General features: G+C 60.5%; 54 protein-coding genes (2 of these 54 running past the window's edge). 22 read left to right on the top strand and 32 right to left on the bottom strand.

Features of this window, described 5'->3' with window-relative positions; genetic code table 11:
* Positions 1–911, bottom strand: partial view of an aminotransferase-like domain-containing protein gene (locus OH720_RS31105; RefSeq protein ID WP_272604029.1) — the 5' portion only. The gene continues 523 nt to the left of window position 1, outside the view; 911 of the gene's 1,434 nt are visible here — the first part of the coding sequence; it begins with the start codon at positions 909–911; its stop codon lies beyond the left edge, outside the window.
* 179 nt (positions 912–1,090) lie between these two features.
* Between OH720_RS31105 and OH720_RS31100 the strand changes: the two genes are divergently transcribed.
* Positions 1,091–1,336: a DUF1127 domain-containing protein gene (locus OH720_RS31100; protein ID WP_272604028.1), complete on the top strand. Its 246-nt coding sequence runs from the start codon at positions 1,091–1,093 to the stop codon at positions 1,334–1,336.
* A gap of 155 nt (positions 1,337–1,491) precedes the next feature.
* Here the strand turns inward: OH720_RS31100 and OH720_RS31095 are convergent, their stop codons facing one another.
* Positions 1,492–2,805, bottom strand: coding sequence for an NAD(P)/FAD-dependent oxidoreductase (locus OH720_RS31095; protein ID WP_272604027.1), 1,314 nt, complete (start codon positions 2,803–2,805; stop codon positions 1,492–1,494).
* Between the two features lie 146 nt (positions 2,806–2,951).
* Between OH720_RS31095 and OH720_RS31090 the strand changes: the two genes are divergently transcribed.
* On the top strand, positions 2,952–3,305 hold the full coding sequence (locus OH720_RS31090; RefSeq protein WP_180202155.1) for a YkgJ family cysteine cluster protein: 354 nt from the start codon (positions 2,952–2,954) through the stop codon (positions 3,303–3,305).
* A gap of 7 nt (positions 3,306–3,312) precedes the next feature.
* Here OH720_RS31090 and OH720_RS31085 read toward each other — a convergent pair whose 3' ends face one another.
* Complete coding sequence (locus tag OH720_RS31085) at positions 3,313–3,801, bottom strand: Lrp/AsnC ligand binding domain-containing protein (RefSeq protein WP_003177284.1); 489 nt, start codon at positions 3,799–3,801, stop codon at positions 3,313–3,315.
* A 157-nt stretch (positions 3,802–3,958) separates the two neighbouring features.
* Between OH720_RS31085 and dadA the strand changes: the two genes are divergently transcribed.
* The 6 genes from dadA to OH720_RS31055 all read left to right on the top strand — a co-directional run bounded on the left by dadA (position 3,959) and on the right by OH720_RS31055 (position 10,103).
* Positions 3,959–5,263, top strand: a complete 1,305-nt coding sequence (gene dadA / locus OH720_RS31080) for a D-amino acid dehydrogenase (protein WP_272604026.1) — start codon at positions 3,959–3,961, stop codon at positions 5,261–5,263.
* Positions 5,235–5,588 (top strand): RidA family protein, encoded by a 354-nt coding sequence (locus tag OH720_RS31075; protein ID WP_180202157.1) that lies wholly within the window; start codon positions 5,235–5,237, stop codon positions 5,586–5,588. The genes dadA and OH720_RS31075 overlap by 29 nt, the downstream gene beginning before the upstream one ends.
* Before the next feature lie 106 nt (positions 5,589–5,694).
* A complete protein-coding gene (gene alr / locus OH720_RS31070; protein ID WP_272604025.1) occupies positions 5,695–6,774 on the top strand; it encodes an alanine racemase in 1,080 nt (359 codons plus the stop codon).
* Positions 6,775–6,896: 122 nt separating this feature from the next.
* On the top strand, positions 6,897–7,445 hold the full coding sequence (locus OH720_RS31065) for a cupin domain-containing protein (RefSeq protein WP_007947433.1): 549 nt from the start codon (positions 6,897–6,899) through the stop codon (positions 7,443–7,445).
* A 182-nt stretch (positions 7,446–7,627) separates the two neighbouring features.
* Positions 7,628–8,041, top strand: a complete 414-nt coding sequence (locus OH720_RS31060) for a c-type cytochrome (protein ID WP_306669899.1) — start codon at positions 7,628–7,630, stop codon at positions 8,039–8,041.
* A 139-nt stretch (positions 8,042–8,180) separates the two neighbouring features.
* A complete protein-coding gene (locus OH720_RS31055) occupies positions 8,181–10,103 on the top strand; it encodes an acetyl-CoA hydrolase/transferase C-terminal domain-containing protein (RefSeq protein WP_272604024.1) in 1,923 nt (640 codons plus the stop codon).
* 114 nt (positions 10,104–10,217) lie between these two features.
* Here OH720_RS31055 and OH720_RS31050 read toward each other — a convergent pair whose 3' ends face one another.
* Positions 10,218–10,790 (bottom strand): xanthine phosphoribosyltransferase, encoded by a 573-nt coding sequence (locus OH720_RS31050; RefSeq protein ID WP_007934646.1) that lies wholly within the window; start codon positions 10,788–10,790, stop codon positions 10,218–10,220.
* Positions 10,791–10,846: 56 nt separating this feature from the next.
* On the bottom strand, positions 10,847–12,856 hold the full coding sequence (gene rep / locus OH720_RS31045; RefSeq protein WP_272604023.1) for a DNA helicase Rep: 2,010 nt from the start codon (positions 12,854–12,856) through the stop codon (positions 10,847–10,849).
* A 254-nt stretch (positions 12,857–13,110) separates the two neighbouring features.
* Here rep and OH720_RS31040 point away from each other — a divergent pair, with 254 nt between their 5' ends.
* On the top strand, positions 13,111–14,784 hold the full coding sequence (locus OH720_RS31040) for a putative bifunctional diguanylate cyclase/phosphodiesterase (protein WP_272604022.1): 1,674 nt from the start codon (positions 13,111–13,113) through the stop codon (positions 14,782–14,784).
* 116 nt (positions 14,785–14,900) lie between these two features.
* On the opposite strand, the gene OH720_RS31035 is transcribed toward OH720_RS31040, so the two are convergent.
* Positions 14,901–16,289 (bottom strand): NorM family multidrug efflux MATE transporter, encoded by a 1,389-nt coding sequence (locus OH720_RS31035; RefSeq protein ID WP_272606542.1) that lies wholly within the window; start codon positions 16,287–16,289, stop codon positions 14,901–14,903.
* 157 nt (positions 16,290–16,446) lie between these two features.
* Between OH720_RS31035 and OH720_RS31030 the strand changes: the two genes are divergently transcribed.
* Positions 16,447–17,388: a LysR substrate-binding domain-containing protein gene (locus OH720_RS31030; protein WP_180202161.1), complete on the top strand. Its 942-nt coding sequence runs from the start codon at positions 16,447–16,449 to the stop codon at positions 17,386–17,388.
* On the opposite strand, the gene OH720_RS31025 is transcribed toward OH720_RS31030, so the two are convergent.
* The 11 genes from OH720_RS31025 to OH720_RS30975 are packed head-to-tail and all read right to left on the bottom strand — an operon-like array spanning position 17,385 to position 33,946.
* Positions 17,385–18,911, bottom strand: coding sequence for a vWA domain-containing protein (locus OH720_RS31025; RefSeq protein ID WP_272604021.1), 1,527 nt, complete (start codon positions 18,909–18,911; stop codon positions 17,385–17,387). The two genes, OH720_RS31030 and OH720_RS31025, sit on opposite strands and share 4 nt — an antisense overlap.
* A 56-nt stretch (positions 18,912–18,967) precedes the next feature.
* Entirely contained in the window at positions 18,968–19,474 is a 507-nt protein-coding gene (locus OH720_RS31020) for a hypothetical protein (protein ID WP_272604020.1), read from the bottom strand.
* Positions 19,475–19,478: 4 nt separating this feature from the next.
* Positions 19,479–20,216, bottom strand: coding sequence for a hypothetical protein (locus OH720_RS31015; RefSeq protein WP_008054633.1), 738 nt, complete (start codon positions 20,214–20,216; stop codon positions 19,479–19,481).
* A gap of 34 nt (positions 20,217–20,250) precedes the next feature.
* Positions 20,251–21,795 carry an SUMF1/EgtB/PvdO family nonheme iron enzyme gene (locus OH720_RS31010; RefSeq protein ID WP_272604019.1) on the bottom strand — a complete coding sequence of 515 codons (1,545 nt, stop codon included), beginning with the start codon at positions 21,793–21,795 and terminating at the stop codon, positions 20,251–20,253.
* The gene (locus OH720_RS31005; protein ID WP_272604018.1) at positions 21,785–23,008 is read right to left on the bottom strand and encodes an ABC transporter permease; all 1,224 of its coding nucleotides are present in this window, start codon (positions 23,006–23,008) and stop codon (positions 21,785–21,787) included. Before OH720_RS31005 ends, OH720_RS31010 begins: the two co-directional genes overlap by 11 nt.
* Positions 22,992–23,693: an ABC transporter ATP-binding protein gene (locus OH720_RS31000; RefSeq protein WP_272604017.1), complete on the bottom strand. Its 702-nt coding sequence runs from the start codon at positions 23,691–23,693 to the stop codon at positions 22,992–22,994. The genes OH720_RS31005 and OH720_RS31000 overlap by 17 nt, the downstream gene beginning before the upstream one ends.
* Before the next feature lie 10 nt (positions 23,694–23,703).
* Positions 23,704–25,695 carry a vWA domain-containing protein gene (locus OH720_RS30995; RefSeq protein WP_272604016.1) on the bottom strand — a complete coding sequence of 664 codons (1,992 nt, stop codon included), beginning with the start codon at positions 25,693–25,695 and terminating at the stop codon, positions 23,704–23,706.
* The gene (locus tag OH720_RS30990; RefSeq protein ID WP_272604015.1) at positions 25,695–26,741 is read right to left on the bottom strand and encodes a hypothetical protein; all 1,047 of its coding nucleotides are present in this window, start codon (positions 26,739–26,741) and stop codon (positions 25,695–25,697) included. The genes OH720_RS30995 and OH720_RS30990 overlap by 1 nt, the downstream gene beginning before the upstream one ends.
* Before the next feature lie 3 nt (positions 26,742–26,744).
* Positions 26,745–29,459: a putative virulence factor gene (locus OH720_RS30985; protein WP_272604014.1), complete on the bottom strand. Its 2,715-nt coding sequence runs from the start codon at positions 29,457–29,459 to the stop codon at positions 26,745–26,747.
* Positions 29,456–32,521, bottom strand: a complete 3,066-nt coding sequence (locus tag OH720_RS30980; protein WP_272604013.1) for a virulence factor SrfB — start codon at positions 32,519–32,521, stop codon at positions 29,456–29,458. The genes OH720_RS30985 and OH720_RS30980 overlap by 4 nt, the downstream gene beginning before the upstream one ends.
* Positions 32,522–32,527: 6 nt before the next feature.
* Positions 32,528–33,946 (bottom strand): SrfA family protein, encoded by a 1,419-nt coding sequence (locus OH720_RS30975; RefSeq protein ID WP_272604012.1) that lies wholly within the window; start codon positions 33,944–33,946, stop codon positions 32,528–32,530.
* Positions 33,947–34,212: 266 nt separating this feature from the next.
* Between OH720_RS30975 and OH720_RS30970 the strand changes: the two genes are divergently transcribed.
* Positions 34,213–35,424, top strand: a complete 1,212-nt coding sequence (locus tag OH720_RS30970; RefSeq protein WP_272604011.1) for an aldose 1-epimerase family protein — start codon at positions 34,213–34,215, stop codon at positions 35,422–35,424.
* A 6-nt stretch (positions 35,425–35,430) separates the two neighbouring features.
* On the opposite strand, the gene OH720_RS30965 is transcribed toward OH720_RS30970, so the two are convergent.
* The 3 genes from OH720_RS30965 to OH720_RS30955 form a co-directional block, all read right to left on the bottom strand.
* The gene (locus OH720_RS30965) at positions 35,431–36,924 is read right to left on the bottom strand and encodes a YifB family Mg chelatase-like AAA ATPase (RefSeq protein ID WP_272604010.1); all 1,494 of its coding nucleotides are present in this window, start codon (positions 36,922–36,924) and stop codon (positions 35,431–35,433) included.
* A 177-nt stretch (positions 36,925–37,101) separates the two neighbouring features.
* Positions 37,102–37,272, bottom strand: a complete 171-nt coding sequence (locus tag OH720_RS30960) for a hypothetical protein (protein ID WP_272604009.1) — start codon at positions 37,270–37,272, stop codon at positions 37,102–37,104.
* Between the two features lie 36 nt (positions 37,273–37,308).
* Complete coding sequence (locus tag OH720_RS30955; RefSeq protein ID WP_336299061.1) at positions 37,309–37,665, bottom strand: hypothetical protein; 357 nt, start codon at positions 37,663–37,665, stop codon at positions 37,309–37,311.
* 369 nt (positions 37,666–38,034) lie between these two features.
* Here OH720_RS30955 and OH720_RS30950 point away from each other — a divergent pair, with 369 nt between their 5' ends.
* A complete protein-coding gene (locus OH720_RS30950; protein ID WP_272604007.1) occupies positions 38,035–38,298 on the top strand; it encodes a HigA family addiction module antitoxin in 264 nt (87 codons plus the stop codon).
* Between the two features lie 11 nt (positions 38,299–38,309).
* Here OH720_RS30950 and OH720_RS30945 read toward each other — a convergent pair whose 3' ends face one another.
* Both OH720_RS30945 and OH720_RS30940 read right to left on the bottom strand, forming a co-directional pair.
* A complete protein-coding gene (locus OH720_RS30945) occupies positions 38,310–38,834 on the bottom strand; it encodes a BRO-N domain-containing protein (protein ID WP_272604006.1) in 525 nt (174 codons plus the stop codon).
* Positions 38,835–39,226: 392 nt separating this feature from the next.
* Positions 39,227–39,487: an accessory factor UbiK family protein gene (locus OH720_RS30940; protein ID WP_272604005.1), complete on the bottom strand. Its 261-nt coding sequence runs from the start codon at positions 39,485–39,487 to the stop codon at positions 39,227–39,229.
* Between the two features lie 422 nt (positions 39,488–39,909).
* On the opposite strand from OH720_RS30940, the gene glnK reads away from it, so the two are divergent.
* The 4 genes from glnK (at position 39,910) to sutA (ending at position 42,688) form a co-directional block, all read left to right on the top strand.
* The gene (gene glnK, locus OH720_RS30935) at positions 39,910–40,248 is read left to right on the top strand and encodes a P-II family nitrogen regulator (protein ID WP_002555808.1); all 339 of its coding nucleotides are present in this window, start codon (positions 39,910–39,912) and stop codon (positions 40,246–40,248) included.
* 35 nt (positions 40,249–40,283) lie between these two features.
* On the top strand, positions 40,284–41,621 hold the full coding sequence (locus tag OH720_RS30930; RefSeq protein ID WP_272604004.1) for an ammonium transporter: 1,338 nt from the start codon (positions 40,284–40,286) through the stop codon (positions 41,619–41,621).
* 216 nt (positions 41,622–41,837) lie between these two features.
* A complete protein-coding gene (locus OH720_RS30925) occupies positions 41,838–42,263 on the top strand; it encodes a secondary thiamine-phosphate synthase enzyme YjbQ (RefSeq protein WP_008066362.1) in 426 nt (141 codons plus the stop codon).
* A 101-nt stretch (positions 42,264–42,364) separates the two neighbouring features.
* On the top strand, positions 42,365–42,688 hold the full coding sequence (gene sutA, locus OH720_RS30920; protein ID WP_007980816.1) for a transcriptional regulator SutA: 324 nt from the start codon (positions 42,365–42,367) through the stop codon (positions 42,686–42,688).
* A gap of 186 nt (positions 42,689–42,874) precedes the next feature.
* On the opposite strand, the gene OH720_RS30915 is transcribed toward sutA, so the two are convergent.
* From OH720_RS30915 to lptM, 6 genes are read right to left on the bottom strand one after another with little or no spacing between them, the layout of a single operon-like run.
* Complete coding sequence (locus tag OH720_RS30915) at positions 42,875–43,582, bottom strand: HAD family hydrolase (protein WP_272604003.1); 708 nt, start codon at positions 43,580–43,582, stop codon at positions 42,875–42,877.
* A complete protein-coding gene (gene xerC / locus OH720_RS30910) occupies positions 43,579–44,478 on the bottom strand; it encodes a tyrosine recombinase XerC (RefSeq protein ID WP_272604002.1) in 900 nt (299 codons plus the stop codon). The genes OH720_RS30915 and xerC overlap by 4 nt, the downstream gene beginning before the upstream one ends.
* Before the next feature lies 1 nt (position 44,479).
* A complete protein-coding gene (locus OH720_RS30905) occupies positions 44,480–45,205 on the bottom strand; it encodes a DUF484 family protein (RefSeq protein WP_008066381.1) in 726 nt (241 codons plus the stop codon).
* A gap of 13 nt (positions 45,206–45,218) precedes the next feature.
* Entirely contained in the window at positions 45,219–46,049 is an 831-nt protein-coding gene (gene dapF, locus OH720_RS30900) for a diaminopimelate epimerase (protein WP_175387316.1), read from the bottom strand.
* Between the two features lie 4 nt (positions 46,050–46,053).
* Positions 46,054–47,301 carry a diaminopimelate decarboxylase gene (gene lysA / locus OH720_RS30895; RefSeq protein WP_008066385.1) on the bottom strand — a complete coding sequence of 416 codons (1,248 nt, stop codon included), beginning with the start codon at positions 47,299–47,301 and terminating at the stop codon, positions 46,054–46,056.
* Positions 47,302–47,310: 9 nt separating this feature from the next.
* The gene (lptM, locus tag OH720_RS30890; RefSeq protein WP_008066386.1) at positions 47,311–47,493 is read right to left on the bottom strand and encodes an LPS translocon maturation chaperone LptM; all 183 of its coding nucleotides are present in this window, start codon (positions 47,491–47,493) and stop codon (positions 47,311–47,313) included.
* A 317-nt stretch (positions 47,494–47,810) separates the two neighbouring features.
* Between lptM and cyaY the strand changes: the two genes are divergently transcribed.
* From cyaY to rnk, 3 genes are all read left to right on the top strand, one after another.
* Positions 47,811–48,143: an iron donor protein CyaY gene (gene cyaY / locus OH720_RS30885; protein ID WP_180202182.1), complete on the top strand. Its 333-nt coding sequence runs from the start codon at positions 47,811–47,813 to the stop codon at positions 48,141–48,143.
* Between the two features lie 4 nt (positions 48,144–48,147).
* Positions 48,148–48,375 carry a DUF1289 domain-containing protein gene (locus tag OH720_RS30880; protein WP_272604001.1) on the top strand — a complete coding sequence of 76 codons (228 nt, stop codon included), beginning with the start codon at positions 48,148–48,150 and terminating at the stop codon, positions 48,373–48,375.
* A 153-nt stretch (positions 48,376–48,528) separates the two neighbouring features.
* Positions 48,529–48,939 (top strand): nucleoside diphosphate kinase regulator, encoded by a 411-nt coding sequence (rnk, locus tag OH720_RS30875; RefSeq protein ID WP_008015509.1) that lies wholly within the window; start codon positions 48,529–48,531, stop codon positions 48,937–48,939.
* Positions 48,940–48,946: 7 nt separating this feature from the next.
* Here rnk and OH720_RS30870 read toward each other — a convergent pair whose 3' ends face one another.
* The 3 genes from OH720_RS30870 to OH720_RS30860 form a co-directional block, all read right to left on the bottom strand.
* The gene (locus tag OH720_RS30870; protein ID WP_272604000.1) at positions 48,947–51,793 is read right to left on the bottom strand and encodes a class I adenylate cyclase; all 2,847 of its coding nucleotides are present in this window, start codon (positions 51,791–51,793) and stop codon (positions 48,947–48,949) included.
* A 193-nt stretch (positions 51,794–51,986) separates the two neighbouring features.
* A complete protein-coding gene (locus OH720_RS30865) occupies positions 51,987–52,232 on the bottom strand; it encodes a TIGR02647 family protein (protein ID WP_008066390.1) in 246 nt (81 codons plus the stop codon).
* Between the two features lie 85 nt (positions 52,233–52,317).
* Positions 52,318–52,602 (bottom strand): hypothetical protein, encoded by a 285-nt coding sequence (locus tag OH720_RS30860; protein ID WP_272603999.1) that lies wholly within the window; start codon positions 52,600–52,602, stop codon positions 52,318–52,320.
* 126 nt (positions 52,603–52,728) lie between these two features.
* On the opposite strand from OH720_RS30860, the gene OH720_RS30855 reads away from it, so the two are divergent.
* Complete coding sequence (locus OH720_RS30855) at positions 52,729–53,388, top strand: glutathione S-transferase family protein (protein WP_272603998.1); 660 nt, start codon at positions 52,729–52,731, stop codon at positions 53,386–53,388.
* Positions 53,389–53,506: 118 nt separating this feature from the next.
* Here the strand turns inward: OH720_RS30855 and argH are convergent, their stop codons facing one another.
* Positions 53,507–54,901, bottom strand: coding sequence for an argininosuccinate lyase (argH, locus tag OH720_RS30850; RefSeq protein WP_272603997.1), 1,395 nt, complete (start codon positions 54,899–54,901; stop codon positions 53,507–53,509).
* A gap of 451 nt (positions 54,902–55,352) precedes the next feature.
* On the opposite strand from argH, the gene OH720_RS30845 reads away from it, so the two are divergent.
* Positions 55,353–56,099, top strand: a complete 747-nt coding sequence (locus OH720_RS30845) for a LytR/AlgR family response regulator transcription factor (RefSeq protein WP_008066399.1) — start codon at positions 55,353–55,355, stop codon at positions 56,097–56,099.
* A 139-nt stretch (positions 56,100–56,238) separates the two neighbouring features.
* Positions 56,239–56,320, top strand: the 5' portion of a protein-coding gene (hemC, locus tag OH720_RS30840; protein ID WP_272603996.1) for a hydroxymethylbilane synthase. 860 nt of this gene lie beyond the right edge of the window; 82 of the gene's 942 nt are visible here — the first part of the coding sequence; it begins with the start codon at positions 56,239–56,241; the stop codon falls past the right edge of the window.

The following is a 56,320-nucleotide window of genomic DNA, read 5'->3' as shown; positions in this document are numbered from 1 at the left end:
CGACCGTCTTCGTCGAAGGATTTGATGGTGCGAGGGCGCGGATAGCTGTAGGCCAGCTCGCCATACACATCGTCTTCGATGATTGCCACGTCAAAGCGCTGCGCAAGTGTCAACAGCGAGCGTTTGCGCGACTCCGGCATGATATAGCCCAGCGGGTTGTTGCAGTTGGGGGTCAACTGTATGGCCTTGATCGGCCACTGTTCCAGTGCCAGTTCCAATGCATCCAGGCTGATCCCGGTGAGCGGGTCTGTGGGTATTTCCAGGGCTTTCATGCCCAGGCCCTTGAGGGTTTGCATGGCGCCATGAAAGCTTGGCGAATCCACGGCCACGATATCGCCCGGCTCGCAAATGGAGCGAATGCTGGTGGACAGCGCTTCGTGGCAGCCGGTCGTTACCACCAGGTCGCCAGGGCCCAGTTGGCAGCCGGAATCGAGCATCAACCGGGCGATCTGTTCGCGCAGTTCGAGATTGCCGTGGATGTTGTCGTAATACAGGCCAGGCATGTCTTGTCGGCGACTGAGCTGCGCCAGGCCGCGCAGCAGCGGCTTGAGGGTCGGGGTGGTGATGTCGGGCATGCCGCGACCCAGTTGCACGACGTCCTTGCGCGGCACCGCACGAATCAGCTCCAGCACCTGATCCCATTGGGAAATGTCCACCGGTCGCTGTGCCGGCCGGCCCACCGCTGGAAGTTCGGGCAGCTCGCGGCTGGCCGGCACGAAATATCCGGATTTAGGCCTTGGCGTGGCCAGTCCACTGTCTTCAAGCACGCGATAAGCCTGCTGCACCGTGCTCAGGCTGACGCCATGTTCAACGCTCAACGCCCGCACCGATGGCAGTCGGTCACCGGGGCGATAGAAGCCCTGTTCGATTCGCGTGCCGAGCAATTCGGCGAGGTTGACGTAGAGCGTCATGGTGCAGTCTCGTCAAAGGTCATGTGATTGACCAGTACAGATGGGTCCAAAAATCAGGATTCAGTGCGTCTGGCGGCAAATCTGTATGGAGATAATACAGTTTGGTTGAATCTGTAATGCTTTTCACCGTCCACGCATCATGAAAGCTCTGGCTACCCAAGTAAACAGGAGCAATCAAAATGAACGGCTTGAGCGATGTGCGGCTGACGTTACACAGTCAGGAGCTGACGGCAGGGCAAGATCACGGTGCGCGCGAGGCGGACATGCGCAATGCGCCGTCCAGCTTGAATCGCTGGAATCGGTTCTGGTGTCGTCGGCACACGCGCAAGGCATTGCTGGAGCTGACACCCGCCCAGCTCAAGGATATCGGGCTGACGCGTGAGCAGGCGCGGGAGGAGGGGTTGAAGCCTTTCTGGCGGATCTGATTTTTGCGGTGCTCTTTCGATTCGCGAGCAAGCCCGCTCCCACATTTTGATCGTAGTCGAACACAATACCCGTGTTCACTGGAGATCCAATGTGGGAGCGGGCTTGCTCCGGGCGGCGTTCCGACGAAAGCGTCGGTACAGGCACCGAAAACCTTTCAGACCAACTCTTTGAGCCGATGCCACAACATCCCCAACGCCAACAACGGCGAGCGCAAATGCTTGCCGCCGGGGAAGGTGATGTGCGGTACCTGGGCGAACAGATCGAAGCCACCACTGTGCTGCCCGCTGATGGCCTCGGCCAGCAACTTGCCCGCCAGGTGCGTGGCGTTCACGCCATGACCCGAATAGGCCTGGGCGTAATACACGTTCGGCTGGTCCTTGAGCCGCCCGATCTGCGGCAGACGGTTGGCGCCGATGCCGATCATCCCGCCCCACTGATAATCGATCCGCACGCTGGCCAATTGCGGGAAGACGTCCAGCATCTTCGGCCGCATATAGGCGGCGATGTCTTTCGGGTCTCGCCCCGAGTAATGGCAGGCGCCGCCGAACAGCAGGCGGTGATCCGCCGAGAGTCGGTAGTAGTCCAGTGCCACCCGCTGATCGCAGACCGCCATGTTTTGCGGCAGGAGTGCGTGGGCCAATTCTTCGCTCAAGGGTTCGGTGGCGATGATATAGCTGCCGGCGGGCAGCACCTTGCCGCTGAGTTCGGGGTTGAGTTCATTGAGGTAGGCGTTGCAGCCCAGTACCAGCGTTTTTGCCCGTACCGAGCCTTGGGCCGTATGTACCTTGACCTCGGGACCGTAATCAATGCGCATCACGGCCGACTGTTCGAACAGCTTCACGCCCAATTGCTGCGCGGCGGCGGCTTCGCCCAGCGCCAGGTTCAGCGGGTGCAGATGCCCGGAGCCCATGTCGATCAAGCCACCGACGTAGCGGTCGGAGCCGACCACGGTGTGCATTTCATGGGGTTGCAGCAGACGGGTTTCGTAGCGGTAGCCGAGGCTGCGCAATTCTTCGGCGTCTTCGGCGAAACCTTCGAGATCGCGGGGCTTGTTGGCAAGGTCGCAGTAGCCCCAGGTCAGGTCGCAGGGGATCTGGAAACGCTCGACCCGCTGTCGAACGATTTCCACCGCTTCCAGGCCCATGAGCTTCATCTGGCGTACACCGTCGGTGCCGATCACGTTGGCAAACTGATCCAGGCCATGGCCAACCCCTCGAATCAACTGCCCGCCATTACGGCCGCTGGCGCCCCAGCCGATTTTATGGGCTTCAAGCAGCACCACGCTCAGGCCGCGTTCCGCCAGTTCCAGCGCTGTGTTCAACCCGGAGAATCCGCCGCCGACCACGCAAACGTCAGCCACTAGTTCGCCGGTCAGCCGCGGATAGTCGGGCTGAGGCAGGCTGCTGGCGGCGTAATAGGAGGCGGTGTGCCGGTGATTCGGGGCAGGCTGCTGGGCACGGCCATTCATGTGCGTGATCCTGATTGGTGCATCTGGAAAATTTGACGGAGCATAAGCCGGACCTCGAAGGCGGGCAACATTGGTCGGCCGGTGCTGTCTGGATCGGAGCTTTTACGTCAGAATCCACTTCTGTTTCGAGATCGGTAGTGGTTTGCATGAGCTGCAACAGTCAGAAAATTCGCACGTTGCGCCAGCAGATTCCCTCGTTCGAGTGCGTCCCCGGCTGCCACGACTGCTGCGGCCCGGTAACGACCTCGCCGGAGGAAATGTCCCGCCTGCCACGCAAGAGCCGCGCCGAGCAGGATGCGGCGATGGATGAACTCAATTGCGTCCATCTGGGGCCGAACGGCTGCACGGTGTATGACGAGCGGCCGCTGATCTGTCGGTTGTTTGGCACCACCAAGACCTTGCCGTGCCCCAATGGGCGCGGGCCGGTGGAGTTGATTCATCCGAGTGTCGAGAAGCAGGTCTTTGAGTACATGGCTTCGAATCGGCAGGTGCTTGTTTAAAAGAGCCTCAATCCGGAATCGGCAGGCTCAAGCTCTCCTTCACCTCTTCCATCACGATATAGCTCTTGGATTCGCGCACATGCGGCAGCTTGAGCAGGATGTCGCCCAGCAGTTTGCGGTACGAAGCCATCTCGGAAATCCGCGCCTTTACCAGGTAGTCGAAATCTCCTGACACCAAGTGGCACTCCAGGACGTGGGGCAGCTTCAGCACCGCGCGTCGGAACTCTTCGAAGGTATCGCCGGACTTGTAATCGAGGCTGATCTCGACGAACACCAGGAGACTGCCCTTGAGGTGCTGCGGATTGAGCCGGGCGTTGTAGCCCATGATGATCCCTTCGCGCTCCAGGCGCCGCACTCGCTCGGTACAGGGCGTGGTCGAGAGCCCGACCTTTTCCCCAAGCTCGGTAAAGGATATGCGCCCGTCCGCTTGCAGGATCCGCAGGATGTTGCGGTCGATCTTGTCCAGCTCACGTTTGGTCTGAGTGTTGGTACGCATAGGGGATGCGCCTCCGTGAAAAGGGTTTTTGCCGAGAATTGTCGCCAAATATAGGCGCTTATATAGTGAAAAGCACTGGCAAATCTTTTTTACACTGCGCACATCCGAAGCTTTGAACAACAAACGTCAGCGGCTAGCCGCGATGAGGGAAATGAAAATGCGCGTTATGGTCTTGGGTAGCGGCGTCATCGGTACCACCAGTGCTTATTATCTGGCGCGTGCCGGGTTTGAAGTGGTGGTGGTGGACCGGCAGCCGGCTGCTGCCATGGAGACCAGTTTCGCCAACGCCGGGCAGGTTTCGCCGGGCTATGCCTCGCCGTGGGCCGCGCCGGGTGTGCCGCTCAAGGCCATCAAATGGCTGCTGCAGCGCCATGCGCCCCTGGCGATCAAGGCCACTGCCGACATCGATCAGTACCTGTGGATGGCACAGATGCTGCGCAACTGCACCGCTGGCCGTTACGCGGTGAACAAGGAGCGCATGGTTCGCCTGTCCGAGTACAGCCGTGACTGCCTCGACGAATTGCGCGCCGAAACCGGTATCACCTACGAAGGCCGCAGCCTTGGTACCACGCAACTGTTCCGCACCCAGGCCCAGCTTGATGGCGCCGCGAAAGACATCGCCGTGCTGAAAGAGTCCGGCGTGCCGTTCGAGCTGCTCGACCGCGAAGGCATCGCTCGCGTTGAACCGGCACTGGCCAGCGTCACCAACATCCTCGCCGGCGCCCTGCGCCTGCCGAACGACCAGACTGGCGACTGCCAGATGTTCACCACCAAGCTTGCGGAAATGGCCACTAACCTCGGTGTGCAATTCCGTTTCGGCCAGGACATCCAAAGCCTCGACTTCGCCGGTGATCGCATCAACGGCGTGTGGATCGACGGCAAGCTGGAAACCGCTGACCGCTACGTGCTGGCCCTCGGCAGCTACTCGCCGCAACTGCTCAAGCCACTGGGCATCAAGGCGCCGGTGTATCCGCTCAAGGGTTACTCCCTGACCGTGCCGATCACCAACCCGGCGATGGCCCCGACTTCGACCATTCTCGACGAGACCTACAAGGTCGCGATCACCCGTTTCGACAACCGCATCCGCGTTGGCGGCATGGCGGAGATTGCCGGTTTTGACCTGTCGCTGAACCCGCGTCGGCGCGAAACCCTGGAGATGATCGTCAACGACCTTTATCCTCAGGGCGGCAATCTGGCTGAGGCCAGCTTCTGGACCGGCCTGCGTCCGACCACGCCGGACGGTACGCCGATTGTCGGTGCTACCCCGTTCAAGAACCTGTTCCTGAACACCGGTCACGGCACCCTCGGCTGGACCATGGCTTGTGGCTCTGGCCGCTTGCTGGCTGACCTGATGGCCAAGAGAAAGCCGCAGATCAGCGCCGAAGGCCTCGATATTTCCCGTTATGGCAACAAAATCCAGGAGCCTGCAAAGCATGTCAGTCCAGCGCCAGCTCACCAATGAGCGCATGAGTCAGATCGTCACCCATAACGGCACGGTTTACCTGGCCGGGCAGGTCGGCGACGACATGAACGCCGGGATTGAACAGCAGACCCGTGAAACCCTCGCCAATATCGAGCGTTTGCTCGATCTGGCCGGCACCGACAAGCATCAATTGCTGTCGGTGACGATTTACCTGAAAGACATCGACGCTCATTTCGAAGGCATGAACGCGGTGTGGGACCAGTGGTTGCCCAAAGGCGTTGCACCGGCCCGTGCCACGGTTGAAGCGAAGTTGTGCGAACCGGAAATCCTGGTGGAGCTGTCGGTTGTAGCCGCTCTGCCATAACTGTCCTGAAGTCAGCACTCAGAAAGATCCCTCTCCCGGTGCTACTGGCGGTTATCGCCGCCCGCAGCGCCGGTTTTTTTAAACGACCGACCAGAAGTCTGCCGCCATGCGTCCTGCCCGTGCCCTGATCGACCTCCAAGCCCTGCGCAACAATTACCGACTCGCCCGTGAAGTCACGGGGGCCCGTGCCCTCGCGGTGATCAAGGCCGATGCCTATGGCCATGGCGCCGTGCGTTGTGCCCAGGCGCTGGAAGCCGAGGCGGACGGGTTTGCCGTGGCCTGCATCGAAGAGGCCTTGGAGTTGCGGGCGGCGGGCATTCGCGCGCCGGTGTTGCTGCTGGAAGGTTTTTTCGAAGCCGATGAGTTGTCGCTGATCGTCGAGCATGATTTCTGGTGCGTGGTGCATTCGCTGTGGCAACTCGAGGCGATCGAGAAAGCCGCATTGAGCAAGCCGATCACGGTCTGGCTCAAGCTCGACTCGGGCATGCACCGGGTTGGTCTGCATCCGAAGGATTATCAGGCGGGCTATCAACGGCTGCTGGCCAGCGGCAAGGTCGCGAAGATCGTGCTGATGAGCCACTTCGCCCGTGCCGACGAATTGAACTGCCAGGCCAGTGCCGAGCAGGTCGCAGTCTTCGAAGAGGCGCGTCAGGGCTTGTCGGCCGAGGTCAGCCTGCGAAACTCCCCTGCGGTGCTCGGTTGGCCACAGATTCCCAGCGACTGGGTGCGTCCGGGCATCATGCTCTACGGCGCCACGCCGTTCGAGGAAGCCAATGCCGTGGCCTCGCGCCTGCAACCGGTGATGACCCTTGAATCGAAGGTGATCAGCGTCCGTGAATTGCCTGCCGGCGAGCCAATCGGCTATGGCGCCAGATTCATTACCCAAAAGCCGATGCGCGTTGGCGTGGTGGCCATGGGTTACGCCGACGGCTATCCGCGGCTGGCGCCGACCGGCACGCCAGTATTGGTCGCTGGGCAACGCAGCCAGTTGATCGGCCGGGTGTCGATGGACATGCTGTGCGTCGATCTGACTGATATTCCACAAGCGGGTCTGGGCTCGACCGTCGAGTTGTGGGGTAAAAACATCCTCGCCAGCGACGTGGCCATTGCCGCCGGCACGATTCCTTACCAGATCTTCTGCAACCTGCGCCGGGTGCCAATGCTCTATTCCGGGAGCGAGGGCTAAACCGCCCGGACCGGAAGTCGCCTCGCCGAACAGGATTCAGGTCAAGGTGTTGTAAATACTGAACGCTGTCGCCATGATAACGCTCAATATTCCAACAACCTGAATCCCTGGAGGCTCCTGCATTGGACGTCGGTGAACGACTGCAATCAATCCGCAAGCTCAAAGGTCTTTCCCAGCGTGAGCTCGCCAAACGCGCGGGCGTCACCAACAGCACGATTTCGATGATCGAGAAGAACAGCGTCAGCCCCTCGATCAGTTCGCTGAGGAAGGTGTTGGGCGGGATTCCCATGTCCATGGTCGAGTTCTTTTCCGAAGAAATCCTCCAGGAAAAACCGACTCAGATCGTCTACAAAGCCAACGAGCTGATCGATATTTCCGATGGTGCAGTGACCATGAAACTGGTCGGCCGGGCCCACCCGAGCCGCGCTATCGCGTTCCTCAATGAAATCTACCCGCCAGGCGCCGACACCGGTGACGAGATGCTCACCCATGAGGGCGAGGAAACCGGCATTTTGGTAGAAGGGCGGCTGGAGCTGGTGGTCGGGCTTGAAACATTTGTGCTCGAAGCCGGCGATAGCTACTACTTTGAAAGTACCAAGCCGCATCGTTTCCGTAATCCGTTCGATGCGCCAGCGCGACTAATCAGCGCAGCAACACCCGCGAACTTTTAAGGAAAGAGGCGCCCTGCCAGCATGGCCGAGGCACCCGAGACGTTTGACCGTTGCGCAACAAGACCCCTTCGACTTTGGGGTTGTTTCAGTGTCGCGGGCTTACCGCTATACTTGCGCCCGCCTGCGAACCGTGGCCGTAGGCGTGACTAGCCACCATTGAGGGTGAACGCGTGAATCTAATTATGAAAATGCTGGCCGCACCAGCAACCGTACTGGCCCTCTGGGCTGTCAGCGCTCAAGCTGCGACCAACGACGAAATCGCCAAGCGCCTTGAGCCAGTCGGCCAGGTCTGTGTCCAGGGCAAAGAGTGCAAGGGCATGGAAGTCGCCGCTGCGGCGGGCGGTGGCGGTGGTGCCAAGGCACCCAAGGATGTGATTGCCAAGCATTGCAATGCTTGCCACGGCACCGGCCTGCTGGGCGCGCCGAAAATCGGTGACAAAGCCGCGTGGAAAGAGCGCGCCGATCACCAGGGCGGCCTCGACGGCATCCTGGCCAAAGCCATTACCGGTATCAACTCGATGCCGCCAAAAGGCACCTGCGCCGACTGCTCCGACGACGAGCTAAAGGGCGCCATCAAAGAGATGTCGGGCCTGTAACCCGTCCGCCTCTTTCGCGAAAAAGCCGCTTGCGAGCGGCTTTTTTGTGCCTGCGATTTGCCGCCCGAGGCTGTTCATTGCAGCAAAGACCCGGCAAGCTCGGTCCAACCCCACTTCATGGAATGTACGGGAGGATCGGATGGTGCAGCTGTGTTCTATCGAGCAAGCGGTCGACGAGGTGTTGGCGAGGTTGCCGGCGCATATCCACATGGGCCTGCCCTTGGGCCTGGGCAAACCCAACCCCTTCGTCAACGCGCTGTATCAACGTGTCGCGCAATTGCCGCAGCGGCAACTGACGATCTACACCGCCCTGTGCCTTGGCCGTCCCGCCTTGGGCGACGGATTGCAAAAGCGCTTTCTCGAACCCTTTATCGAACGGGTCTTTGGTGATTATCCGGAACTGGATTTCCTCGCCGCCCTACAGCGCGACAACCTGCCAGCCAACATCCACATCCAGCAATTTTTCATGCTGCCGGGTAGCCTGCTCAACAGTGCGTCGGCCCAGCAGGATTACGTCAGCAGCAACTACAGCCATGCCGCCCGGGACATCAACGCCGCCGGGTTGAACCTGGTCGCGCAACGGCTGGCCAGCCATGCCGAACACCCCGATCGCTTGAGCCTGAGCTGCAACCCGGACATCACCCTCGACTTGCTGCCGATGATCGCCAGGCGCCGGGCCGCCGGGGAGACGATCCTGATGGTCGGACAGGTGCACGACGATTTGCCCTACATGCCCGGTGACGCTGAAGTCGGCATCGACACCTTCGACCTGCTGATCGACGAGAAAGACAGCACCACGCTTTTTTCCACGCCGAACATGCCGGTGGGTTTGCAGGATCACTTCATTGGCCTGCACGCCAGTACGCTGGTGCGTGATGGCGGCACCCTGCAGATCGGCATCGGTTCCATGGGCGATGCGCTGACCGCTGCATTGCTGGCGCGTCAGGCCGACAACGGCGCTTACAAGGCTTTGCTGAGCGACCTGGATCTGAGCCAATGGGCACGACTGATCGAGCGCGAAGGCGGTATCGAACCGTTCGCCAAGGGCCTGTACGGCTGCAGCGAAATGTTCGTCAACGGCTTGCTGGTGCTGGCCGATGCCGGGATCGTGCGGCGCAAGGTGTACCCGGATGTGCCGACCCAGCAGCAGGCGAATGCCGGCACCCTCGACGAAGCGGCGCAAACCGACGGTATTTCCGTGCATGGCGGCTTCTTCCTCGGCCCGCGCAGTTTCTATCAGCGCCTGCGCGAGTTGCCGCAGAGCAAGCGGCTCGAGTTCAACATGACCCGCATCAGCTACATAAACGAGTTGTACGGGCAGGAAGAGCTCAAGCGCTTGCAGCGGCTCGATGCACGATTTATCAACACCGCGTTTACCGTAACCCTGCTCGGTGCCGGTGTGGCGGATCAGCTGGAAGACGGGCGCGTGGTCAGCGGCGTGGGTGGGCAGTACAACTTCGTTGCCCAGGGGCATGCGCTGGAAGGTGCGCGGTCGGTGTTGCTGCTGCGTAGTTGGCGCGAGTCTGGCGGTGACGTCAGTTCCAACATTGTCTGGGAGTACGGTCATTGCACCATCCCGCGACACCTGCGCGACATCGTGGTCACCGAGTACGGCATTGCCGATCTTCGCGGAAAAACCGATGCGGCGGTGATCGAGGCCCTGTTGAACATCAGCGACTCGCGTTTTCAGCCGGGCTTGATCGAGCAGGCACAGAAAGTCGGCAAGTTACCGAAGGATTTCCACCTGGGGCCGCGTTTCACCGACAACACACCACAGCGGTTGCAGGCGATTCAGGCGCGGCATTCGCCGTTGTTTCCGGAATATCCGCTGGGGTGTGATTTCACGGAGGTGGAGCGGGATGTGTTGCGGGCGCTGAACTGGTTGAAGAGCAAGTTCAAGCTGAGTGAAGTGCTGGAGTTGGGCAAGGCTGCGCTGGATGCGCCTGATCCTTCTTTGTACCCGGAACATCTGGAGCGGATGCAACTGACCAGCCCGGAAGGACTGAAGGAGGATTTGTTTCAGCGGTTGCTGCTGACTGGCCTGAAAGCCACCGCGCAATAACGCCAACAAATAAAACAACTGTGGGAGCCAGCCTGCTGGCGATTGCTGTCTGCCAGTCATGAAGATGTTGACTGACACGACGCCATCGCCAGCAGGCTGGCTCCCACAGGGGGGTTACTCGATGAAGGTTACAACGCCATCCTTCAGCGATTGCACGCGCGCCAGCGACTCTACGCGATAACCCTGGGCATCGAGCTCCGCACGACCGCCCTGGAACGACTTCTCGATCACGATCCCCAGGCCGGCCACGGTGGCACCGGCTTGCTTGATGATCGAGATCAGCGCCTGGGACGCCTTGCCGTTAGCCAGGAAGTCATCGATGATCAGCACGCGGTCGCTGCTGGTCAGGTGGCGCGGAGAAATCGCCACGGTGCTTTCGGTCTGCTTGGTGAACGAGTAAACGGTCGCCGACAGCAGGTTTTCAGTCAGGGTCAGGGACTGATGCTTGCGAGCGAAAATCACCGGCACACCCAGGTTCAGGCCAGTCATGATCGCCGGCGCAATGCCCGACGCCTCAATGGTGACGATCTTGGTGATGCCCGAATCCTTGAACAGCGTGGCGAATTCATCGCCGATCAGCTTCATCAGGGCCGGGTCGATCTGGTGGTTCAGAAAGGCGTCGACTTTCAGGACCTGATCGGAAAGCACGATGCCTTCTTCGCGGATTTTCTTGTGCAGGGCTTCCATGAAGCTGTCCTCTTTTGGCGCCTTTTGCGCCGAAGGTCTAAATAAAGTGGTCAATTCTAGCGCTTTAACATCGCGCGTATATCTGCCAATGCGCTATTGCCACGCACGGCTTTGACTTCGGTCGGTGTGTCGTCGTTGCCTTCCCAGGCCAGGTCGTCCGGCGGCAGTTCATCGAGGAAGCGGCTCGGTGCGCAGTCGATTATCTCGCCGTACTGCTTGCGCTTGGCGGCAAAGGTGAAGGCCAGGGTCTGACGCGCACGGGTAATGCCCACGTAGGCCAGCCGGCGTTCTTCTTCGATGGTGTCGGCTTCGATGCTGGAGCGGTGCGGAAGGATTTCCTCTTCCATGCCCATGATGAACACGTAGGGGAATTCCAGGCCCTTGGAGGCGTGCAAGGTCATCATCTGCACGCCTTCGGCACCTTCTTCCTCTTCTTGCTGACGCTCGAGCATATCGCGCAGCACCAGCTTGCCAATGGCGTCTTCGACGGTCATCTCGCCTTCTTCATCCTTCTCGAGCGTGTTTTTCAACGCTTCGATCAGGAACCACACGTTGCTCATGCGGTAGTCGGCAGCCTTGTCGCTGGAGCTGTTGGTACGCAGCCAGTTCTCGTAGTCGATGTCCATGACCATGCTGCGCAGGGCGGAGATCGGGTCTTCACCGGCGCATTGCTCGCGGACCTTGTCCATGAACCGCTTGAAGCGTGACAGGCGATCGGTGAAGCGGCTGTCCAGATGCTCGCCCAGGCCGATTTCGTCGGTGGCGGCATACATCGAGATTTTTCGCTCGGTGGCGTAGTTGCCCAGCTTCTCCAACGTAGTCGAACCGATCTCGCGGCGCGGCACGTTGATCACGCGCAGGAAGGCGTTGTCGTCGTCCGGGTTCACGATCAGGCGGAAGTAGGCCATCAGGTCTTTCACTTCCTGGCGCCCGAAGAAGCTGTTGCCGCCGGACAGGCGATAGGGAACCTGATGATGCTGCAACTTAAGTTCGATCAACTTGGCCTGATAGTTACCCCGGTACAGGATCGCGAAATCGCTGTAGGGCCGGTCGGTGCGCAAGTGCAGGCTGAGGATTTCCACGGCCACGCGCTCGGCTTCGGCGTCTTCGTTGCGACAGCGGATCACCCGGATCTCGTCGCCGTGGCCCATTTCGCTCCACAGCTGCTTTTCGAATTCGTGGGGGTTGTTCGAAATCAGCACGTTGGCGCAGCGCAGGATACGGCTGGTGGAGCGGTAGTTCTGCTCCAGCATCACCACTTTCAGGGACGGATAGTCGTCCTTGAGCAGCATCAGGTTTTCCGGGCGGGCGCCGCGCCAGGCGTAGATCGACTGGTCGTCGTCGCCTACCACGGTGAACTGATTGCGTTTGCCGATCAGCATCTTCACCAGCAAATACTGGCTGGCGTTGGTGTCCTGGTATTCGTCCACCAGCAGGTAACGCACCTTGTTCTGCCACTTTTCCAGGATGTCGGCGTGCTCTTCGAACAGCTTCACCGGCAGCAGGATCAGGTCGTCGAAGTCCACCGCGTTGAACGCCTTGAGCGTGCGCTGGTAGTGGGTGTAGACGATGGCGGCGGTCTGTTCCTTGGGGTTGCGCGCGTTTTCCAGGGCCTGGGCCGGCAGGATAAGGTCGTTTTTCCAGGCGCCGATCATGTTCTTGATCTCGTCGACGCCGTCGTCGCCCGAGTATTCCTTCTGCATGATGTCGGTCATCAGGGCCTTGACGTCGGTCTCGTCGAAAATCGAGAAACCGGGTTTATAGCCCAGCCGCACGTGTTCCTTGCGGATGATGTTCAGACCCAGGTTGTGGAAGGTGCAGACCGTCAGGCCGCGGCCTTCACCGGCGCGCAGCAGGGTGCCGACCCGCTCCTTCATCTCGCGCGCGGCCTTGTTGGTGAAGGTCATGGCGACGATGTACTGGGCGCGAATGCCGCAGTTCTGGATCAGGTGGGCAATCTTTCGGGTGATCACGCTGGTCTTGCCGGAGCCTGCACCGGCGAGCACCAAAAGAGGGCCGCCGACGTAGCTCACGGCTTCTTGCTGCCGGGGATTGAGTCGGGACATAGATAAATTCAGGAGTCAGTCACGAAATGGGCCGGCATTTTAACAGGCTCAGCGAATTGTGCTGCTCTCTCCGACTTGTGACGTATAACGCGATCTGTATTTGCCGGTTTTGTTACTTTCACGCAGGATGCACAACGAAATCGCGTCTAATGTTCGTAATTCCGGATACAAAGGCCTCGGATGTCCATTGGTCATCAGGGATCGGCGCGGCATAATGCCGTCGCCTACATCTTTGCAGAGTCTAGGGAGCTAGATTGTCTACGCCTGTCGAACCCTTGCGTTTGCTGCTATTGGCCGAAGAGCCAGCGTGGGCAGCGTTGTTGCGCGAGTGTCTGGCTCCGATGGGGAGCTCGGCCGTGCTCATCAGCGCACCGAGCTGGGAGTCGGTCAGCAGTCTGTTCGATGACAGCCGCGGTGCGGTGTTGTTGACGATCCCGGCTCTCCAGCCGGCGCCGGGCCGTTGCTGCCTGCCGACGGTGTTGCTGCTCGAGCATGAGCCCCTGATCCCGCCCGACGGTGTAAGCGACTGGCTGGTACGCGACCATCTCGACCCGGGCATGCTGCGCCGTTGCCTGCGCCATGTGCGTGAGCGCGGCTTGCTGGAAAACACCCTGCAACGCCTGGCCGAGCAGGATCCGCTGACCGGCATCGCCAATCGCCAGGGTTTCCAGACCCTGCTGACGGCGCGGCTGGCGGAAAACGATGGCCGCGGCCTGGCCCTTGGTCATCTTGACCTCGACAACTTCCGTTACGCCAACGATGCCCTTGGCCACCAGGCCGGCGACCGCCTGATCCTGCAGGTGGTCGCGCGGCTCAAAGGCCAGCTTGAAGCCGGCGATCAACTGGCGCGACTGGGCAGCGACGAGTTCGCCTTGCTGATCGACACCCGCCGCGCCCCTCAACGCGCGGAATGGATGGCCGAGCGCATCACCGAAGCGCTGGCCGAGCCTTATTGGGTCGACGGCGAAAGCCTGCTGATCGGCTCCAGCCTGGGCATTGCCCATGCCCGGGCACAGGCGGGCGCCGACCCGTTGATGTGGCATGCGCATATCGCCATGCAGCAGGCCAAGAGCACCCAGGGCTGCACGTTTCACATTTTCAACGAACGCATCAACCGCAATGCCCGCAGCGTCGCCGACCTCGAAACCGAGTTGCGCCGGGCCTTGCGTCGCGATGAGCTGGAACTGCATTACCAGCCCCGAATGAACCTTGAAGACGGGCAGATCGTCGGCCTCGAAGCCTTGGTGCGCTGGCGTCATGCCGAGCGCGGCTTGCTGCCGCCGAGCGAGTTCGTGCCGCTGGCCGAGCAGAGCGGTTTGATCGTGCCGCTGGGTTACTGGGTCATTTCCCGGGCCTTGCGCGATATGCAGGCGTTGCTTGAGCTCGGTTTGCCGCCGTTGCACATGGCGATCAACCTGTCGTTCCGGCAGTTTCAGGACAGCCAGTTGCTCTCGACCCTGAGCCGGTTGATCAGCGAGCGCGGTGTCGAAGCGCAATGGCTGGAGTTCGAACTGACCGAAACCGCGGTCATGCGCCGCAGCGACCTGGTCAAGCAGACCATGGATGCCCTTGGGCGCCTGGGTGTGCGCTTCTCCCTCGATGACTTCGGTACCGGCTTTTCATCCTTTGTGCACCTCAACAGCCTGCCGATCACGTTGTTGAAGATCGACAAGAGCTTTGTCGGCGGCATGGAGCAGCGCGAAGAAAATCGCAAACTGGTGCACGCGATGATCAACCTGGCGCACAACCTCAACCTGGAAGTGGTCGCCGAGGGTGTGGAAACGTCGGAGCAACTGGAGCTGTTGCGCGGGTTCAATTGCGATCAGGTGCAGGGGTATTTGATCAGCAAGCCGTTGCCGTTGGCGGATCTGGTGGAATACCTGATGTTTGACGGCAATCAGCAGGCGCCGCTGGAAATCGTGGTCTAAACGCAAAACCTGTAGGAGCGTGGCTTGCCCGCGAAGGCCGTTACACGGTGTATCAGTAACACCGAGTAATGCCATTCGCGGGCAAGTCGGAACGCCGCCCGCTCGCTCCTACAGGGCTAGGCGGCCTCGAAACTGTGTGCCGTCGCAGGCTCCCGCCGAATCATCCGCTTCATCTTCCACTCAAACGCCAGCGTCAGGCTCACAGCTGCGCAGGCCAGCCCCAGCGCCAGGCCCCACCAGACGCCCGTTGGCCCCCAGTCCAAGTGAAACGCCATCCACCAGGCTGCCGGGGCGCCAATCAGCCAGTAACAGCCCAGGCCCACCAGGAAGGTGGTCTTGGCGTCCTTGAGCCCGCGAATGCAGCCCATGGCGATGGTTTGCGTGCCGTCGAACAGCTCGAACCACGCCGCCACTGCCAGCAGGCTCACGGCCAGGTTGATGACGTCGCGAAAGGCCGGGTCGTTGTGATCGAGAAACAGTCCGACCAGCTGGTTCGGCAACAGCCAGAAGACCATCGCAAAACACAGCATCGCCGCCGCGCCGAAAGCCAGGCCAACCCTTCCGGCCAGCCGTGCGTCCAGCAACTGCCCGGCACCGTAATGCTGACCGATGCGCATGGTGATCGCGTAGGAAATCCCAGCGGGCACCATGAAGGCCACCGAGACGATTTGCAGGGCGATCTGGTGCGCCCCCAGTTGCGTGCTGCCCATGGTGCCCATGCACAGCGCGGCGAAGGCAAACAGCCCGACCTCCACGGCGTAGGTGCCGCCAATCGGCAGGCCCAGGCGCCACAGTTCCTTCAGGTACTTGCGGTTGAGCCGCGACAAGCCCTGGCGCAATGGATAGGCGTCGTAGGCCGGGTGCCGGCGAATGTGCCACGCCAGCGCCAGAGCCATCAGGTTGGCGACAATCGCCGTGACCAGGCCAATACCCATCAGCCCCAGTTTCGGTAAGCCGAACATCCCGGTGATCAGCGCGTAATTCAGCAGGAAGTTGGCGACGGTACCGCCCAGGCTGATGACCATAACCGGCGTTGCCCGGCCGATGGCGCTGGTAAAGCCACGCAGGGCCATGAAGCTCAGGTAGCCGGGCAGGGCGAACGGCAGGAAGATCAGGAACTGACCGGCCGACTGGACGTTGCTTTCGGTCTGGCCGAACAGCAGCAGTACCGGCTTGAGGTTCCACAGCAACAGGCCGGCGCCCAGCGCCATCAACCATGCCAGCCACAGCCCGGCCTGGGTCAACCGGGTGGCGCCGAGAATATCGCCGGCACCCTGGCGGATGGCCACCAGCGTACCGACCGCAGCGATCACGCCGATGCAGAAAATCGACACGAACGAATAGGTCGCCGCGCCCAGTCCACCACCGGCCAGTGCCTCGGGACTCAGGCGCGCCATCATCAGGGTGTCGGTGAGGACCATCAGCATGTGCGCCAACTGCGAGGCGATCAACGGCCCCGCCAGCCGCAGGATGGCCCAGAGTTCAATACGCGCTGGATGCTGCATGGTCATCACGCTCGTTTATCAAAGAGGACAGGAAAGCGTCGATTTTCGGCGCTCTGCGGCGATTGCACAAAGGGATAAAAAGGATGGGTAGCATGATTCAAACTCATGCTGGAGAGTTTCTGCTAGGGTATTCAAAATTGCTGTAGGAGCTTTCCTGATGTCGCGTCGTCTTCCTCCTTTATATGCCCTGCGCGCATTCGAAGCGGCGGCGCGCTACACGTCGTTTACCCGGGCCGCGGAAGAGTTGTCGATTACCCAAAGTGCAGTCAGTCGGCATATTCGTACCCTCGAGGAGCATTTTGCCTGCCGCCTGTTTCACCGCAGTGGTCGTAATCTGCAGCTGACCGAATCGGCGCGGTTGATCCTGCCGGGCATTCGTGACGGTTTCACCGCCCTGGAGCGCGCCTGCAATACCTTGCGCGCCGAGGACGACATCCTGCGCATGAAAGCCCCGTCGACCTTGACCATGCGCTGGTTGCTGGCGCGGCTCAGCCGTTTTCGGCACCTTCAACCGGGCAATGAAGTACAGCTGACCAGCGCCTGGATGGACATCGACTCGGTGGACTTCAATCAGGAACCGTTCGATTGCGCCGTGATCCTCAGCAACGGGCATTTCCCGCCGGACTGGGAGGCTACTTTGTTATTTCCAGAGGAACTGATTCCGGTGGGCGCGCCTAACCTTCTGAACGATCAGCCTTGGGATGTTGCACGCCTGGCCAGCACCGAACTGCTCCACCCAACGCCCGACCGTCGCGACTGGCGCAGTTGGCTGGAGCGCATGGGCCTGACCGATCAAGTTTCACTCAAGGGCGGCCAGGTGTTCGACACGCTGGAGCTGGGGATGATCGCCGCCGCCCGAGGCTATGGCGTGTCCATGGGCGATTTGTTGATGGTGGCTGAGGACGTTGCGCAGGGGCGTCTGAGCTTGCCGTGGCCGACGGCGGTCGCCAGCGGTGAGAATTATTACCTGGTCTGGCCGAAAACCCGCCCCGGAGGCGAGCGTTTGCGCCGCCTCAGCGTTTTCCTCCTGGGCGAGGTTCGGGCCATGGAGTTACCGGCGGTCGAGCACCTGGGTCACCTCAATTCAGCAACAAGCTAATTGCACTTGGCATTGCTGGAGACTTCCTTGCTCGCCTGTTTCAACAGGTTACCCAGCTCAGCCGCATTGGTGCTGTTGTAAATCCGACCTCCGGTGTTTTCAGCGATACAGCGTGACGGGCCGCCAGCACCGATTTTCACCACGTTGACCCGAAGGCGCGGTTGTTCCCTGGCGATTCGACGGGAAACCGCGCAAACGTCCTGCCCGCAACCGTCTTCGCCGTCGACGAACATCACGATAACCGCATCGTTATTGCGCCCATCGACGGTGCTCGCCGCGTGGGCCAGGCTGTCGGCCAGCGGTGTGCCGTCGTCTGGAATCAGGCCTCGAATCCCGTTGATCAGCCGCGGGCGGTCGCCGAACTTGTACATACCCCGGTCCGGTGTTCTTTCGCAGCCAGCGAAGGTGATCAGGCGCGTGTCGATTTTCGGGTCCAGCCCGTTGATCATGCCGGCCAGCGATTCCTTGGCGACATCCATGCGGCTGGGTTTGGAGGTGAGCCGCATGGTGCGGTTCGGGTCCAGGAGCTTGTTGATGTCAGGGCCGTAGAACCAGTCCTCGTCGGCTTTCACTGACTTGATGTTCAAATCCATCGAGCCCGAAGTGTCGAGCACCACCACGAACTGCGGGACCTCTGACTTCGGCGCTGTTTTGCGGCATGCGAAGTTGTCCAGCGTCGGGGCGGGTGGCGGGGCCGCCACTTCCGGTTTGGGTGGTGGAACCGGTTTGGGTGGCGGGGTCGGCTTGGGTTCCGGTGCGGGTGCGGGTGCCGGCGCTGGTGCTGGTGCCGGTTTGGGTGGCGGGACCGGCTTGGGTTCCGGTACCGGTACCGGTTCTGGCTTGGGTTCTGGCGGCGGAACAGGTTTCGGTTCCGGTTCCACGACAGGCTCGGGGACAGGCTCAACCGGCTTCTCAACGGGCTTCTCAACCGGTTTCTCAGCAGGCGTAACCACCGGCGCTACAGGCGCTACAGGCGGAACCACGACAACCGGCTCACGGTGCAGGAACCACCAGAGCCAGAGCGCCAGAAGCAGCAACAGCAGCGCGAGCAAGGCCGCCGCGAGCCACCAGCCACGCCGCGACGGCGGTACGACCGGCGCCACCGGAATCACCGGCGGCACGATCGGTTTGGGCGGACGCTGGTTCCAGCGCACCACCAAAGGCTCACCGTTGAGGCTGTAGAGTTTGTCCAGCTCAGGCGCGCCGAGCAGGCTGCGCAGGTCATCCGCTTCCGTCGGTTGACCGCGTTTTTGCAGTTCATCCGCCAGCTGTCCGAGGGACGTCTGACGCACCTCATAGGTTTGCAGCAAACGTCGTTGCGCGTCCTCGTTGAGATCGGCATAAGGCGTGGGTTGGCCGCCCAGTTCGGTCCACCATTCCAGCACGTCGCCGCTGCCCATCCGCGGGATGGCAAACAGGCTGGCGACGGTCGGCGGAAAGTGTTTCTGGATGAGGGCGACTTTGGCTTGCAGTGCACTCATCCCCTCCGATGTGGCTTGCGCATCCCTGATGACCCGCTGCATGACGATGATTCCTGAAAAAAGCAGGCATCCGTCGGGATGCCCTGCGGGGTGGAAAGTTACTCTTCGTAACCGAGGCTGAATTGCAGCTGATTGACCTTCTTCTGCAACGTTTTCAGCTCTTGCTGCTTGGCCGCCAGCGCCGCTGGCGTTGGTTTGGCCGTTGGCGCTACTTGCGTAGCCTTGAGCTGCTTCTCGAGGTCGGCAATCTGCTTCTGCACCTGGGCTTCATTGCCGCGCCGGGCCTTGAGCGAGTTCAGCAGTTGCGTCAGCGACTGATTCAGCGCCGCCTGGGATTTCTGCTGGCTGGCCAGATCGGCCTTGGTGCTGAGCTGCTGGGCCTGAATGTTCTCGTACACCTGACGGAACATTGCGTTTTGCTTTCGGGACTCGCTCAGGGTCAGTTCCTTCTGCTTGACCTGGTCGCTGTAACCACCGGAATAGTCGCAGTTCATCTTGGTCAGCATGCTGCTGTCGCGATTGGTTGCATCGCATTCGCCGGGTTGGCTCGCGCATCCGCTCAGGGCCAGGACGGCAGTGATAACCATCAGTTGTCGTAGCGTCATGTGCTTAACCCAGGGTAATTGCGGAGCGTTGGCTGTACAGAGCGTCGACTTCCTTCTGCAGGCTGACGACTTTCTGGTTCATTCTCTGAATGTTCATCTCCACTTGCCGGATCTCGGCGCTGGAGCCTTGTGAACGCTCGGCGTCTGCCACTTTTCTGTACTCGGTGACTTTGGTACGCATGTTGGCAAGGTCTTTACGCAGGCGCGCGATGTCCGAATCGATTCCGGCGATTTGCGCCTGGGCCCTGTTCTTGTCGACTTTCTTGTTGGCGATGTCCTTTTTGATCTGGGCAATTTGCGCACGGTCATCGTTGATCACTTGCTGGGCGGTCGCTGTCCGGGCGATCACGTTCTGCGTGTCTTGTTCGACGTCGCTGTTCATCTTCGCCAGGCGGGTGGTGGTGTCGGCATATTGGGCGCGACGTTGATCCAGGTAATAGTTCGCGCCCATGGCCACGCCACACGCGGTAATACCGGCGGCGATGACGCACACGGTTTTGTTGTTGCTGTTGGACAGCGCGCAAGCAAGGATGCCGACACCAGCGCCGACGGCGCAGGCCTGGTATCCGGACTTGCTGAAGAACTCTGCGTCATTGCCCTGGGTCAGGCGCGGGTCGGGACCTTCACCTTCGCCATCGCCGAGCATGGAACTGCCAGTGTTGGCGCAACCGGTCATTAGCAGGCTGCTGGCGACTACGAAAGCGATCTGTAGTTTGAAGCGAGTCCAAAGGCTGCGCGACATGGTGAAACTCCTACGTAACGGTGTTGACGCGTTGTTATTGAGTAACGGTTTTGCAGCTGTTCAGCCAGGCTGCAGTGTCGATTTTCTGCTTTTGCAGGAACGCTTTCTGATTGGCCCAGTGCGTGCGCAAATAAGGTTTCAAGTCTTGCAGCTGCTTGTTGCGGGTGATGATTTCTTCCATCACCGGGACTTGTGTTTCAAGCAGTGGCTGGCCGTACAAGGTAGCCGACTCCACCAGGCTGCTGGCGTAGTAACGGCTGAGTTTGTGCAGGCGATCCTTTTGCTCCTCGAGCTTGCCTTTACGCATGTCGCAACTGGCGTCTTTGTCCGTGCCTTCGCAATTGAGCTTGTAGTTCTTTTGCAGGAAGTCCACGTACTGGCCGTCGTCGAGCATCTTGGTGCACAGGAACGCACCCAGGTTGAGGCTGGCGCGGATCGCCTGGTCGCGGGTTTCTTCCTGCTGCTGGTTACTGGCGCGCAGCTGGTTCTCGAGGGCTTGGAGCTTTTCCTTGAGCGCTTTGTCTTCGACGCCCGAGGCGAGGCTGTTCAGCGATTGCACGGTGCCTTTGTCGGCGGATTCGGGTTCCTGGCTGCCGGTGCCGAGTTTCTTCCAGCTGCTTTCGATGCTGGCGACTCGCTCGCGAGAGGTGAGGGTCGGGGAGACCAGCACCAGTCGCAGGCCGGTGGTCTTGTTTTTCACCTGGCCTTCGGCATTGTAATACGGTTCTTCCTTACGTAATGCAGTATGCAGGTCGGCCTGCGCAGTCAGGTAGTTTCCGCCACGGACGACATAGCCACCGGCCTGACCGTGCTGGCGGTCGAGTTTGTTCAGGCGAAACGGCTCGAACATCATTTCGTCGACGTTACCGAGCATGTCATGCAGGCCTAGCGGGTTGGGCTTTTGCAGACCGGTCAATTGCACTTTGCCGTTGGACGATTGCGCCCCGGCGAACCACTCGTAGGCGTTGATGCCTTCTGGCATCGGGTAGTGCGTGTCGCGGAATTCAGCCGCGCCGACTTCCAGCCCGCCGCGCGCGGCGAACTCCCACTCGACCTCGGTCGGCAGGCGCAGGAAACCCAAGGCGCCGTCTTCCTTTGGCAGCTTGCCGGCGGCGTTTTTGCGCAGCCACAGGTTGTACTTGTCGGCGGCGTCGATGGCTTGCACCCAGCTCACCGCCGTTTGCGGCAAGCGCAGCTTGGTGGCGGCGGTGGGGCAGGTCGCTTCGGTCAGCGCGGCGTATTGCAACTGACTCATCTCGTACTTGGCCATCAGGTAGTAGCGGGACTTGTCGTTCTTGGCCCCGGTAAAACTGCCGGCGATAAAGGTTGGACGGGTCTGCTCGACATAGCCGTATTCCGCGCCGTCCTGACCGATGTTGATCGGGTAGTCATCCAAGGGACCTGCGACCGGAATGAACACCTTGCGAAACACCATCGAACCGTCGCAGGGCATCGGCAGTACGACGTCGCCAGCCTCGGGCATCGGGTTGTAATACTTCTCTTCCCAGCCCGCCGCCGAGGCGTCGAGCAAGTAGCCGAGGCTCAGGGGTAACAGCAAGCCGAAACGTTTATAGCTCACGCAGACTCTCCGCAGGTTGGATGTTGATGGCTCGCAGGGCGCCGATCATGGCCACCAATGCAGCGACCAGGAAGGTCAGGAGCAGGGCGGCGACGCCATGCCAGACGGTGATATGGCAAACGAAGGTGCCGGTGGCCTGGCTGCCGCCGAGCAGGTAGTCGAACAAATGACTGCCCACGGCATAAGACCCCAGGCCGCCCACGTAGCCGGCCAGACTCAGCACCAGCGCTTGCAGGACCACGAAACCGCCGACGGACCCGCGTTTGAAACCCAGCAGGCGCAGGACTGCCAGGCTTTTGCGTTTACGATCGATGTTGGCCAGGAACGCGCCAACCATGGACGCCACGCAGCCGATCAGTGCCGCGATGGCGATCACACCGAAGATCAACCCCAGCACATGATTGATGGCTTTGACGTTGTCGATGTCGGCCAGTCGGCTCGACGTTTCGATGTGTTGTTCGTTGAGCCAGTGTTCCAGCGGCGCGACTTGATCGATGTCACGCGCATACACGCGGGCGCGGGCATACAGCGGTTGCAGATTATCCTGAGGCTTGCCGGTGGTAACGCCGAACTCATTGATCTGATAACCGTCGCGAAAGCGCTCCAGAGCCAGCAGCAGCGGCGGGGCGACAAACCCGGCAGCGCGACCAAAGCGGGCACCGTCGAGCACGGCCAGTACCGTCAGCGTCATCTCGCCCCGTTCATTGACACCCTCCAGGCGGCGCAAGGCCCGCAGCTGCACGCTGTCACCGGCCTTGGCTTGCAGGCGTTGCGCTGCGCTGGCGCTGAGGATCACTTGATTGCCGACGGGGGTGAGTGACGCCAGGTTCAGTTGTGGGTCGCCGGGCTCGGTGGCGATGATTTCCGCACCTTCGACAAACCGTTGCATGCCGATCAGCAGGTCAGCCTGGGTATTGAGCGAGCGGGTCTGGCCGAGGGCAAAACCGGTCTCGGGGCGCTGGCGCAAACGCTCGATCCAGGCCGTGTCGTAGTTGCCGTTGCTGAGCATCTTCACTTCAAGGTTACGCGGGTCGCGCAGCAGCTCGTCCTGCAGCTGGCTGACCACCCCGTGCTTGAGCCCGAACAGCAACAACAGCGGCGCGATCACCGCCACCAGGGAGGCGGCGATACACAGCGAGACCTTGCGGTCGTGCCACAGGTCTTGCAGTGCCAGTGAGCCCAGCAGGTGCAAGCGATCAGTCCATCGGTTCAAACAGCGTCTCCCCTTGATGGCTGATAGCGCCGAGTCGCGGCAAGCCGAAATCCTTCAGCAAGGCCCAGTCATGGGACACAACGAGCGCACTCAGGCCCATGCTCGACACCAGGCTCAGGAGCAACTCGAACAAACGCCGGGCACCGTGAGGGTCGAGCGCGGCGGTCGGCTCGTCGGCCAACAGCAGCAGCGGCTCATGGGCAATTGCCCGAACACAGGCAACGCGCTGGCGTTCGCCGATCGACAAGGCCTGAGGTTGTTTATCCAGCAACCCTTGCAGGCGCAACACGTCAACGGCGTGGTCGATGTGATCACTCTTGGTCGGCATCCCGAGCAAACGGCGCGGCAGGCTGATGTTGTCGCGCACGCTCAGGAACGGCAGCAACCCGCCGCTCTGCAAAATGAATCCCAAATGCCGTGAACGCACCGCGGCAAGAGCAGGCTGGTCGTCAGTGGCCAGCAGTTGGGCGATATCCTGGGCGTGCGTAGGACCCAGCCGAAAGCGCTCGAGTTCCACCGGCGCGAGCAACAGGCCGATGGCTTCGAGCAACGTGCTTTTACCGCTGCCGCTCTCACCGGTGATGGCGAGGATTTCCCCGGCGCGGACCTGCAAGTGCGGCAGTCGCACATGATGAGCCTGTGCGCCTTCACCACGGCGCACCAGCAGGTTCTTGATATCGAGCATCGGCGTCTCGTTAAGGCATCATTTCCAGCGGTACGGGATAGACGTTGTCCCGCGCATCGCTGTCTTTGGCTAAAGCGACCCAACGGTCGACATCGGCGTTGTAGCGCTGGTAATGCCGCAGTTTGGTGTTCAGCGTGCGGATGAATTTTTCCTGTGCCAGGCCATCCCAGCTCTTCCAGGTATCTTCATCCAGGTTCAGCACCTCACTCTGATAAGGCAGGTCTTCGAGGTATTCACCGAGGACGCCCATGTCCGCCAGCTTGGCATTGCTGTTCTGCTTGAGCTGATTGGGATCGGCGCCCATGGTCGCCGCCACCGAGCGCAGGCGATTGAACATGTCCGTCGGCGAAATCAGGCCTTCGTTGGCGGCATCGAGAATCTGCTTCATCACATCGCTCAAGTCGCTGAGCTGTGACTTGGTCAGCAGCACCCGCACATCGGTGGTCGGGATGTTCTGCTTGATCAGGTCGCGGTCGGTGATCCATGCCTTGAACACTGGTGGGGCTTTGCTGTTGGTCTTCTCGCCGAGATAGGCCAGTTGCATGGCGTGGCCGATCAGCGCCGCGTCTTCGAGCATTTTTTTATCGGCCGGGTCCTGCTTGGCGTTCGCCGCGCTGCCGATGGCGTCTTCGCCCATGTAGGCGGCTTTCACTTGTGTAGTGATCGCTGCGGCCAGTGCGTCGACCTTGCGCCCGAATTCCTGTACATCGCCAGCGTTCACCGGGTAGTACAGCGAAGTGTTGGTGCCCGGGTAGGTCGACAGGTCCTTGTATTGCGCCTCGGCCTTGGCATGGTCCTTGGCGCCGGCCGGGGTTTTCAGGTGCAGGGTGTAAATCGCCACACCCGGGTTGGCGGCTTCGATACGCACCTGTGCAGCGCTCAAGCCGGTCTTCGACAGCTTGTCGTCGCCTTCGATGGCGCCCGCATCGGTGATCAGCACCACGTAGCGTGCGCCGAACTGGTTCCAGTCGACCTTGTCGATGCTCTCCATGACGCCGGCAAACGAGTCTTCATCGAAGCTGCTGCTCGACACGGTGGCCTGTTTGAGGTCTGCAATCTTGGCGAAAAAGTCGGCGCTGTCTTTCACCTTGGTAGGGTCGGCGTACATCTTGGTGGTGTATTCCAGCCCCGGCACCGCCTGGGTGTTGGAGCGGAAAGCCACCAGGCCGAACTTGACCTGCTTGCCGAGGTTCTGCGCCTCGATCTTCTGGTAAACCTTGCGGATCGCCTCGCGGGTGCGGTCGATGTAAGGGTCCATCGAGATCGTCGAGTCGATGACAAATACCACCGCCGCACTGAATTCCTTCAGCTGGTTGGCTTTTTTATCTTCGGCTTCCTTGCTGCCGGCAGCGATGCCTGCCGCGCCGCCCTTGGCGCTCTTGTCATCCGGCTTGCTGACGGAGGCGACGTTGAGCAGGCGCGTGCGGAAACCGCTTTCGGTCATGATTTCTTCGCCACTGAGCACCGGCAGCAGGTAAAACTGCTTTTGCAGGTCGACGAAGTATTCCGGTTCTTCAGCCAGTACGCCCGGTGCTTGCTGGCCCTTTTTCAGCGTGGCCCGCAGCGGCGCAACTTTGCTGACCGGATCCGGTGCATCAAGAATGCCTTCGACGGTGGCGCGGTCCTTGAAGAACAGCAGCCGGTCGCGGTTGGCCGGGTTGGTGAAGGCCAGTGTCAGCTGCATCTTCCAGTCGGTGGTGCAGCTGGCAGGCAGCCAGCCAATGGTTTTGCCGTAGCTGTCGGGGCCGACTTTCAGCCACTCGGCATTGTTCGCCTGGGCGCGCTCGTATACATAAAAGCGGCTGAAGACGGGTGGTGCGTCGCCTGGTGCACCGCCCGCCGTCGGGCTGACTTTGCAGCCCGGCGTGGTCAGTACGCGTTGGAACAGGGTCTTTTTACCGGCCTGGATCAGCGGTTTGTCATCGGCCTGGGACAGCGGGCTGATGCATAGCGCGAGCAAGGCGGCACCGCTCAGCAGGAATCGACTCAGGGGCGAACGCATCACTTCTGCAACTCCTCGAAGCGCTGCTTGGCTTCGGCGTTGTTCGGGTCCTGGGTCAGGATGGTTTCGTACCAGTAGGCGGCGGTGGCGTTGTCCGCAGTCGGGAAGCACTCGCTAGCCTTCAGGTATTTAGGGTCGTATTCACGGGCATAGGCGTTGGCGATCAGCGCGTCACCGGCCTGGGCACGGTTGGCGTACAGACGCTGGGCGACGCCGCAGTGCTTGCTGGCTTTGGCCTGGTTGATGATCTCCAGCAATTTGGCACTGTCGGGCGCCGCCTTGATGCAGGTCTGGACGAAGGTCAACTCGGGCAGGCTGTTCATGCTGTCGAGGGTGCAGGCTTGAGCGTCGGCGCCGGCAGGTGCGACGGGGGCGGCGGGAGTGGTGGCAACCGCAGGGGCCGGGGTGCGTTTGTAGAACCAGAATCCGCCGCCCGCCGCCAGCAGCAACACCACAATCAACAGGCCAATCAGGCCTTTGTTGCTTTTTTTAACCGGTGCGGGAGGAGGCGAATAGGCAGGCTCGGTGTGCACCGACTCCAACTCCAGTTCTGGCTCGGCGGTGGACAGGGTCAGTTCAGGCAGGTCCGGGATCTCCGGGATCTCCGGGATCTCTGGTTCCGGTGCCGGTGCGCTCGGCGCCGTCAATTCGGCACTGCCGTAAGTCGAACGGGTCTGGCCACCGGCCGTGGACGGCAGCAAACCAACGCCAGGGCGAACCACGCCTTTATCGGCATGCCCGTGGCTCTGTTCGCGCAGTTCGATCTGGAATTGCGAGTTGGCGACACCTTCCAGCAGCGGGTCGACCACGTCCGGGCCGACCTGAGCTTCCAGACCTTCGCCGCTGGCCGTGACGTTGAAACGCGAGACCTTGAACCAGAATGGATTGTTGCTCCAGGCCTTGTGGTCCTGAAGGTAAAAACCGTCCTGGTTGCGCTGAATGGAAAACTCCAGCTGTTCCTCGCCACCCTGCCATTTCTTCACAGTGAGGCGGGCCTGGCCAGGCACATTGGGCTCTAACGCGAGCAGGTCGACACGAATTGGCATTGCTTATCTCGCTGCGAAGGCTGTGAGCACTTGGCCCAGCCGTTCGTTCTGTTCAGGGGTGATTTCACGTCCGGCACCATGGCCGGCATTGTCCTGCGTGATGTAGGCCAGGCCCGAGAGCCAGTCGCCCAGGTACCGTTGCGCCTGATTCGACGGTTGCGCCGGCAGTTCGGGCACTTGTCCCGGGCCAATGTCGGTGTAGAACGAAAACAAAGGCGCCTTGGCGCCGGTGCGGCTGTTCGGACGCTCGTTCACCGGCTTCTGGAGGTAGCCGAACCAGGACACGAAATCGCGCAGCACACGTTGCACTTCCAGTACCTGACGCTCGACCAGTTGATCGCGCCGCGCGCCACTTTGTGCTCGCTTGAGGACGGCGCGGCTCAGTTGCCCCGGCAAGTCCTGGCGATAGCCGGCGGTGATCAGTTCATCGACCACCGCTTCCAGCAAGGCCTTTTCCAGCCCCAGCAGGTTGAGCAGGCTTTGCCGGGTGGTCAGTTCCCGCAGGTGCGCGATCCAGGCCTTGAAGGCCGCTTTGGCAAAGCGATGCTCATTGCTTTGCAGCTCGGGCGCCGGGGTGCCGATTTTGTTGCTCGCCGGCGTGCTGGCGGGGCTCAGGTCGTCACCGAAATCGAAATCAAAACCGGCGTCGTTGCCGTACAGGCTCTGGCTCGGCGTAGGTGCGAGCGGTTCGTCGGTCACGACGGGCTCGTCATCGGTTTCGTACACGCCGCTGAGGTACAGGTCGCGCACCTCTTCGCTCGGCATGTCGAGTTGATCGATCAATTCGCCAAGTACCGCCGGACGACGGCCCAAACCGGTCAAAATCATTTGCGCCTTGGCTTTCTTGGCGGCTGCGGCGCTGTCGTCGTCGGCGTGGTACCAAGTGCTCAGGCCGTGAGTGGTCAGGCCTTCGAGGCACTCGCTCAATTGCTCGCGGATGCGCTGCAATTTGAATTCGATATTGGCCACGCCTTTGAAACTGCCGCTGAAGTGGCTGATGCCACCGTCATCGTTGCGCAGCATTTCTGTCCAGGCGTTGGCCGGGTTCCTGATGTGTTTGCACACCAGGGCGTTGCTGGCGAAGCTGGTGCCCAGCGCGCTGACACGTTCCTGATAGAGGGCATTGAGACCGGTTTCCGCACCGGTCGCGTCTTGCCCGATGAACGCCGCGTCCATACGCGGTTTGCGCACCAGGTAGGTGTTCTGGAACGGAGTGCCGGCCCAGTCGTTCATCCAGCTCAGGCTGCCGAAACGCTCCAGCATGGTCAGCTTGATCATGCCGTTCCAGCTCTCGTCGTACTGATCTGGCGTCAGGCTCAGGGAGTTGGTGATGCGCAGGTCGAGCATGGTCAGCGCCCAGATCAGGCCAGTATCGCGCTTGCTGCGAGCGGCCGAGTCGGCGCCCTGGGTTTTTTCGATCCAGCGGGTCAGCACCGGGCCCACGTCGTTGACGTCGCTCTGTTTGGTCGAGCCTGTGCACACCACCAGCGCGTTCATTTCCTGGTTGTCGGTGTAGCGTTCGAACAGGTAGGCGACCTTGCCGCGCAGGATCAGCTGGGAAACGGAGTTGTCCTTGGCGGTGGACTCGGGGTCGCTGGAATCGGCGATCTCGTGCAGTTTCTGGCGCCCGCGATAACCGGGGAAATCCAGCAGGTCGACCTGATTGACGATGTCATCCACCGGCGCTTCGATCAGGCGGAAAGTCATTTCGGCGGTCAGTGCCGCCAGTTGCGCGACCGCAATGGCCTGACTGTTTTGCAGGCGATCGCCCACCAGCGGTCGAACATCGATCGGCAAGTCCTGCGGGCTGCCGAAGCGTTCGAGGATGTCGACGTTCATGATGCTGTCGCGCTGGCTGTAGGTGTCGTTGTCGAAGCTCACCAAGGCCTTCAGCGGTGCGAACACGGTCTCGGGCAGGCCCAGCTTGTGCAGCGCGCCGGCCAGTTGCTGGTACACGCGCGTCAACTCGCGTTGCTCACCCCAGAGAATCGAAAACAGCTCGGCCCGTTCCTGGAAATTCAGGCGTGGCGCCAGTTGCAACGCTTTGGGCCAGTACAGGTGCTCGAGCTTCTTCACCGAGTTGCGGAAGTTGTCGCGCAGGTAATCCCACAGCGACACCAGATCGTCGGCGTTGACGCCCGTTTGCAGCGGCCCGGTTTCGCGGCCTTCGAACGGTTTGAGCACGCGTTGGATGCGCTCTTCATCGATCTCGTAGGAAATCCGTTCAAGGTCGAAATCCTTGAACCAGGCGTTGGCGAGAATCTTCGCCAGCTCGATTTCCTTGAACAGCGTGAGTTCTACCGGGAAGTCATTGTCCTGACTGACCGTCGCCCGACGGCTGAAACGCGTTACCAGGCCGGTGGCTTCCTTGCCACCACCCACCGGGTTGATGTGCTTGATGAAGTCCAGGCGCTGGTCGCCGAACTCGGTTTCCAGCTTGCCGTTCTGACCGGCGGCGAGGGCCGAAATCAGGTAGGACTTGCCGGCCTGGGACAAGCCGAAAAAGCCAATGGTCATCGGCGTGCAGGCCACGCGACCGAGGCTTTGGGCCAGGTTGCGGGCGCGGTGCAGGCGGATGTTCAGGTTGTCGGCTTCGCTGTCCAGGCGCGGTGCATTGCCGCGCGTCTGGCCAATCCAGTCCAGCGCCTGACCGGCGCCTTCATAAACAGCGGCCCAACTGGCAGAGAGCTGAGTTTGATCGGGGGTCAGGTCATTCATTTGCGTTTCACACTTCCACTGTCGAGCCAGTACTTGGTCTCGCTCAGGCCGGCGTCGAGCATGGTGTTGAGTTCCAGCTCGAGGTCGCTGCGCGGGTTGAAGTTGACGTTGTTGCTGTTGGATTCGATGTCGCGAACCGAGAGGCGGTCGCTGACCAGATCCTGCTTGCGGGTGTATTTGTCCGCCGGCTTGACCTGGAATCGCACCTTGAGCAGCGGCGCGCTGCCGTTTTCACCGATTGCGCGGGAGAACTTCTCCCGACCCGCCTTGGTGAACCGCAAGGTATACAACGGCGAGGCGGCCCAGCGTTCAGCGGCCAACTGGCGGAAACCGAGGCGCAGATCGCCGCGCATTTCCAGCTGTGGCGTGTCGGCGGCGTCGCCATCGCCAATTACCGGTAGCTTGATTTTGTAGTCTTCGGACTGGATATCGCGGTACAGCACGTCGGCGTCCTTGATCACGTTGTTCAGGTCGATGACGCCGATGTTCTTGACCGTCGAATACGGCTTGAGCGCCGATGCCCGGAAGTAGAAGTTCGGCACGCTGTGGTTGGCGCACAACAGGCAGAGCATGGCGCCGACCGAGGCGGTGCTTTTCGGGTCGTCGATCCGGCCGTTCTTGTGAAACGGATACCAGCCGCCGGTGCGGTAGTTTTGCAGCGCCAGAATGCGCCCCGGTGGCAGCGGCAACACCTTGCGAATGAACGCCTGGATGCCGGGCAGGCGCGAAGGGCGGCCGGTCAGCAGCAAGACATCACACGGGTAATGCGCGACCACTTCACACAGCGCACCGAGGATCTTGGTGATGTTGATCTGGTCGTTGAGGAACGCGGCGTGGAGCTTTTGCAGGTCGAAGCTGATCGGCGCGGCATACAGGTCGAAACCGCTCTGGGCGCCGACATCGCGACGCACGGCGGCATTGACGTAGTCGAGCACGGTCTGGCTGATTGCGTTGTCACCGAGCAAATGGCGGTAGCTTTGCGGGATGACTTCCTGCGGGACCTGCGGATCGTAATGCTCGTACGCCTTGAGCAGCGCCAGGCCCAGCGGGGCGAACACCTGGAGGTTCAATTGCTGGCGCAGGATCATGTCTTGGGCACTGACCGATTCATCGCCACACAGCCGCGACATCAGTGAGTTCGGGGCCTTCACGCCAGCGTTCTGCAAGGCTTTTTCGAAACTCGGCAGGATGAAGTCCTGAATCACATCCAGCAGGATGTCGTCGCCGGCCACTTTGAAGCCATCGCGAAAACGCTGTTCGGGGACGATGTGCACATTGCTGCCGCTGCCGGTATTGCCCGCGCGGTCGAGACGATAGTCGGTGATCACAAGGTCCGTGGTGCCACCGCCGATGTCGATGGTCGCGAGGGTGATGCGTTGGCGGTCGGCCTTGTCCGGCCGGGCGATGGTGTCAAAAAACTCTTCCGGGTGACCGGCGAAGTTCTCGTTGACCTCGGTATACAGGTAAACCAGCTGGCCACAGGACGCTTCGTCCCATTCCACACGGATACTCGGGATCGGCGTGCGCGGGCTGACGGCCTGGTCCAGATGTGGATCTTCCTCACCGGCATGCCAGCCGAGGCTTTTCCACACCAGGCCGATGGCTTGCAGCATGCGTTCGTTGAGGATGCTGCGCTCGGCCTGCGGCATGCCCGGCGGCACGGTCAGGGTAATGCTGTTGAGCTGGCGCGGCACGCGGGTGTGACCCTGGCGCGAGCGCTGGGCCGGGCTGTTGATTTGCGACAGCGCCTGGGCCAGTACTTCGGCGAGCATGAAGGTCATTAGCGAGCTGCGTGAGTAACGCGGCATGAACACCGGCAGGCGATCGTCTTCTTCGAGGCTGTAAAGCGCCTCGCCGGTTTCGTTGATCAGGTGCGAGAACGGCGCGGCGGTGGCAAACGGTTCATTGTCGGTCTTGATGTACGAACAGTTGAAACGCCAGCCGTGGCCATAGGCGTTTTCGTCCCACAGATAGCGTTTCGGGCTGGACAGGCCCGTGGAGCCTTCGGTGCCGCGACGACGACTGGCCAGGCGACCGGCCTCATTGCCGACACGGGCAATCGTCGCCCATTGGAACGCATCGTGACGACCACTCTTGACCGAACAGTGGTCCTTGCCGAAATACGCCTGGGCGAATTCCACGCGGCTTTCGAACGGCAGGTTGTAGGTGTGTTCGGGGGTGATCAGGTCGCGCAGTTCCAGCACGTAGTTCTGCTTCAGCCCGGAGCCGGCTTGACCGTGGTTTTCGATCAGGATGCCGCAGGTGCGCGAGTTGCCGACGTCCAGTACCAGGTCCACCGGAATCGGTTTGACCAGGCCATTGCTGTCGTTGGCGACCACTTTCAGCTCGGGGATTTCAACTTTCGCCCCGGTCTTCGACTGCTGGGCGGCTGAAGGTTTGCTCAACAGGCTGAGCAAGTTGAGGTAGTGCGCCAGGTGGTGGTTGGCGCGGATGTCGATGTCCAGCTCTGCGCGCGAACGGTGGGCATTGCCCTCATTGAACACTTCCAGCAACCACTCATTGACCCACGGCTGCGCCAGAAACCAGCGTGTTTCGCTTGCCTTGGTCGCCAGTTTGAAAGACACGCCGGAGCTGATGTCTTCTTCGTTGGGCGCCAGATAGGCAGTGCCGTCACGCTTGGGCATCACACGGCTGTCGAACGCCATCGTCAGGCGGTGGGTGTTGCCGTCGATGTCGGGAGTCTCCAGTTTCACCAGGCGCATGCGCGACCAGTTGCTCGGACCTTCGTCGAAGCGATGCGGTGGCATGAAGCGGAAAAACGGGATCGGTAGCCAGATACCGTCGAGCAAGTCGAGGCTGCTTTTCATGTCGACACTGAACGCAGGTTTGGCTTTTTCGACCTTTTCCGGTTCGGGTTCGTAGAAAAAGAAGTCTTTCTCTTCGTTGTACGCCAGGCGGCAGATCAGCCCGCTGATCATCGGTGCGAACTCGCCCGCCGGTTCCTTGCGGGGATCCAGGCGCAGGGCGAAATCCATGAACTGGATGCCGGTGTCGCTGACCAGCGTGACGGTGTCTTCGAATTGAGTGACTTCAGGCAACATGTCGGGTTATTCCGTTTTTTCGGCCACTTGCCGCATGGACATGGGGAATTGTTCTTTTCCGTAACCGCCGGTGCAGTCCGCGATCGTGGTCGCCCCTGGGCGGCAGTTGACCTTGGGCATCTCGTAAGTGCTGCCATCGGCGCAAACGGCCTGGCCCTGGCTGTCGATGGCCAGGCTGCCACCCTTCATAGTAGCGCTCACCGGCCCACTGCATTTCGATCCGTTGGCCTGGTGGACGGTGACTTGGCCCTTACCGTCCTTGAGCTGGTATTCCAGGCGCAGTGGTTTGCCGGTTCGGCTGTCCTGTATCCCGGCGCCTGCGCTGTACTGGCCATCGAGAAATTTGGCGGCACCGTCGGCGGCGTCTGGCGGGATGCTCAGGGGCGGGCCGGATTTTGCGGCGGCGGATTTTTCTGCTTCGGGCGATGTGACATCCGGCGGCGTGGTTTTGTTTTCGGGTGGCGCGGTCTTGTCTTCAGGTGACTCAGTTTTGTTTTCGGGTGGCGCAGTTTTGTTTTCAGCTGCGGGGTCTATGGCCGGGTCTTTGCTCAAGTCGGCGGGTGCCATGTCAGCCTCGTTACCCTCGACGGCTGGCGTTTCCACACCCTGCGTTCCGGTCACGGCGGTGCCGGTTCCAGTGGTCGAGCCTATAACAGTGCCTGTCACCGGGACGCCATTCAGCGTCGTGACATTGCCGGTCAGAGGCGGCTCTTCCAGTTGTTTTTCCACCGGTACAACGCCCTTGGGCAGCAAATCTACCGCCACCAACGGAATCGGGACGCACCCTCGCAGGCCGAGCAAAAGCCACAAAAGCAGCAGCAGGAGCGGCAGCAGCAACAGCCACCACCAGCGACGCCACCACGGACGAGCAACCACCGGCACAACGGGCGCAACAACAGGCGCTTCGGCCACGGGTGGCAGCGTGAACGCGGGCGGGACCTGATAAAGGCAGTGCAGGGGGTCGCTGTTGCCGGTACCGGCATGCTCGAAACCCCAGAAGGTCAGCACCGGTTTGCCTTGCACCAGGTAGACGAAGTTTTCGTCCGGGAAATGAATCACGCGCTTGAGCAGCTTGCCGAACACGGCTTTGTCGCCTTGCTGCTGTTCGGCGGAGTCAGTACCCAGGAAACGCTGGCTCAACTCTTCGAGCGCGGTCTTCAGCGCTTCAAGCTGGCGGCGGGCAGGGGCGCGTTCTTCTTCGGTCGCGCTGCTCCACGGAATCACATCGCCGTCGAGGGCGCTGTACCAATCGATCTGGTTGCCGAGCTCATCGCTTTGAGGGATGGCCAGATGATCTACCAAATCGGGATTCTTGCGGCGAATGGCTTCGCGCAATTGCAGGGCTGCCCGGTAGACCGGTTGACCTGTTTCGCCGAGGGCAGTGAATGACCCGCTCTTGCCGCTGCGTAATAGTGCCCCGCGCATTCAAACTCCATACGATCCGTTGCGCAAAAATGACAGACAAATGTGTCTGTACCTGCTCCTGCATTTGGCAAGCGACCATGATGCCATAATAGTGTCGCCGTCAAACTGCCGGAGGTTCAAACCTTATGAGACTAACGTAAGCGTGCGGAGGTTGCATAAGGTCAATATTAATTGGCTTTGGAAGGCTAGGGGGTGCACTTTTTAAGCTTGCTGAATCGTTTCATCAGCGCTATAAAAAATGCACAACTCCAAGAAAGGCTTTCCCCATGTCCCCGCTCAAACTCCTCGTTGTCCTTGGCGCGCTGTCCGCCTCCCACGCCATGGCTTGGGATTACGTCCTGCTCGACAGCGACAAAGCCGCGCAAAACTGGCAGATCACCAGCCAGCAACTCGGTGTGAAAACCGACCAACCCTTCTCCGTGACACTTCGAACCTTGCACGGTGGTCGGCAAGAGGGCGTCAGCATCGTCGACATCGATAACGGCACGATGAAGCTCTCGGTGGTGCCGACTCGCGGGATGAACGTGCTGCAGGCGTCGGTCGGTAGTGTGCGCATGGGCTGGGATTCGCCGGTCAAGGAGGTGGTCAATCCGTCTTTCATCGAGCTCAATGGCCGCGGTGGTCTGGGTTGGCTGGAAGGTTTCAATGAGCTGGTCACCCGCTGCGGCTACGAATGGGTCGGCCACCCCGGCGTCGACAACGGCGAACTGCTGACCCTGCACGGTCGGGCCGCCAACATTCCTGCGAACAAAGTCACCCTGCACATCGATGAAAAACCACCGTACGCCATCACCTTGCGCGGCGAACTGAAAGAGCAGGCGTTCAAGAAAGTCGACTTCTCCGTGGCGACAGAACTGGTCACCGAACCCGGCAGCGTAACGTTCGCGCTCAACGACACCCTGACCAATAACGGTGACTATCCGAAGGAATACCAGGCGCTGTATCACAGCAACTTCAGCACGCCGTTCCTGGAACAGGGCGCCCGCTTCGCCGCACCGGTGAAACAGGTCTCACCGTTTAACGACAAAGCCAAAGGCGATCTGTCGGACTGGCAAACCTACCGCGCACCGACCAAGGACTACGACGAGACGGTTTACAACGTGGTGCCGTATGCCGATGCCAAGGGCGATACGTTGACCGTGTTGCATAACAAGGCCGGCAGCCTGGGGGTTTCGGTCGGCTTCAACACTCAGACACTGCCCGTTTTCTCCCTGTGGAAAAACACCGATACCCAAGGCCAGGGCTATGTCACGGGGCTGGAGCCGGGAACAAGTTTTTCCTACAACCGCCGTTATCAGCGGCCACTGGACCTGGTACCGACAATCGGGCCGAAGGAACACAAGCAGTTCCGCATCAGCTACAGCTTGCTGGCGGATAAGGCGGCTGTGGATAAGGCCTTGAAGCAGGTGAGCGAGATTCAAGGTGGGCGGGAGACTGAGGTGCGGCAGACGCCGTTGGTCGATCTGACCAAGGGGTGACGCTGGCTAGAGCGTTGTCGGTCGATATTGCAGCGCCTCGGCCAAATGTTCGCGTCTGATTCCGTTGGCTTGTTCAAGGTCCGCCAGCGTGCGCGCGACCTTGAGCAGTCGATGGGCTGATCGCAGGGAGAGATTGAGTCGTTCACAAGCGGTTTCCAGCCAGTTTTCATCGACTGTGGACAACTTGCAGTGCTTGCGAAGCCCCGGCAGATCGAGAAAGGCATTGGCACAGCCCTGACGCGTCTGTTGGCGCTCGCGTGCATCGGCCACGATCAATGCAGCGCTGGCGCTGTCCTCTCCCGGTTTCACGGGTGGATTCAGCGCCGTGGCCTCCCGTGCCACGGTCAGGTGCAAGTCGATCCGATCCAGCAGCGGGCCCGATAGCTTGTTGCGATAGCGCTGAACCATGTCAGGTGTGCAGGAGCAGCGCCCGGTAGGTTCGCCAAGATATCCACAGGGGCACGGATTCATCGCCGCCACCAACTGGAACCGCGCTGGAAACCGTACGCGATCCTTCGCCCGGGAAATCACGATATGCCCGGACTCCAGGGGCTCTCTCAACACCTCAAGCACCCTGCGTTCAAATTCCGGAAGCTCATCAAGAAACAAAACACCATGGTGGGCGAGGGTGATCTCGCCCGGCTGAGGTTTCGAGCCGCCGCCCACCAGCGCGGGCCCTGAGGCGGAGTGGTGAGGCTGGCGAAACGGCCGATGCGGCCAATGGCTCAGCGGTACACAACTGGTGACCGATTGAATGGCTGCGACCTCCAGGGCTTCGCTTTCCGACAGCGGCGGCAGCAGCCCGGGCAGGCGACTGGCCAACAAGGTTTTTCCGGTCCCCGGCGGCCCGCTGAACAGAAGGTTGTGCGCACCTGCGGCGGCAATCAACAGCGCTCGTTTGGCTGCCTGCTGACCCTGCACTTCATTCAAATCAGGATAGGGTTTGCTGGCGTAGAGCAAACCATTGGAGACATAGGGCTCGATCGGCGTATGCCCATTGAAATGCGCAACCGCCTCCAGCAAATGATCCACCGCAATCACCTTCAAGCCCGACGCCAGGCATGCTTCCTCGGCGTTGGCCCGCGGTACGACCAGCGAACGCCCAGCCTTGCGCGCCGCCAATGCTGCGGGCAATACACCGCGCACGGCCCGGACCGCGCCAGACAGGGCAAGCTCCCCCAGGCACTCCACATCATCGAGCGTCAACGTCGGCACCTGTACGCTGGCCGAGAGAATCCCCAGCGCAATCGCCAGGTCGAAGCGCCCACCATCCTTGGGCAAATCCGCCGGTGCCAGATTCAACGTGATGCGCCGTTGCGGAAACTGCAGCCCGGAATTGATGATCGCGCTGCGCACCCGGTCCTTGCTTTCCTTCACCGCCGCCTCGGGCAGCCCGACCATGGTCAGCGATGGCAAACCATTGGCCAGATGGACTTCAACGGTGACAGAGGGAGCATCCACGCCAACCTGGGCGCGGCTGTGGACGATGGAGAGGGACATGGTCGTTCCTTGAGGTGACGGAGGCCGCTTCCTGCGGGTTTTTCAAGGATAGACGGGGGAGAGGGGATGGTGGAGTGGTTATGCGGGCATAACTTTCACGGGATATTACGGTTACGCATCAGGGCATCGGCGAGCTACAAAAAAACCGCCATTGAGGCGGTTTTTTGATAGACAGTTTCAGGCTCTTTTGCCGGCAAGCAAGCCAGGAGGTTCAAGGTCGTTGCCGTGAGTGGCAGCGACATCAAGGAATCGTTGTTGATTGGCTGAAATACTGCCAGCCAGCCGAAGCGCTTCAGCATGATACTGAACGATAAGTAACAGCCTGGCTTTTCGCTTTTTGTGAATCATGGACACCTCCTGTGCCTGGGAGTGAGATAGATACTATTAATCGTTCAGGTAAATGACAAGTCGATTGGTCTGGTCGAAGCTGAATCCGAGAGTCTGGTAGTAGGGGAGGACATTTGGGTCAGGATCTTGAATCTCTATTTCATTGCACCCCAGCATTCGTGCATAGGTATCTGTAGCCAGCAGCGCCATCGAGGCGATCAAGCCACGAAGAGGATGAGATCTGTCTGGGTGGCCCTGCAAAAGAACGATCTTTATGCAAATAGTGCTTTTACGCGGAGTGGCATAACACAGACCACACAGCTTCTTTTCGTACCAGATGGCCAAATCCAGTCCCTTGGCATCTTTGCACTTCCAATCCGGTACGTTTTCCCACGGGTAGAGTGCAGCTTCCATCCACGGGTGACAGGCAGTTATCGCTGCGGGAGTTATTGGTTCGAACCTAACGGCCTCGGTGTTGAGTTTCCTAGCCCGAGACTTACAGTCCTCGACGAAAATTTTATAGGCGAGCATTCGTGCATTTGATTTGTAAGTCTGGTTTCGAAGTTCGGTGCCTTTTCCTTTTCTTCTCATTGCTAGCGTCTATCGAATAACAAGGAGAAAAGTGTAAAGAAAAGGGTGCGGACTGATAAATCAGGCAGGAGAGCTACGTTTTGTAGGACCGTGCCGAGATAGTTGAAGGACGTCGGTGAAAGAGTGTGGCAGGTCTTGCTGGATGAAGGTTGCTGGTTATGATCTCGTTGAATTCAGACGTAGGTAACGTGAATGAACAGGAATGGGATGCGCCCGATTCATCCAGGTGAAATTCTTAGCGAGGAGTTTTTGAAGCCGCTGGGCATTTCAACCGCTGCGTTGGCCAGCTGGCTGAACGAGCCTGAGGCTGAAGTAAGCAAGGTTGTTGGTCGGCAGAGCGGTATCGGTGCTGGTCTGGCGCAAAAGCTATCCATCCACCTGAACACCACGCCCGAGTTCTGGCTGAATCTGCAATCGACTTATGATTTGCGTTCAGCCCAGATCGAGCGTGGTTGAGCGTTAAGTATTCAAAGCGACTGCAAGACTCGTGAAGCCCGCTTCCACCAAGGGGGCACCGGACGTCTTGTCTGCTCCCGATCCGTCACCATCTGCGGTACATCCTGCAATCGAATCCAGGGCTGGTTATTCCAGTGCAGCAAGCTCAACGACATTTCCGGCCAGTTGAGCAGGCTCAGTTGTGGGCGTTCGGTTGTGCTCAGGTGTTGGGCATCACGGAGAGCGGGGACGACTTCGTGGGTGAGCCATTCACGCAACGCTCGGTACTCGGGGCAGTAGTGGTAGACGAGGAGGGCGTAGACGCCGGATTCGCTGATTAGCAGGGTGTTTTCGATGTTGCCGTGGATGAGCGTTTTGACGGTTTGGTATTGGTCGGGATCTAGTTTTCGGAGTTGGCGGTCGTTGAGGTAGATGCGTAGTAATCGTCCCAGGTCGCGGGCGCTGAACCAGGGTTGGTTTTGGAGGAGGAGGGCATGGAGGTGGAGTTTGTGGCGGGTGAAGACGTGGGGGATCAGGTAAGCATCATCTCGATTCATTGATACAGCTCCTTTTGCTTAAGGGCTGCCGGCAATTGTCGCCAAACAATTGGGTGGCAGTTGTACGCGGGTTGGCGAACCGGAGCAAAAGGAACCCGGCAGACCCGGAGGTCTCCCACGCACAACCGCCATGACTTGCATCGATGGTCGTCATGCTCCTTAAGCTTCCAGGTCGCCAAACCCAGTGCTGAACATTCAGCATTGGGTGAGCTTAGGAACCGGAGCATCGCGGCGCAATCGGACGGCGGATGAGAACTTTGTAGGACGTTGCCGGGATTGTTGCGGGGCTTAGGATCAAAAGATCGCAGCCTTCGGCAGCTCCTATAGGTAAAGCGGAAGGTCGTGCCGACCTTCAATCGCGGGCAAGCCCGCTCCCACAGGGATCGCGGTGTTTACTCGGCAGGTGGACTGAGCTTCGCTTCCAGCTCCGCCACTTTCGCTTCAAGAGCCTCCAACCGTGCCCGCGTGCGCGCCAATACGACAATCTGGCTATCGAACTCTTCCCGGCTAACCAGATCCAGCTTGCTGAACCCGCTCTGCAACAGCGCCTTGAACTGGCTTTCGATTTCGCTTTTCGGCAGTGGAGTGTCGCCGCTGAAGAGGCGAGAGGCGGTGCCTGTCAGGGCGTCGAGGAAGTCTTTGGGCGCGAGCATGGGGAAATGTCCTGGTAGCAATGACGGGCAGTGTACCACGCAGTGTCTATAGTCAAATTCGCGGGTCAGGGATGCACGCTTTTCGCGCATGGGGACGGACGGTCTCGCACCGTTGTTGTGCGTGACGCGTTGGGTGTTGTCGTGAAGTGGTAGCGATCTGTTGGCAAAGGCTTGAAAACTATGCGTTTTGTGGAGATGGCAAGCTTTCTGCTTAGATGCTGATGACCCATGCACTGATGCAGTCGCTGTGACGAATGCAGTGCGCCAGGCGAAACGCGGGGGAGTGTTTCGCAAGGAGCGGTTAGCTGGCGTCGGACGGGCAGGTAAGGCCGACGATGCGTTACAAAGCCAGGCACTGCGCTTAGACTTGAGACGGGTTTGTTTTCCTGGGGCAAGTCCACCAAATTCGGGAGAGAGTTTTCATGAAGCTAGTCACTGCCATCATCAAGCCGTTCAAGTTGGACGACGTACGCGAGTCGTTGTCCGAGATCGGCGTGCAGGGCATTACCGTTACTGAAGTCAAAGGCTTCGGTCGGCAGAAGGGTCACACCGAGCTGTATCGCGGCGCGGAGTACGTGGTCGATTTCCTGCCAAAGGTGAAGATTGATGTCGCCATTGACGACAAGGATCTCGACCGGGTTATCGAGGCGATAACCAAGGCGGCCAACACCGGCAAGATCGGTGACGGCAAGATCTTCGTGGTCAATCTGGAACAGGCGATTCGCATCCGTACCGGCGAAACCGATACCGACGCAATCTAAGCCGCCACAAACCCAACGCCCCAGGAGAAAACAAAATGACTCTGCGTAAATTCGCAGGGCTAGGAGCCCTGTTGTCCTTCGTAATGCCCTGCCTGGCCATGGCGGCAGACGAAGTGGCGGCCCCAGTCCTCAACTCCGGCGATACCGCCTGGATGTTGACCTCGACAGCCCTCGTGCTGTTCATGACCATTCCCGGCCTCGCGCTGTTCTACGGCGGCATGGTGCGCTCCAAAAACATTCTTTCCGTGATGATGCAGTGCTTCGCCATTACCGGTCTGATCAGCGTCCTGTGGGTCATTTATGGCTACAGCATCGCGTTCGACACCACGGGCATGGAGCAGGGCGTCGTCAACTTCAACTCCTTCTTCGGTGGCATGGGCAAGGCCTTCCTCGCCGGTGTCACGCCATCCAGCCTGACCGGCCCTGCGGCGCTGTTCCCTGAGGCGGTGTTCATCACCTTCCAGATGACGTTCGCCATCATTACCCCGGCGCTGATCGTCGGTGCCTTCGCCGAGCGCATGAAGTTCTCCGCGATGCTGATCTTCATGGGCATCTGGTTCACCCTGGTGTATGCACCGATCGCGCACATGGTCTGGTCCGGCAACGGCGGCCTGATGTGGGACTGGGGCGTGCTGGACTTCGCCGGCGGCACCGTGGTGCACATCAATGCCGGTGTGGCCGGTCTGGTTGCCTGCCTGGTACTGGGCAAGCGCAAAGGCTTCCCGACCACGCCGATGGCACCGCACAACCTGGGTTACACCCTGATGGGCGCGGCCATGCTGTGGGTCGGCTGGTTCGGTTTCAACGCCGGTTCCGCCGCGGCGGCCAACGGCACTGCCGGCATGGCAATGCTGGTTACCCAGATCGCTACCGCCGCCGCTGCTCTGGGCTGGATGTTTGCCGAGTGGGTCACCCACGGCAAGCCAAGCGCACTGGGCATCGCTTCGGGTGTGGTTGCAGGCCTGGTAGCCATTACCCCGGCCGCTGGCACCGTAGGCCCGATGGGTGCTTTGGTGATCGGTCTGGCTGCAGGCGTGGTGTGCTTCTTCTGCGCGACCACCCTGAAACGCAAACTCGGCTATGACGACTCCCTGGACGCCTTCGGCGTGCACGGTATCGGCGGTATTCTCGGCGCGATCCTGACCGGTGTGTTCGCTGCACCGGCCCTGGGCGGTTTCGGCACTGTCACCGATATCGGTGCGCAAGTCTGGATTCAGCTCAAGGGCGTGGGCTTCACGGTGATCTACACCGCGATCGTCACCTACATCATCCTCAAGGTCCTGGACGCTGTAATGGGCCTGCGTATCACCGAGGAAGAAGAAGCGGTCGGTATCGATCTGGCGCTTCACAACGAACGCGGCTACAACTTGTAAGCACGCGCATGAAAAAAACTTGCCCGGCTTGCCGGGCATTTTTTTGTCTGGAATTTGTCATTGAAGGGTGAGCTGAAAGGTTTTTTCCTACAGGTTTTACGATGTTTGCGTCGGGTATATTTGTACGGCCGAAGGCTTACAGGAATGAGGGATGATCAGGGCCTTTGTTTTTTCCCAGAGCGCGCTAGAATGCGCCCCGGACGTGCGGAGAACTGTATGTGGCAACAGACTCTGATAACCCTTCGGGCGAGGCCCCGGGGCTTTCATCTGGTAACGGACGAGTTACTCGCCGGCCTGCCTGAACTCAAGGCGTGTCGGGTCGGTCTGTTGCATTTGTGGATACAGCATACCTCGGCGTCGTTGACCATCAACGAGAACGCCGATCCGGCGGTCCGTCGCGACTTCGAACGATTTTTCAATCGTCTGATCCCACAAGGAACAGACGGCTATGAGCATAACGACGAAGGCCTGGACGACCTCCCGGCGCACTTCAAGGCCAGTGTGCTTGGCTGTCAGCTCAGTTTGCCGATTTCGGCGGGCCGACTGGCATTAGGGACCTGGCAAGGCGTTTATCTGGGCGAGCACCGTGATCACGGCGGTGCCCGTAAAGTCCTCGCCACCGTGCACGGTGAAGGGGCATAACCGCTGGTCAGCAGCGGCTGTTGATTTTTTTCCGGCGGCCTTCGACAGAGGGCAAAGCTGGGCTATAACTAATCTGCTTTTCGCAAGTCATGAGGTAGAACATGAGCGACGATGATCTGGAAAACGACGACCTCGAAGTAGGCGACGACGACGAAACCGAAGAAGGTCTGGAAGCAGCGGCGGAAGACGTCGCTGAAGACGACGGCGGTGATGCCCCCGTTCCGACCGCCAAAGGCAAAGCCAAGGCAGCGGTATCGGTTGATGAGCTGCCGAGTGTCGAAGCCAAGAACAAGGAACGCGACGCCCTGGCCAAGGCCATGGAAGAGTTCCTGGCTCGTGGTGGCAAGGTGCAGGAAGTGGAGGCCAATGTGGTCGCCGATCCTCCCAAGAAGCCTGACAACAAGTACGGCAGCCGGCCTATCTGAGCCTGCTGCACGCTTGCTGAAAAAGCCCGCCGTCGCTGCGGGCTTTTTCATGCCTGAAACAAAACATCAGGCTTGGCACAAGCCATTGTAGGAGTGAGCCTGCTCGCGATGGCGGTGGGTCAGGCGACATCAATGGTGGATGTGCTTGCCTCATCGCGAGCAGGCTCACTCCTACAGGGTTTGGTGTCAGGCCGAAACTGAATTCCACTGCGCCAACAACGCCGGCAGCTCCGTCAGGCTGCGGATCTCGGCATCCGGCAAACGCTCGGCCTCCCAGACCTTGCCCGCCGGGTTGAACCAGATCGCCCGCAGTCCTGCCTGCTGCGCACCGGCAATGTCGTCCCCCGGATGGTCACCGATATGCACGGCCGTCCCAGGGGTTGCACCACCGCGCAGCAAGGCTTCGTGGAACAGCCGCGCATCGGGCTTGGCGATGCCGATGTCTTCGGCGCACAACGCAAACTTGAAGTAGTCCGCCAGCCCCAGGCGGCGCACATCGGCGTTGCCGTTGGTGACCACGCCGAGGGTGTAATGGTTGGCCAGTGCCTGGAGGGTGGGTTGCACCTCCGGGAAGATTTCCAGCTGGTGCCGGGCATGCAGGAACACTTCGAAACTTTGATCGGCCAGGTCCGACGCCTCGGCGTGGGCGTACCCGGCTTCTTCTAGCGCTTGAAACAACACGCGACGACGCAAGGCGCTGATGCGGTGTTTGAGTGCCGGTTCGATGCTCAGGATGCGTTCGCGAATGGCCCACAAATGTTCCACCGGAACAGCACCCAGGTTGGGCGCATGTTCAGTCAGCCATTCACGCAATACGGCTTCGGCGCTGACGATCACCGGGGCGGTGTCCCACAGGGTGTCATCGAGGTCGAAAGTGATCAGTTGGAGAGTCATGAATCGTCGCCCTTAATGCGTTTGGCCCGTGGATGGGCGCTGTCGTAGACGGTTGCCAGGTGCTGGAAATCCAGGTGGGTGTAGATCTGGGTGGTCTTGATATCCGAGTGGCCGAGCAGTTCCTGCACCGCCCGCAGGTCCTGGGAGGACTCCAGCATGTGACTGGCGAAAGAGTGTCGCAACATGTGCGGGTGCAGGTTTTGCCCCAGTTCGCGTTCGCCCGCGGCCTTGACCCGCAGCTGGATAGCCCGTGGTCCCAAACGCCGGCCTTGCTGGCTGACAAACACCGCATCGTCCGCCGGATTGGCCAAGGCCCGCAGTGGCAGCCACTGTTCCAGCGCCTCGCGGGCTTTTGCGCCCACTGGCAACAGACGGGTTTTGCTGCCCTTGCCGTGCACCTGAACCATGCCGTCCGCCAGATCCAGCTGGTCGAGATTGAGCCCGGTCAGCTCCGACAGGCGCAGCCCGGAGGAGTAAAACAGTTCAAGGATCGCCTGATCCCGGCGCGCCAGGAAGTCGTCCTCAACGCCACCTTCAAGCAGTTGCAGCGCACGGTCGGTATCGAGGGTTTTCGGCAAGCGACGTTCGCCCTTGGGCGGTGCCAGGCCGTTGGCAGGGTCGTGGTCGCAGAGGCCTTCGCGGTTCAGGTAGTGATATAGCCCGCGGACGGCCGACAGCAGGCGCGCCAGGCTACGGGACGATTGGCCTTGTGAGTGCAGGCGGGCGACCAGGCTGCGCAGGCGCTGGATGTCGAGGGCCGCCCAACTGCCGATGTTCTGCTTGACACACCAGTCCAGCACTTTGTCGAGGTCGCGGCGATAGGCCGATAGCGTGTGCGGCGACACCTGCCGCTCACTGCGCAGGTGTTCGCAGTAAGCGTCCAGTTGCCGTTCCACCTCAGCGTACCGAGCGCAGGGAGCTGTTGAGCCGTGGCAGCACGCGACCCATGACTTCCGCGATGTAGCTCAAAAACAGCGTGCCCACCGAGCTCTTGTAGTGCTGTGGATCACGGCTGGCGATGGCCAGGATGCCGTGGATGCCTTGGTGACTGATGGCAACGACGGCAGTGGAGCCGATCTGCTTGCGCTGTTCTTCGCCGAACAGAAAGTCCAGTTCATGCTCGCGCAGGGTGCCGCTGACGCTCTTTTCTTCCTGCAGCAAGCCGCCAATGGCCACTTGTGCCTCGGCGTGGGTGACCCAGCGGCCAACTGGCATGGGATTGTCGCCCAGCAGGATGAGACTGACGAAGGGCACCTGGAAGTCCTGGCGCAGGCTGTCTTCGACGCACATCACCACGTCTTCCAGGGTGTTGGCATCCATCAGCGCAAGGATCAGGCGGCGGGTCTTGTCGAAGAGGCGGTCGTTGTCGCGTGCCACATCCATCAAGTGCGAGAGGCGGTGGCGCAATTCGATGTTGCGATCCCGCAGGATGGTCATCTGGCGTTCGACCAGGGACACGGTGTCGCCACGTCGATGGGGAATGCGCAAGGCCGGCAGCAGTTCTTCGTGTTCGACGAAGAAGTCCGGATGAGCCTCCAGGTACGCGGCAATCGCCGCCGCCTCCAGGCTTTCGGACGCTGATTCGTCGGGCTGTCGGGCGGGTACCTGGGGCTTATCGGTCATGGCTTTGGCTCACTCAAAGACGTACTTGTCCTTCGTATACGCGTACTGCCGGGCCGGTCATCATGACCGGTTGGCCAGGGCCTGCCCATTCAATGGACAGGCGCCCGCCGGGCAGGTCGATCAATAGCGGCGAATCCATCCACCCCTGGCTGATCGCGGCCACCGCCGCAGCACAGGCGCCGGTACCGCAGGCCTGGGTTTCCCCGGCCCCGCGCTCCCAGACGCGCAACTGCGCGCGGCCCCGGTCGATGACCTGGAGAAAACCGACATTGACCCGTGCCGGGAAGCGCGGGTGATGTTCGATTTTCGGCCCCAGTTCATGCACCGGTGCATTGTTGATGTCGCTGACCCGCAACACGGCGTGGGGGTTACCCATGGACACGGCTGCCAGCTCGACCGGTGTGCCGTCGACATCAACCTGGTAACTCAGGGCCTGTTCCGGCGCCTGGAACGGAATATCGGCCGGCACCAGGCGCGGCGCGCCCATGTTCACGCCGATCTGGCCGTCGTTGCGGACATCCAGCTCAATGATGCCGCTTTTGGTCTCGACACGGATCTGCCGTTTCGCGGTCAGGCGCTTGTCGAGCACAAAACGGGCGAAACAGCGCGCACCGTTGCCGCACTGTTCCACTTCGGAGCCGTCGGAGTTGAAGATCCGATAGCGGAAGTCCACGTCCGGGTTGCTCGGGGCTTCGACGATCAGCAACTGGTCGAAACCGATGCCGGTGTGTCGATCACCCCAAAGCTTTGCATGCTTGGGCAGAATATGCGCGTGCTGGCTGACCAGGTCGAGGACCATGAAGTCATTGCCCAGGCCGTGCATCTTGGTAAAACGCAGCAGCATGGTTTTACTCCGGCAGCAGGCTTTCGCCAGCGAACAACTCGGCTACCGTCTCACGGCGACGCACTTCAAATGCCTGATCACCGTCCACCAACACTTCAGCAGCGCGGCCGCGGGTGTTGTAGTTGGAGCTCATGACAAACCCATAGGCACCGGCCGAATGCACGGCCAGCAGGTCGCCTTCTTCCAGCGCAAGCTCACGCTCCTTGGCCAGGAAGTCGCCGGTCTCGCAGATCGGCCCGACGATGTCGTAGGGGCGGGCAGCGGTAGTGCGCGGGCGCACGGCGGTGACGTCCATCCAGGCCTGGTACAGCGCCGGGCGGATCAGGTCGTTCATCGCCGCGTCGACGATGGCGAAGTCTTTGTGTTCGGTGTGCTTGAGGTACTCGACCTGGGTCAGCAGCACGCCGGCGTTGGCGACGATGAAGCGGCCCGGTTCGAACACCAGTGCCAGATCGCGACCGTCAAGACGCTCGCGCACGGCCTTGATGTAGTCGGCGGCCAATGGCGGCTCTTCATCGCGATAACGCACACCCAGGCCGCCACCGAGGTCGATGTGGCGCAGGTAGATGCCGCAGTCGCCAAGGCGGTCGACCAGGCCCAGCAGGCGGTCGAGGGCATCGATGAACGGTGGCAGGGTGGTCAGTTGCGAACCGATATGGCAATCGACGCCGACCACTTCCAGGTTCGGCAGCTGCGCGGCACGCACATACACGTCTTCGGCGTCGGCGATGGCGATGCCGAACTTGTTCTCTTTTAGACCGGTGGAGATGTACGGGTGAGTACCGGCATCGACGTCCGGGTTGACGCGCAGCGAGATCGGCGCCCGAACACCCAGCTCGGCCGCCACCACTTGCAGGCGCTCCAGCTCGTCAGTGGACTCGACGTTGAAGCAGTGCACGCCGACTTCCAGCGCACGACGCATGTCGTCGCGGGTCTTGCCAACGCCGGAGAACACGATCTTGTCGGCGCTGCCGCCAGCGGCCAGCACACGTTCCAGTTCGCCACGGGAAACGATGTCGAAACCGGCACCCAGGCGCGCCAGGACATTCAGTACACCCAGGTTGGAGTTGGCCTTGACTGCAAAGCAAACCAGGTGAGGCATGCCAACCAGGGCATCGGCATACGCCAGGTATTGGGCTTCGATGTGCGCGCGCGAGTAAACGTAGGTCGGTGTACCAAAGCGATCAGCGATAGCAGACAGGGCAACACCTTCCGCGAACAGTTCACCGTCACGGTAGTTAAAAGCGTCCATGATGTTCCCTTATTGGTAGACGTCGTGCTTGTGCGACTTGGAGGGCTGCTTTTGCGAGGACTGTGCTTGCTCTGCAGGGTCCTGATCTTCATCGGGCAGGTACAGCGGGCCTTTTTGGCCACAGGCTGAAACCAAACAGGCAAAAGCGACGATCGAAGCGAGCGCGGCTAGGGAAGAGATCAGGCGCTTCATGGCGAAATCCTTGAAAATGCAGTAATTGCGCCGGAGTATACCGGCCACCCGGCAGCTTGCCTATGCGACGGGGCTCCCGTCCGGCGGGCCTGCGCGCAAGCACATCGAGACCTGTGGGAGCGGGCTTGCCCGCGATAGCGATGGTTCAGTCGATATTGATGTTGAATTTGCCGGCCCATCGCGGGCAAGCCCGCTCCCACAGGGATCGGTGTTGGATGTGCTGGCAGGGCGCTTATTCGTTATCCTTTGCAATCAGCGGGGCTCGCCCGTATCGTGCGGCGCTTGAGCCTGATCAGACACTTTTTGAGGTTGCCGTAATGAGTTTGTCCGAAGCGCGTTTCCACGATCTGGTCGATGCCACCCAGCAGACGTTGGAGGACATCTTTGACGACAGCGACCTGGATATCGATCTCGAAAGCTCGGCCGGCGTGCTGACCGTGAAGTTTGAAAGCGGCAGCCAGTTGATCTTCAGTCGCCAGGAGCCCCTGCGCCAGTTGTGGCTGGCGGCAGTGTCCGGTGGCTTCCACTTCGACTACGACGAAGAAAGCGAGCGCTGGATGTGCGACAAGAGCGAAGAGCAGCTGGGTGAAATGCTCGAGCGCATCGTCAAGCAACAAGCCGGCATCGAACTCGATTTCGAAGGCCTGTAACGTCGTGACCCAGACTGCGCCCGCTCGTCCTCCGAAGCCGCTTTACAGCAACGTCAGCCCGGCAGTCCCTTCGCCGTGCAGCGGCGTGTGCCGGCTGGATGAGCAGAAGGTCTGCCTCGGGTGTTTTCGCCATGTCGAAGACATCCGCGAATGGCGCTCGGCGGATGACGAACGCCGCCGGGTGATCTGCGCCCAGGCCTCGCATCGCAAAACCACTGCCGATGCCCGGTAGGGGCACAGAGCCGTACGCCGGTGGCGGCTTGTATATTTTTTGAGCTGTGATAGTGTCCGGGTACGCCTCAACCCACCGAGGCTTGTGAAAACCCCGCCTTTTTCTGGCGGGGTTTTGCTTTTTTCGTGCAGAAGAAAGGAGTCTGCCCTGATCATGACCGCACCTTCCATCACCCTTACCCGTCTGGACGTACAACGTCTGGAGCGCCTGATCGACAGCCTGGACGAAACGCTGCCGGGCGTTATCGCGCTGCAAACCGAACTGGATCGCGCCGATACACTGGTCGGCCACGATGAAGTGCCCGCCGATGTCGTGACCATGAATTCCCGTGTGCACTGCCGTGAAGAGGGCAGTGGCAAGGACTACCACCTGACGCTGGTGTATCCGAAGGATGCCAACGCCGATGAAGGCAAGATCTCCATTCTGGCGCCAGTCGGCAGCGCGTTGCTGGGCCTGAAAGTCGGCCAGCACATCGACTGGCCAGCCCCGGGCGGCAAGACGTTGAAACTGACCCTGCTTGAAGTCGAATCGCAGCCAGCCAACGGCGGCGACTACAACGTTTGACCCCGCCTCAGACCTGTTCGAGCGCCTCGTTCAATGCGCGCTCCAGGTCGGTCTTGTAGCGCAGATACAGATTGCTTGACCCCTGACCATCACCGAGCAGGCCTGAAAGGTCCAGATCGGTGATGTAGCAGCGGTAGCGTTCGGTCTCGCGGCGTTGCTCGACGATTTCCCGGGCGACCACGCTGAACAGCTGGTCGCCATGTTCCAGCTCGGAAAACTCCCGCTGATTGCAATACAACGTGACCTGTACCTTGCCCGGCGCGGCTTTGCCGACGATCGCCTGTACGTCATAGAAGGGTTTGTTGGCCGGGGTTTGCGGTGCCGGTCGGGCATCCATCCGGCGCGCCCGGCCTGCGCCTGAAGGCAGCAGTTGGTAGTACAGGGTGTCCAGGCTCGCAGGCTGGGCCGTGTCCATCGGCAGCGCGGCGTCGCGCCGGTACTGGATCGATTGCAGGAAACGCTGCAACGGCACCAGCAGGCTGTGCTCGTCATGCCACGGCAGGCGCTGCTGCCACAGGGCATTGAATTCATCGAGCACGTACAGGTCGGCCTGCGCTTCGTTGACCCGGTAGAACACCTGGATGCAGTCCGGTCGACCCATGGGCAGCAGCAGCGCCAGGTCCTGGTCGTCCAGTGCCATCGGGTCCAGGTGCAACGGGCTGTAGCTCGCCCGTTCTTCACCGAGGTAGTCGAGCAGTGCCGGCAGGGTGTCCAGCGCGATGTGTTTGACCTGGCCGGGTATCAGTTCCAGTACGTGGTAATGCTGCTGGACCTGAATCAGGTAGCGGTGGTTGAGATTACTCAGCAGCAGGTTCTGCGCGGTGTCGAGAATGTCTTCGACGCGCTGGGCGATGAATTGTGCGCGGTTGTGGCAGAAACAACGCACTCTTAACCTGGGTTGTCGCGGCCCGCCAGGCAGGGCGTTGAGATAGTCGCGCAGGCAATCGAGCAGGGCATGGGGACCGTCGTAGCGACTGACCAGCACTTCGTTCCAGCTGTTGCGCGTGACCTGATCCAGGGTCAGCACCAGGTTTTCCCTAACGCCTGCGTAGCTCAAGGAGTCGGTGCGCTCGGTGGTCATCAGGATGTTCAGGTCGCGGTGGTGCTTGAGCGGATCAATGCCAACGTTGACCAGGATCAGCACCTCGCTGGGCACGCTGGCACGCAACAGGAGTTCTTCGGCGACGGTCGGCAGAGGCAGGGGAATGCTCTGTTGCAGGCTGCCAAGCAGGTTGAATAGCTCGAATTCGCTCAGGTCGCTGCTGCCAGGGTGCAAGGCCAGGCGGGTGCTGCTGTCGATCACGCCGTTGCGGTGGCACCAGGCGAGCAGCTCGAGCAAATGGCGACTGCGTTTGATCGGCGCGAAATGTTCCCACTCAAGGGCGGTCAGGCTGCCGTTGTACAAGCCCCACTGGCTTTGCTCCGGTTCTTTCCTGCTCGGCGCGTACACCAGCGTCAGAGTGTCTTCGGCCAGGTCCGGGGCGATGCCGGGGTTGATGAACTCGACCTTGTCCGCCTTGCGCTCGAAGGCCGCATACAGGCGTCGACCCAGCACGCTGAGGTCGCGCTTGTTGATCGGGCTGATGGTTTGTTCGTGGCGGGCAAACTGGGTCAGGAAGCGATAGCTGAAATTCAGTTCGTTGACCAGGGCCCGGCGCTCCGAGATGACCTGGCGGACTTTCCACTGGCTGCGGCTGTCGAGTAGGGCCAATTGGCGCTGGTCCCATTGCCATTCGCGGGCCAGGCGCTCAAGCAACGAGCGTTGCCAGCCCTGGTTGCGTGCGCCGCTGCCGGTGAGTTTGCGATTGACCTTCAGGTAGAGCGCTCGGCGCACCAGCTCCAGCCGCTCCGGTTCGTTGCGGGCGATGAGGTACTCCGCGATGCGCCGATAAACCACGACATACGGGTCCAGCTCATCAAGGTCGAGCCGGTTGGCGAACACCGCCTGTTTGAAGCGCAGGCTCAGGCATTGGACGCTGGGGTGTTCGCTGGCGTACACCTCGGTCAGCAGGAGTTTGAGCACCGATTTGTATGGCGACTCGATGCCCTTGAACAGCTGCCAGAGCCCCGCACCAATGAATTCCCCGGGCGGAATGCGGGCCAGGTGGCCCAGGTCCAGGGTTTCGTCGGCGCGGATGAAGCGCTTGGAGGTCAGTGTGTGGGTGTACCGCTCATAGTTGGCTTCCTCATACACCGGCACCAGCCACCAGATAGGCGTCCGTCCTGCCAGCCAGATCGCAGTGCGATAAAACTCGTCCAGCAGCAAGTAATGCTGGGTGGTGCCGCAGTCTTCCGAACTCAGCTGACTGTCGCGCTCACCCCGTACGAAGCGGATCGGGTCGATCAGGAAGAAGTGCGCCTCGGCACCCTGGCTGGCAGCCCAGGCTTCGAGCAGTTGGCACTTCCTGCGCAATTCGGTGAGCTCGTTTTCGCTCAGGTCCGGGCTGTGACAGACCCACACGTCCATATCGCTCTGGTCGGCTTGAGCCAGGGTGCCGAGGCTGCCCATCAGGAACAGGCCGTGAATCGGCCGGGGTGGATTGTTGCCGTGGCGCGGCTTATAGGAAAAGGAACGGGTCAGGCGCTGGGCTTCGGCGAGGACGCTGGCATCCGGCTCGAAATTCGACAGCCCGGCAGGCGTGCTGCCCGAAACGTAACCCGGCAGCAGCGGATGGTTGACATGGAAGAACAGCGGCAGGAGGTTCAATACCCCTTGCTGGCGCGTCGATAACCCATCCATGGCACGCGCCATGCGCCCCTCGTTGAGCTTGAGGAAGCGTGCGCGCAGCTGGCTGAGCACCTTGCGGTCAATTCCCTCGTCCAGATCGGGGCGGATTTCATGGGTGCGGGTCATGTCAGCTCAAACCGGCTCGCAGGGCTCGGACGTGGAGGCTCTCGGGATGAGGGGCAGTTTAGCGCCTCGGCGCCGGGACTTTTAAGCTGATTCTGTATTTCTGGCGTCAGATTTCTATCGAAGGGCGAAAACGGATAAAAAGTGCGCCCGCGGAAATCCTTAATCAGGCCTTCCGAGGGCGATGCAGGGGAATTCAGGCTGTTTCTTCGGCTCTCAGAATGGTGAGCACGGTTTGCACGTTTTGCGCAGCATCACGACCCAGGCTGGTCAGATAGCCGCCATCGGGCTGGTCGATCAGTTCTTTTTCATGCAGGCGTTTGGCAGCGGCAATGTGTTTCGGGGCAGCGGTCTGATGAATTTTCAAACCTTCCTGGGAACTGTCCAGGTTGAAGAGTGCGAGGACTTCCAGTTCGGCAACCAACTCAGGGGTAAGCGACATAAGGACTCCAGACTTTCTAGGAATTGGGCGACAGCGCTCCTAAGGTGATCTCACTCGCGCGGCATGTCCAGTGCTCGTGCCATGGTTATTGCTTTTCCGGCGGCAGCTCGGGCAGTGCCCGCAGCGCGGCTTCGTACCATTCGGTATTGAACGCGCGGTCTTCGTCGAGCATCGTGTCGATTTCTATGGCCAAAACGTGGGCCATCAGATTGAGGATGTCCTCGCGCTCGTAGCCCACCAGCGTCAGTTTGTTGAAGGTTGCTTTGGCGGCCGGCGGATTGTCGCTTTCGATCTGGTTCTCGATGGCTTCGGTCAGCGTGGTTTCGGCGAATTCTTCTTCGTCGGTATCGATATCGGTTGGCTCGCTCATGGCAGGCTCCTCTGGGAAAGGTCATCAGTTTAACTGCATTCAGCCGCGTGATGCTGCTGGCAAGAAACCCTGGAGCATTCTATAAACAGGCACTGCCCACCCCCCGCACGGCCTGGAGGCTATGTGATGCTCAAGCTTTATGGTTTTTCCGTCAGCAACTACTACAACATGGTCAAGCTGGCACTGCTGGAGAAAGGACTGCCGTTCGAAGAAGTGCCGTTTTATGCCGGTCAGACCCCCGAGGCGCTGGCCATCAGCCCCCGTGGCAAAGTACCGGTGCTGCAGACAGAGCAGGGTTACATTAATGAAACCAGTGTGATCCTCGAATACATCGAGCAAAGCCAGAAAGGCAAGGCACTGCTGCCGAGCGATCCCTTTGAACGGGCGCAGGTGCTGGCGCTGGCCAAGGAGATCGAGCTGTATATCGAGCTGCCGGCGCGTGCCTCTTATCCAGAAGCGTTTTTTGGCATGACGCTACCGGATGCGATCAAGGACAAAACCAAGGCCGAACTGTTGCAGGGTATTGCGGCGCTGGGCCGCCACGGAAAATTCAGCCCCTACGTGGCAGGCGAAAACCTGAGCGTGGCGGATCTGTATTTCCTGTACAGCGTGCCGCTGGCGTGCGGTGTGGCGAAGAAGTTGTTCGATATCGATCTGTTGGCTGAGCTGCCGGCAGCCAAGGCGCTGCTGGAGCTGCTGGGCGATAACCCGAATGTTCAGCGGGTTGCGGCGGACAAGGAGGCGGCGATGCCAGCGTTCATGGCGATGGTCGCGTCCAAGAAGTAAGTTTTATGGTGTTCTGAAGTCAGCCATCGCTGGCAAGCCAGCTCCCACAGGTTGTGTGTCGTGTCGCAAACTCGCGAGCGACACACAACCTGTGGGAGCTGGCTTGCCAGCGATGCTTTTAGCGGCTGGCGAGCAGAGCCTGACCGCGAGCCACGGCTGCCTTCACCTGCGCCGGCGCGGTGCCGCCGATGTGGTTACGGGCATTGACCGAACCTTCCAGGGTCAGCACGGCAAACACGTCCTGATCGATCTGGTCGCTGAACTTGCGCAGCTCTTCCAGGCTCATTTCTGCCAGGTCCTTGCCGCTTTCCACGCCATATTTCACGGCATGGCCGACGATTTCATGGCAATCGCGGAATGGCAGGCCACGGCGTACCAAGTAGTCCGCCAGGTCGGTGGCGGTGGAGAAACCGCGCAGGGCTGCTTCACGCATCATCGCGTGCTTGGGCTTGATCGCCGGGATCATGTCGGCAAAGGCGCGCAACGAGTCGCGCAGGGTATCGGCGGCGTCGAACAGCGGTTCCTTGTCTTCCTGGTTGTCCTTGTTGTAGGCCAGGGGTTGGCCTTTCATCAAGGTCAGCAGGCCCATCAGCGCGCCGAACACACGACCGGTCTTGCCACGTACCAGCTCTGGCACGTCCGGGTTTTTCTTTTGCGGCATGATCGAGCTGCCGGTGCAGAAACGGTCCGGCAGATCGATGAACTTGAACTGCGCGCTGGTCCACAGCACCAGCTCTTCGGAGAAGCGCGACAAGTGCATCATCGCGATACTGGCCGCCGAGCAGAACTCGATGGCGAAGTCGCGATCGGACACGTTGTCCAGCGAGTTGCCGCCCACGGCATCGAAGCCCAGCAACTGGGCGGTGTATTCGCGGTCGATCGGGTAGGTGGTGCCGGCCAGTGCGGCGCTGCCCAGTGGCATGCGGTTGGTGCGCTTGCGGCAGTCGACCAGGCGCTCGTAGTCGCGGCTGAGCATTTCGAACCAGGCCAGCATGTGGTGCCCGAAGGTCACCGGCTGCGCCGTCTGCAGATGAGTGAAGCCCGGCATGATGCTGCCCGCTTCGCGCTCGGCCTGCTCCAGCAGGCCTTTTTGCAGGCGGGTGATTTCGCCGAGGATCAGGTCGATTTCGTCACGCAGCCACAGGCGAATGTCGGTGGCGACCTGGTCGTTACGGCTGCGGCCGGTGTGCAGCTTTTTACCGGTCACGCCGATGCGGTCGGTCAGGCGCGCCTCGATGTTCATATGCACGTCTTCGAGGTCGATGCGCCAGTCGAACTGGCCGGCCTCGATTTCACCCTGGATGGTCTTCAGGCCATCGGTGATGCTGTCGCGCTCGGCATCGGTCAGCACGCCGACCTTGGCCAGCATGGTGGCGTGGGCGATCGAGCCCATGATGTCGTGGCGATACAGGCGCTGGTCGAAGGTGACGGAGGCGGTGAAGCGGGCGACGAAGGCGTCGACGGGTTCACTGAAGCGGCCGCCCCAGGACTGATTGGTCTTGTCAGTGCTCATGAATTCGCTCGTATCGGCTGTAGAAGGATGGCGTTGAAAGCTGCCGCGGATAATAACAGGGTTGCCAATCCTGTCGCTGGCACTGGTCGACTGGTTTTCATTGCTCGGGGTGTCTGAGCCGGTGTGCGAACAATTTGCACAACGATATTTTTCAATTGAGCAATATCGTTCCGGCAACCGTCTACAGTTGGACAGTAGGATCAGCGCACTTCTCGGTGCGAAAGAGGACTATAAGAAGAGGGGTGTTCATATTGCGTATCAACAATCCCTGTGGCGATGTGTCGCCAATGCGGGCCTGGGCCGCTAATCGCCCGGCAGATGAAAATTTAGCTGCCCGACCAGCGGCACTTTTTGACGCTCGCGCTAGTCTTAGCGTGGATCGCGGTGACGGACGTCACTTCACCTGTCTACGCTATCCTTGTGCGAGACTCACGCAGGAATCCAGCGCAATATGAATGTCCTGATCGTTGATGACGACCCCCAAGCCCGCGAGCGCCTGAGCCGAATGGTTGGCGAGCTCGAGGGATACAGTGTCCTGGAGCCCAGCGCCACGAACGGCGATGAAGCGTTGGCACTGATCGACAGCCACAAGCCGGATATCGTGCTGCTCGATATCCGCATGCCAGGCCTCGATGGCCTGCAAGTGGCCGCGCGATTGTGCGAACGTGAAACCCCGCCTGCCGTGGTGTTTTGCACGGGGCCCGATGAATTTGCCGTGGAAGCCTTACAGGCCAGCGCCGTAGGCTATCTGGTGAAACCTGTGCGAACTGAACAATTACATGACTCGTTGAAAAAAGCCGAACGGCCCAATCGTGGCCAGCTCGCCGCCCTGACTCGCCCTGCCGCCGAAAGTGGCAACGGCCCGCGCAGCCATATCAGTGCCCGTACCCGCAAGGGTATCGAGCTGATCCCGCTGGATCAGGTGGTCTATTTTATCGCCGACCACAAGTACGTGACCTTGCGTCACGAAAGCGGTGAGGTGCTGCTGGATGAGCCGCTCAAAGCCCTTGAAGATGAATTCGGCGACCGTTTCGTGCGCATCCACCGCAACGCACTGGTCGCTCGCGAGCGCATCGAACGCTTGCAACGAACACCGCTGGGGCATTTCCAGCTGTTCCTCAAGGGCCTGAATGGCGATGCATTGATCGTCAGTCGACGTCACGTGGCTGGCGTACGGAAAATGATGCAACAGCTTTGATTCGCGGGTTGCAAGGTGGACATCACACCCGATTGCCGGATATCCGGGGCCAGGGAGGCCGAGTAGTTTCTGATACAAGTCAAAGTGGATTTGGCTGAGCTGTTATTATCCGCCGTATCTATTCAGTACGGATTGATCCATGTCCTCTCGCCAGATCCGCATCGCCACCCGCAAAAGCGCTCTTGCCCTGTGGCAGGCCGAATACGTCAAAGCCCGTCTGG

This window comes from Pseudomonas sp. WJP1, assembly GCF_028471945.1.
Lineage (GTDB): Bacteria > Pseudomonadota > Gammaproteobacteria > Pseudomonadales > Pseudomonadaceae > Aquipseudomonas.
Note: the sequence above shows the minus strand (reverse complement) of the source record. Positions and strands in the feature narration are given on the sequence as shown.

Bases quoted from the DNA above. Each gene is read 5' to 3' on its own strand.
- OH720_RS31030 (WP_180202161.1), top strand. From the start codon at position 16,447: ATGTCGCGTCGTCTTCCTCCTTTATATGCCCTGCGCGCATTCGAAGCG.
- OH720_RS30955 (WP_336299061.1), bottom strand. From the start codon at position 37,665: ATGGAAGCTGCACTCTACCCGTGGGAAAACGTACCGGATTGGAAGTGC.
- OH720_RS30940 (WP_272604005.1), bottom strand. From the start codon at position 39,487: ATGCTCGCGCCCAAAGACTTCCTCGACGCCCTGACAGGCACCGCCTCT.
- OH720_RS31075 (WP_180202157.1), top strand. From the start codon at position 5,235: ATGTCAGTCCAGCGCCAGCTCACCAATGAGCGCATGAGTCAGATCGTC.
- OH720_RS30975 (WP_272604012.1), bottom strand. From the start codon at position 33,946: ATGCGCGGGGCACTATTACGCAGCGGCAAGAGCGGGTCATTCACTGCC.
- rnk (WP_008015509.1), top strand. From the start codon at position 48,529: ATGACCGCACCTTCCATCACCCTTACCCGTCTGGACGTACAACGTCTG.
- OH720_RS30970 (WP_272604011.1), top strand. From the start codon at position 34,213: ATGTCCCCGCTCAAACTCCTCGTTGTCCTTGGCGCGCTGTCCGCCTCC.
- OH720_RS30925 (WP_008066362.1), top strand. From the start codon at position 41,838: ATGTGGCAACAGACTCTGATAACCCTTCGGGCGAGGCCCCGGGGCTTT.
- OH720_RS30965 (WP_272604010.1), bottom strand. From the start codon at position 36,924: ATGTCCCTCTCCATCGTCCACAGCCGCGCCCAGGTTGGCGTGGATGCT.
- rep (WP_272604023.1), bottom strand. From the start codon at position 12,856: ATGTCCCGACTCAATCCCCGGCAGCAAGAAGCCGTGAGCTACGTCGGC.
- lptM (WP_008066386.1), bottom strand. From the start codon at position 47,493: ATGAAGCGCCTGATCTCTTCCCTAGCCGCGCTCGCTTCGATCGTCGCT.
- alr (WP_272604025.1), top strand. From the start codon at position 5,695: ATGCGTCCTGCCCGTGCCCTGATCGACCTCCAAGCCCTGCGCAACAAT.
- cyaY (WP_180202182.1), top strand. From the start codon at position 47,811: ATGAGTTTGTCCGAAGCGCGTTTCCACGATCTGGTCGATGCCACCCAG.
- sutA (WP_007980816.1), top strand. From the start codon at position 42,365: ATGAGCGACGATGATCTGGAAAACGACGACCTCGAAGTAGGCGACGAC.
- argH (WP_272603997.1), bottom strand. From the start codon at position 54,901: ATGAGCACTGACAAGACCAATCAGTCCTGGGGCGGCCGCTTCAGTGAA.
- OH720_RS30950 (WP_272604007.1), top strand. From the start codon at position 38,035: ATGAACAGGAATGGGATGCGCCCGATTCATCCAGGTGAAATTCTTAGC.
- OH720_RS30985 (WP_272604014.1), bottom strand. From the start codon at position 29,459: ATGAATGACCTGACCCCCGATCAAACTCAGCTCTCTGCCAGTTGGGCC.
- OH720_RS30870 (WP_272604000.1), bottom strand. From the start codon at position 51,793: ATGACCCGCACCCATGAAATCCGCCCCGATCTGGACGAGGGAATTGAC.
- OH720_RS31050 (WP_007934646.1), bottom strand. From the start codon at position 10,790: ATGGAAGCCCTGCACAAGAAAATCCGCGAAGAAGGCATCGTGCTTTCC.
- OH720_RS31060 (WP_306669899.1), top strand. From the start codon at position 7,628: ATGAAAATGCTGGCCGCACCAGCAACCGTACTGGCCCTCTGGGCTGTC.
- OH720_RS31085 (WP_003177284.1), bottom strand. From the start codon at position 3,801: ATGCGTACCAACACTCAGACCAAACGTGAGCTGGACAAGATCGACCGC.
- OH720_RS30855 (WP_272603998.1), top strand. From the start codon at position 52,729: ATGCTCAAGCTTTATGGTTTTTCCGTCAGCAACTACTACAACATGGTC.
- OH720_RS31025 (WP_272604021.1), bottom strand. From the start codon at position 18,911: ATGCAGCGGGTCATCAGGGATGCGCAAGCCACATCGGAGGGGATGAGT.
- OH720_RS30930 (WP_272604004.1), top strand. From the start codon at position 40,284: ATGACTCTGCGTAAATTCGCAGGGCTAGGAGCCCTGTTGTCCTTCGTA.
- OH720_RS30845 (WP_008066399.1), top strand. From the start codon at position 55,353: ATGAATGTCCTGATCGTTGATGACGACCCCCAAGCCCGCGAGCGCCTG.
- lysA (WP_008066385.1), bottom strand. From the start codon at position 47,301: ATGGACGCTTTTAACTACCGTGACGGTGAACTGTTCGCGGAAGGTGTT.
- OH720_RS31055 (WP_272604024.1), top strand. From the start codon at position 8,181: ATGGTGCAGCTGTGTTCTATCGAGCAAGCGGTCGACGAGGTGTTGGCG.
- OH720_RS30915 (WP_272604003.1), bottom strand. From the start codon at position 43,582: ATGACTCTCCAACTGATCACTTTCGACCTCGATGACACCCTGTGGGAC.
- dapF (WP_175387316.1), bottom strand. From the start codon at position 46,049: ATGCTGCTGCGTTTTACCAAGATGCACGGCCTGGGCAATGACTTCATG.
- OH720_RS30980 (WP_272604013.1), bottom strand. From the start codon at position 32,521: ATGTTGCCTGAAGTCACTCAATTCGAAGACACCGTCACGCTGGTCAGC.
- OH720_RS30945 (WP_272604006.1), bottom strand. From the start codon at position 38,834: ATGAATCGAGATGATGCTTACCTGATCCCCCACGTCTTCACCCGCCAC.
- dadA (WP_272604026.1), top strand. From the start codon at position 3,959: ATGCGCGTTATGGTCTTGGGTAGCGGCGTCATCGGTACCACCAGTGCT.
- OH720_RS31095 (WP_272604027.1), bottom strand. From the start codon at position 2,805: ATGAATGGCCGTGCCCAGCAGCCTGCCCCGAATCACCGGCACACCGCC.
- OH720_RS31100 (WP_272604028.1), top strand. From the start codon at position 1,091: ATGAACGGCTTGAGCGATGTGCGGCTGACGTTACACAGTCAGGAGCTG.
- OH720_RS30990 (WP_272604015.1), bottom strand. From the start codon at position 26,741: ATGCCAATTCGTGTCGACCTGCTCGCGTTAGAGCCCAATGTGCCTGGC.
- OH720_RS30865 (WP_008066390.1), bottom strand. From the start codon at position 52,232: ATGTCGCTTACCCCTGAGTTGGTTGCCGAACTGGAAGTCCTCGCACTC.
- OH720_RS31035 (WP_272606542.1), bottom strand. From the start codon at position 16,289: ATGCAGCATCCAGCGCGTATTGAACTCTGGGCCATCCTGCGGCTGGCG.
- OH720_RS30960 (WP_272604009.1), bottom strand. From the start codon at position 37,272: ATGATTCACAAAAAGCGAAAAGCCAGGCTGTTACTTATCGTTCAGTAT.
- OH720_RS30995 (WP_272604016.1), bottom strand. From the start codon at position 25,695: ATGCGTTCGCCCCTGAGTCGATTCCTGCTGAGCGGTGCCGCCTTGCTC.
- OH720_RS30860 (WP_272603999.1), bottom strand. From the start codon at position 52,602: ATGAGCGAGCCAACCGATATCGATACCGACGAAGAAGAATTCGCCGAA.
- OH720_RS30905 (WP_008066381.1), bottom strand. From the start codon at position 45,205: ATGACCGATAAGCCCCAGGTACCCGCCCGACAGCCCGACGAATCAGCG.
- glnK (WP_002555808.1), top strand. From the start codon at position 39,910: ATGAAGCTAGTCACTGCCATCATCAAGCCGTTCAAGTTGGACGACGTA.
- OH720_RS31090 (WP_180202155.1), top strand. From the start codon at position 2,952: ATGAGCTGCAACAGTCAGAAAATTCGCACGTTGCGCCAGCAGATTCCC.
- OH720_RS31020 (WP_272604020.1), bottom strand. From the start codon at position 19,474: ATGACGCTACGACAACTGATGGTTATCACTGCCGTCCTGGCCCTGAGC.
- OH720_RS31015 (WP_008054633.1), bottom strand. From the start codon at position 20,216: ATGTCGCGCAGCCTTTGGACTCGCTTCAAACTACAGATCGCTTTCGTA.
- OH720_RS31000 (WP_272604017.1), bottom strand. From the start codon at position 23,693: ATGCTCGATATCAAGAACCTGCTGGTGCGCCGTGGTGAAGGCGCACAG.